Annotated in this window: 36 protein-coding genes; 19 read left to right on the forward strand and 17 right to left on the reverse strand. The window is 45.8% G+C overall.

Annotated features, from left to right (window positions below; translation table 11 throughout):
• Window positions 1-1,476: calcium-binding protein (locus QUB25_RS23960; RefSeq protein WP_333186867.1), on the forward strand; the 1,476-nt coding region annotated here is incomplete at its 5' end.
• Between the two features lie 356 nt (window positions 1,477-1,832).
• On the opposite strand, the gene QUB25_RS23965 is transcribed toward QUB25_RS23960, so the two are convergent.
• The 5 genes from QUB25_RS23965 to QUB25_RS23985 all read right to left on the reverse strand — a co-directional run bounded on the left by QUB25_RS23965 (window position 1,833) and on the right by QUB25_RS23985 (window position 17,583).
• Window positions 1,833-5,399, reverse strand: coding sequence for a WD40 domain-containing protein (locus QUB25_RS23965; protein WP_333186871.1), 3,567 nt, complete (start codon window positions 5,397-5,399; stop codon window positions 1,833-1,835).
• A gap of 27 nt (window positions 5,400-5,426) precedes the next feature.
• Window positions 5,427-8,984 carry an AAA-like domain-containing protein gene (locus tag QUB25_RS23970; RefSeq protein ID WP_333186874.1) on the reverse strand — a complete coding sequence of 1,186 codons (3,558 nt, stop codon included), beginning with the start codon at window positions 8,982-8,984 and terminating at the stop codon, window positions 5,427-5,429.
• A 27-nt stretch (window positions 8,985-9,011) separates the two neighbouring features.
• Window positions 9,012-12,566: a WD40 domain-containing protein gene (locus tag QUB25_RS23975; protein WP_333186876.1), complete on the reverse strand. Its 3,555-nt coding sequence runs from the start codon at window positions 12,564-12,566 to the stop codon at window positions 9,012-9,014.
• A 27-nt stretch (window positions 12,567-12,593) separates the two neighbouring features.
• Window positions 12,594-16,145, reverse strand: coding sequence for an AAA-like domain-containing protein (locus QUB25_RS23980; protein ID WP_333186878.1), 3,552 nt, complete (start codon window positions 16,143-16,145; stop codon window positions 12,594-12,596).
• Between the two features lie 115 nt (window positions 16,146-16,260).
• Window positions 16,261-17,583 carry an AAA-like domain-containing protein gene (locus tag QUB25_RS23985; protein ID WP_333186881.1) on the reverse strand — a complete coding sequence of 441 codons (1,323 nt, stop codon included), beginning with the start codon at window positions 17,581-17,583 and terminating at the stop codon, window positions 16,261-16,263.
• 649 nt (window positions 17,584-18,232) lie between these two features.
• On the opposite strand from QUB25_RS23985, the gene QUB25_RS23990 reads away from it, so the two are divergent.
• From QUB25_RS23990 to QUB25_RS24000, 3 genes are all read left to right on the forward strand, one after another.
• Window positions 18,233-19,786, forward strand: coding sequence for an ATP-binding protein (locus QUB25_RS23990; RefSeq protein ID WP_333186884.1), 1,554 nt, complete (start codon window positions 18,233-18,235; stop codon window positions 19,784-19,786).
• 105 nt (window positions 19,787-19,891) lie between these two features.
• Complete coding sequence (locus QUB25_RS23995; protein ID WP_333186887.1) at window positions 19,892-23,572, forward strand: GAF domain-containing protein; 3,681 nt, start codon at window positions 19,892-19,894, stop codon at window positions 23,570-23,572.
• Window positions 23,573-23,767: 195 nt separating this feature from the next.
• The gene (locus QUB25_RS24000) at window positions 23,768-24,985 is read left to right on the forward strand and encodes an adenylate/guanylate cyclase domain-containing protein (protein WP_333186938.1); all 1,218 of its coding nucleotides are present in this window, start codon (window positions 23,768-23,770) and stop codon (window positions 24,983-24,985) included.
• 49 nt (window positions 24,986-25,034) lie between these two features.
• On the opposite strand, the gene QUB25_RS24005 is transcribed toward QUB25_RS24000, so the two are convergent.
• On the reverse strand, window positions 25,035-26,315 hold the full coding sequence (locus QUB25_RS24005) for a recombinase family protein (RefSeq protein WP_333186890.1): 1,281 nt from the start codon (window positions 26,313-26,315) through the stop codon (window positions 25,035-25,037).
• A gap of 3 nt (window positions 26,316-26,318) precedes the next feature.
• Window positions 26,319-26,678 carry a VOC family protein gene (locus tag QUB25_RS24010; protein WP_333059399.1) on the reverse strand — a complete coding sequence of 120 codons (360 nt, stop codon included), beginning with the start codon at window positions 26,676-26,678 and terminating at the stop codon, window positions 26,319-26,321.
• Between the two features lie 175 nt (window positions 26,679-26,853).
• Between QUB25_RS24010 and QUB25_RS24015 the strand changes: the two genes are divergently transcribed.
• The 4 genes from QUB25_RS24015 (at window position 26,854) to QUB25_RS24030 (ending at window position 31,450) form a co-directional block, all read left to right on the forward strand.
• Window positions 26,854-28,998: a SpoIIE family protein phosphatase gene (locus tag QUB25_RS24015; RefSeq protein WP_333186892.1), complete on the forward strand. Its 2,145-nt coding sequence runs from the start codon at window positions 26,854-26,856 to the stop codon at window positions 28,996-28,998.
• A gap of 156 nt (window positions 28,999-29,154) precedes the next feature.
• Complete coding sequence (locus QUB25_RS24020) at window positions 29,155-30,390, forward strand: adenylate/guanylate cyclase domain-containing protein (RefSeq protein WP_333186895.1); 1,236 nt, start codon at window positions 29,155-29,157, stop codon at window positions 30,388-30,390.
• A 31-nt stretch (window positions 30,391-30,421) separates the two neighbouring features.
• Window positions 30,422-31,030, forward strand: coding sequence for a DUF6272 family protein (locus QUB25_RS24025; RefSeq protein ID WP_333059402.1), 609 nt, complete (start codon window positions 30,422-30,424; stop codon window positions 31,028-31,030).
• Window positions 31,031-31,096: 66 nt separating this feature from the next.
• Window positions 31,097-31,450 carry a slr1659 superfamily regulator gene (locus tag QUB25_RS24030; protein ID WP_333040608.1) on the forward strand — a complete coding sequence of 118 codons (354 nt, stop codon included), beginning with the start codon at window positions 31,097-31,099 and terminating at the stop codon, window positions 31,448-31,450.
• A gap of 121 nt (window positions 31,451-31,571) precedes the next feature.
• On the opposite strand, the gene QUB25_RS24035 is transcribed toward QUB25_RS24030, so the two are convergent.
• The 3 genes from QUB25_RS24035 to QUB25_RS24045 form a co-directional block, all read right to left on the reverse strand.
• Window positions 31,572-33,053, reverse strand: coding sequence for an ATP-binding protein (locus QUB25_RS24035; protein ID WP_333186898.1), 1,482 nt, complete (start codon window positions 33,051-33,053; stop codon window positions 31,572-31,574).
• Window positions 33,054-33,182: 129 nt separating this feature from the next.
• Window positions 33,183-33,647 carry an alpha/beta hydrolase gene (locus QUB25_RS24040; RefSeq protein ID WP_333059404.1) on the reverse strand — a complete coding sequence of 155 codons (465 nt, stop codon included), beginning with the start codon at window positions 33,645-33,647 and terminating at the stop codon, window positions 33,183-33,185.
• Between the two features lie 36 nt (window positions 33,648-33,683).
• Window positions 33,684-34,013 (reverse strand): alpha/beta fold hydrolase, encoded by a 330-nt coding sequence (locus QUB25_RS24045; RefSeq protein ID WP_333186901.1) that lies wholly within the window; start codon window positions 34,011-34,013, stop codon window positions 33,684-33,686.
• Between the two features lie 158 nt (window positions 34,014-34,171).
• Between QUB25_RS24045 and QUB25_RS24050 the strand changes: the two genes are divergently transcribed.
• Together QUB25_RS24050 and QUB25_RS24055 are read left to right on the forward strand one after the other, a co-directional pair.
• Window positions 34,172-34,372, forward strand: coding sequence for a hypothetical protein (locus QUB25_RS24050; RefSeq protein WP_006634481.1), 201 nt, complete (start codon window positions 34,172-34,174; stop codon window positions 34,370-34,372).
• Window positions 34,373-34,472: 100 nt separating this feature from the next.
• Entirely contained in the window at window positions 34,473-36,563 is a 2,091-nt protein-coding gene (locus QUB25_RS24055) for a BamA/TamA family outer membrane protein (protein ID WP_445251981.1), read from the forward strand.
• A gap of 311 nt (window positions 36,564-36,874) precedes the next feature.
• On the opposite strand, the gene QUB25_RS24060 is transcribed toward QUB25_RS24055, so the two are convergent.
• The gene (locus tag QUB25_RS24060) at window positions 36,875-38,173 is read right to left on the reverse strand and encodes a HEAT repeat domain-containing protein (RefSeq protein WP_333186906.1); all 1,299 of its coding nucleotides are present in this window, start codon (window positions 38,171-38,173) and stop codon (window positions 36,875-36,877) included.
• Between the two features lie 45 nt (window positions 38,174-38,218).
• The gene (locus QUB25_RS24065) at window positions 38,219-38,770 is read right to left on the reverse strand and encodes a CPBP family glutamic-type intramembrane protease (RefSeq protein WP_333186908.1); all 552 of its coding nucleotides are present in this window, start codon (window positions 38,768-38,770) and stop codon (window positions 38,219-38,221) included.
• 59 nt (window positions 38,771-38,829) lie between these two features.
• Between QUB25_RS24065 and QUB25_RS24070 the strand changes: the two genes are divergently transcribed.
• Window positions 38,830-39,120: an acylphosphatase gene (locus tag QUB25_RS24070; RefSeq protein ID WP_333186911.1), complete on the forward strand. Its 291-nt coding sequence runs from the start codon at window positions 38,830-38,832 to the stop codon at window positions 39,118-39,120.
• A 133-nt stretch (window positions 39,121-39,253) separates the two neighbouring features.
• On the opposite strand, the gene QUB25_RS24075 is transcribed toward QUB25_RS24070, so the two are convergent.
• Window positions 39,254-39,901 (reverse strand): phosphoribosylanthranilate isomerase, encoded by a 648-nt coding sequence (locus tag QUB25_RS24075; protein ID WP_333186912.1) that lies wholly within the window; start codon window positions 39,899-39,901, stop codon window positions 39,254-39,256.
• Window positions 39,902-40,034: 133 nt separating this feature from the next.
• Here QUB25_RS24075 and psaK point away from each other — a divergent pair, with 133 nt between their 5' ends.
• The 5 genes from psaK to QUB25_RS24100 all read left to right on the forward strand — a co-directional run bounded on the left by psaK (window position 40,035) and on the right by QUB25_RS24100 (window position 45,432).
• On the forward strand, window positions 40,035-40,319 hold the full coding sequence (gene psaK, locus QUB25_RS24080; protein ID WP_333047772.1) for a photosystem I reaction center subunit PsaK: 285 nt from the start codon (window positions 40,035-40,037) through the stop codon (window positions 40,317-40,319).
• An 80-nt stretch (window positions 40,320-40,399) separates the two neighbouring features.
• Window positions 40,400-41,596 (forward strand): site-2 protease family protein, encoded by a 1,197-nt coding sequence (locus tag QUB25_RS24085; RefSeq protein WP_333186916.1) that lies wholly within the window; start codon window positions 40,400-40,402, stop codon window positions 41,594-41,596.
• An 81-nt stretch (window positions 41,597-41,677) separates the two neighbouring features.
• Window positions 41,678-43,627, forward strand: coding sequence for an adenylate/guanylate cyclase domain-containing protein (locus tag QUB25_RS24090; protein ID WP_333186919.1), 1,950 nt, complete (start codon window positions 41,678-41,680; stop codon window positions 43,625-43,627).
• A 36-nt stretch (window positions 43,628-43,663) separates the two neighbouring features.
• Entirely contained in the window at window positions 43,664-44,452 is a 789-nt protein-coding gene (locus QUB25_RS24095; protein ID WP_333186922.1) for a DUF928 domain-containing protein, read from the forward strand.
• 197 nt (window positions 44,453-44,649) lie between these two features.
• Window positions 44,650-45,432, forward strand: coding sequence for a DUF928 domain-containing protein (locus QUB25_RS24100; protein WP_333186924.1), 783 nt, complete (start codon window positions 44,650-44,652; stop codon window positions 45,430-45,432).
• 50 nt (window positions 45,433-45,482) lie between these two features.
• Here QUB25_RS24100 and QUB25_RS24105 read toward each other — a convergent pair whose 3' ends face one another.
• Window positions 45,483-46,262: a biotin/lipoate A/B protein ligase family protein gene (locus tag QUB25_RS24105; RefSeq protein WP_333186927.1), complete on the reverse strand. Its 780-nt coding sequence runs from the start codon at window positions 46,260-46,262 to the stop codon at window positions 45,483-45,485.
• Window positions 46,263-46,406: 144 nt separating this feature from the next.
• On the opposite strand from QUB25_RS24105, the gene QUB25_RS24110 reads away from it, so the two are divergent.
• Together QUB25_RS24110 and QUB25_RS24115 are read left to right on the forward strand one after the other, a co-directional pair.
• The gene (locus QUB25_RS24110) at window positions 46,407-46,733 is read left to right on the forward strand and encodes a thioredoxin domain-containing protein (protein ID WP_190663385.1); all 327 of its coding nucleotides are present in this window, start codon (window positions 46,407-46,409) and stop codon (window positions 46,731-46,733) included.
• Window positions 46,734-46,954: 221 nt separating this feature from the next.
• On the forward strand, window positions 46,955-48,172 hold the full coding sequence (locus QUB25_RS24115; protein WP_333186931.1) for an LL-diaminopimelate aminotransferase: 1,218 nt from the start codon (window positions 46,955-46,957) through the stop codon (window positions 48,170-48,172).
• 252 nt (window positions 48,173-48,424) lie between these two features.
• Here the strand turns inward: QUB25_RS24115 and QUB25_RS24120 are convergent, their stop codons facing one another.
• Window positions 48,425-48,823, reverse strand: coding sequence for a hypothetical protein (locus QUB25_RS24120; protein ID WP_333186933.1), 399 nt, complete (start codon window positions 48,821-48,823; stop codon window positions 48,425-48,427).
• A gap of 128 nt (window positions 48,824-48,951) precedes the next feature.
• The gene (surE, locus tag QUB25_RS24125; RefSeq protein WP_333040643.1) at window positions 48,952-49,758 is read right to left on the reverse strand and encodes a 5'/3'-nucleotidase SurE; all 807 of its coding nucleotides are present in this window, start codon (window positions 49,756-49,758) and stop codon (window positions 48,952-48,954) included.
• A 222-nt stretch (window positions 49,759-49,980) separates the two neighbouring features.
• Here surE and pheS point away from each other — a divergent pair, with 222 nt between their 5' ends.
• Window positions 49,981-50,985: a phenylalanine--tRNA ligase subunit alpha gene (pheS, locus tag QUB25_RS24130; protein ID WP_190738974.1), complete on the forward strand. Its 1,005-nt coding sequence runs from the start codon at window positions 49,981-49,983 to the stop codon at window positions 50,983-50,985.
• Window positions 50,986-51,204: 219 nt separating this feature from the next.
• On the opposite strand, the gene QUB25_RS24135 is transcribed toward pheS, so the two are convergent.
• Window positions 51,205-51,654, reverse strand: coding sequence for a hypothetical protein (locus QUB25_RS24135; protein WP_333059418.1), 450 nt, complete (start codon window positions 51,652-51,654; stop codon window positions 51,205-51,207).
• Window positions 51,655-52,382: the final 728 nt, after the last annotated feature.

Genomic DNA, 52,382 nt, shown 5'->3' on the forward strand with positions numbered 1-52,382 from the left:
CTTCAATTTCCCGCTAAACTGACGACCGGAGATCCTAATGATAGTAATGTTACGGCAAATGTGAGGATCGCAGACCCCTTACTCGGCCCTTTGGAAAATATTAACGGCGCTTTTGTGTTGCCGCTGCTAGTAGGAAGTCCGGCCATTGATACTGGTACTGGTGCGGGCGCGCCGGCTGCTGATCAGCGCGGTGTGAGTCGCCCTCAAGATGGTGATAATAACGGAAGTGCGATCGTTGATATTGGCGCTTATGAATTTAACCCTACAGTCACGCCGACTCCAACTCCCACGCCGACTCCGACTCCCACCCCGACTCCCACTCCCACTCCGACTCCGACTCCCACACCGGAACCAACTCCGACGCCCACACCGGAACCAACTCCCACTCCCACACCGGAACCGACTCCCACTCCCACACCGGAACCAACTCCGACTCCCACACCGGAACCGACTCCCACGCCCACACCGGAACCGACACCAACTCCCACACCAACTCCGGCTTCGGATGATTGCCTACTCGATAGCCTCAACGCCCCGCAACTAGATTCGACCACCATCACCCCCAACCCCGTCCAACAAACTATCAACGGCGGCGACACTACCGATTTCATCATGGGCGGTGTCATCAACGACTCAATTAACGGACAAGCCGGCAACGATACTCTCTACGGTATGGGCGGCAATGACAACATTGACGGCGCAGCAGATAACGACTCAATCTTCGGCAATGAAGGCAGCGATTTCATCTCTGGCGACGCTGGCAACGATACCATCTACGCTGGCAAAGATAATGACACTGTTGTTGGTGGTGAGGGCGACGACTTGTTGAGGGGAGATCTCGGCAATGATACAGTTGCCGGCGGCGTTGGCAACGACAGCATTTTCGGTGGTAAAGAGGACGATATCTTGCTGGGTGAAGATGGTGACGACTACATTTTAGGCAACTTAGGAAATGACACAATTAATGCTGGAAACGGCAACGATATTGCCTTTGGCAATGAAGGTGGAGACCTGATTTTTGGCGAGGAGGGAAATGACACGCTTTACGGGGGCCAAGAAAACGGCAGTCTCGATGGCGGTGAGGGCAACGACTTGCTGTTCGGTGGCAATGAAAACGATGTGCTTTGTGGCGACATCGGTAACGATACCCTCTACGGCGGCAAAGGTAATGAGATTCTCAGCGGTGGCAGCGGTTCCGATTTCCTTTTCGGGGAGGTTGGGGACGATACTTTGACTGGTGGTTCGGGAAATGATGTATTTGTCCTCAGTCAAGGTGTGGGTAGCGACATCATTAATGACTTCCGCAAGGGAGAGGATTTAATTGGGTTAAATCCGGGTTTGAGTTTCAATCAACTCAGTATTAGTTCCAGCAACAATCAAACTTTGATTACTGTGACGGACACCAATCAATTGTTGGCGAAGCTTAACGGTATTACCCCCGGTATTCTCACCGCTAGCGATTTCATTACTCTGTAGTTATTATAATTAAATCCGGTTTGGCTATACCCTCAATCATTCTGCGTATCCTTCGGCGGTTGAAACCGCTACTAAACAAACGAAGTCCGCCTCTGCAGACTGAGAGATAAAGGGAGTAGTTAAACCGGATTTAGTATGATAGCATATTTCAATAAAAATTAGCCAAGCATGATAAATATCCTCTAATCTTCTAATGCTATAGCCACACATATAGTCTTTCTCAGAAAGATGAGGTACGACTGGGCATAGGGCATAGGGCATAGGGCATAGGGCATAGGGCATAGGGCATAGGGCATACCTCACTTTTTTGAGAACCGCTATATTAATCTATTAATCCTAATAAAGCGGACTGGATATTATTCCTTTTTAATACGATCGCACAAATGTCTATCCTCCTCCTTCACATCGGCATTGGTTCGCAGATAATCTCGCACGCGATCGCACGCATAAGCCAGTTCATCGAGTTTGAGAATGCGCTCCACATCCCATAAAATGACTGTGCGATCGTCCCCAGTGGAGACAATCTGTTTGCCATCGGGACTAAACGCCACCGCCAAAACATTCCCCTCATGTCCGGTGAGCGTGGTTATTTCCGTGCCGTCAATTTTCCAGAGTTTGACTGCGCCAGATGCGCCTCCCCCCACCAGCATTTCACCGTCTGGACTGAAATCGACCGCCATCATGCCTCTAGTATTTCCCTTGATGGTTTTGAGCAACGCGCCATCGATCGTCCAGAGTTTAATCGTGTCATCCATGCTCGCACTTGCCAAAGTCCGACCGTCTGGACTGATAGCAACTTCCCCAACTGCACTGCCATGACCTTTCAAAGTCTTGGAAAATTTACCGTCCAAGCTCCACAACCGAATTGTGCCATCTTCACTGGCGGAAACCAGCCTCTTTCCGTCGGGGGTAAAGTCCACATCGTAAACCCTAGCCTCATGACCTTTGAAAGTTTTCAGCAAAGTGCCGTCTTTGTTCCACAGTTTCACGGTTTTGTCCTCGCTTGCAGAAGCGAGTAGCTGACCGTCTGGACTGGCGGAGACATCCCAAACACTCGCCCCATGTCCTGTTATGGTTTTCAGCAGCGTCCCGTCAAACTGCCAGAGTTTGATCGTTTTATCTGTACCTGCGGAAGCGAGTACAGGCGGGATATCTTCTTTGGCCAAGTTCGCAGGAGAAACGAAACCAACCGAGTAAACGGGAGCCTTGTATCCCGAAAAAGACTTCAGCAACGTACCATCTCGCGCCCACAGTTTGAAGCTGCCATCCGAACTGGCTGAAGCTAACATCTGACCGTCCGGGCTGAAGTCCACATCCCAAATGACGCCGCTATGTCCGTACAGGACTTTCGAGAAAGGGTTTGTCGGCTTCCAGAGTCGGGCAGTATTGTCGTCGCTGACGGAGATAACGATTTGAGTATTGGGAATAAAGGTAACGTTGCGAATTCCAGATTGATGCCCTTTGAGGACTTTCAAAAGCGTCCCGTCCGGTTTCCAGAGGTTGATGGTTCCGTCGGCGCTGGCGGAAGCAATGACATCGCCTGAATTGCTGACGGCAATTTCCAACACTTCCGAACTGTGACCCCTGAGAGTGGACAGCAGCGTTCCGTCGAGTTGCCAGATTTTAACCGTGTTGTCAGCGCTGCCAGAGAGAATAGCGAGACGTTTTGTGCCGTCACTGTCTGCGAGGAAGGCGAACTTAACGTCCCAAACAGCACCCGCGTGCCCTTCGAGAGTTCTCACCAGTTTGCCGTCTAGAGTCCATACCTTGACCGTACCGTCGCTGCTGCTAGAGGCGAGCAGGTTTCCATCCGAACTGAAGGCAAGACCCCAAACCCCACCTTGATGTCCGCTTAGTGTCTCCAGCGGTTTGCCATTAAAGTCCCACAGGCGAATCGTGCTGTCTTCGCTGGCAGTGGCAATGCGATCGCCGCCGGGACTGACGGCCATATCCCATATCGCAGCGCTGTGTCCCTGAAAGGTTTTGAGGAGCTTGCCGTGCCGATCCCACAGATAAATGCTGCCGTTGAGACTGGATGTAACCAGGCGCTGGCTGTCGGGACTGAATTTAAGCCCGAAGACAGCAGCCGGATGTTGCAGGTTGTGAAGCAGCGCACCGTCCCGCTGCCACACCTTGACTGTTCGATCGCCGCCTCCGGTGGCGATGAGTTGGGCGTCTGGGCTGACATCAAGGCCCAGAACCAGGCTGGAATGCCCCGTCAGGCGATTGAATTCTGCCGTTCCGTAGATGGCCTGTTGCAGCACTTGTCGAACTTGCGATCGCAACTGGGGGTCCGAATTAGGGAGGCTGTCGAGCCTGCGTCTGCCTTTGATGGCAGTGACTAGGGCGTCTAATCGCTGTTGGGAGGCGAATTGCCCTGTGGAGGAGATGCTGAGGGCTTGAACTTCGCTGGTGGCGGCGCGGTAATATTGCCAGAGGGCGAAAATGGCGGATGCGATCGCAACTATCAGCAACCCGCTCAACGCTGCAATAAACTTGCGCTGTCGCTGTGCTGTCTTTCTTTCATAAGCTACGCGCTTGCGTTCTTCTACCAGTCGTGCTTCGACTTCTTTTACTCGTTCTGCTTCCAGTGCTTGCTGCATTTCCAACTTATCTAATTCACCAGAAGCGGCTAAAAATTGATAGTCCAAATCGCTCAAACTTTTACCTTGCGCCCAGGATTGAGCGTCTTTCAGCGCTTGTCCGCGCAACAGTCGCGATTGATCTTGTTGTTTGGCAGCGATCCAAGCATCAAATAGTTGGGAGTAAGGGCGCAGTTGCCCTAAGTGTTTGTCTACCCATTCTCTATTAAATACTTCTTGATAAATTCTGTTTTTTACCTGCAAATACCCATATTTTTTTACCACTAAACCCGATAGTAATAGTTCGATTTGATCTCGGCTGTCATCTGTTGGGACGGGCTGGCACGGGGGCACCGCCCCTACGCCTTGTAAAATTTGCTGGTAAATACCTAGCAATCTGCCAGCACGTTGTTCGTTGCGAAGGATGCGATCGCGAATTGTCTTTAAATGCTCAGGCTCATCTTGCGATTCCCATTGATTGATGATGTTTTCTCTCACCAGCGATTCCACAAAAAATTCCTCGGTTCCCGGTAGTATTTTTAAATCACCCCTGTGGGCTGACCCCGCCCTTTTTACTACTAATTCACATATTTTTTGCATTAAAAATGGCTGTCCTCCCGTCCAAACTAAGATTTCTTTGAGAACTGCTTGCGAATTATTGGCTATGACCTTTTCTAACCCTTTCGCTAATGGTTGCGCTTCTTCTAAGCTAAATCCTGACAAATCGATCGCTTGTCCGATATTAAAAGGTGTCCGATTTTTATCGGCGATTAAATCGCTGGGTGTAGCTACTCCGAAAATCGCGAAGGTAATTCGATTGTATTCTGGATTGATGGCTCTTTGGTTGTAACAATAACGAATCAAGGCGAAAAAATCATCTACGGGAAAATATAAACTTAAAATACTATCAATCTCATCGACAAATATAATAATTCGCTCCTCCGCAAATCCGGTTAATAAAATCTCTTCAATAAACTGACTCAATCTTTGCAGGAGAGAAACTTCTTCTTGTTCTTTCCACCAAGTTTTTAAATTAACTTGTCCTAATAAATTAAAGCTGCGCCACAAATCCCCAACGATTCCTTTGTACCATTGTAAAGGAGTAATGTTTTCGCTACCGATGCGGGTCATGTCGATCGCGCTGCATTGAAATCCTTCGGCTTGCAGTCGGTGCAGGGTGCGAACGAGGAGGGAAGATTTGCCCATCTGTCGGGAGTTGAGGACGTAGCAAAACTCGCCTCGTTTTAAGGCATCATAAAGTTCGATATCTGCTTGTCGTTCGACGTATGTAGGCGCATCAGTTGTGAGACTGCCGCCAATTTGGTAAGAGTAATCTTTCATAATTGATATTTAATTGTTTCGGATAATTTAGCGATCGCCCACTGCATCGCACAAATGTCTGTCCTCTTCCTTCACCTCGGCATTTGTTCGCAGATAATCTCGCACGCGATCGCACGCATAACCCAGTTCATCGAGTTTGAGAATCCGCTCTATATCCCATAAAATCAAAGTACGATCGTCCCCAACAGAAGCAATCTGTTTGCCATCGGGACTAAACGCCACCCCCCAAACGTTCCCTTCATGTCCAGTTAGCGTCGTTATTTCTGTCCCGTCGGTTTTCCAAAGTTTGAGTGCGCCAGTTGAGCCTCCCCCCACCAGCATTTGACCATCGGGACTGAAATCAAGTGCCATCATGCCTCTAGTATTTCCCTTGAGGGTTTTGAGCAACGTACCATCGATCGTCCAGAGTTTAATCGTGTCATCCCTGCTGGCAGTTGCCAAAGTGCGACCGTCGGGACTGATGGCAACTTCCCAAATCGGGCTGCGATGACCTTTTAGAGTCTTGGAAAACCTACCGTCAAGATTCCACAACCGAGCAGTGCTGTCGCTACTGCCTGAAACCAGCCTCTGTCCGTCAGGGGTAAAGTCCACATCGTAAACCCTAGCTTGATGCCCTGTGAAAGTTTTCAGCAAAGTGCCGTCTTTGTTCCACAGTTTCACGGTTTTATCGTTGCTAGCAGAAGCCATTAGCCGACCATCTGGACTTGGGGAGATATCCCAAACTCCAGCTTCATGACCTGTTATGGTTTTCAGCAGCGTCCCGTCGAACTGCCAGAATTTAATTGTTTTATCTTCACTAGCGGTAGCAAGGAAAGGTGCGATCGCCGGATTGGCACCAGAGAGGAAAGCAACGGAGTGAACGGCAGTCTCGTTTCCGGCAAAAGACTTCAGCAACGTGCCGTCTCGCGCCCACAGTTTGAAGCTGCCATCCGAACCGGCTGAGGTTAGCATTTGACCGTCCGGACTGAAATCCACATCCCAAATCGTGCCGCCATGTCCGTAAAGGACTTTCGAGAAGGGGTTTGTCGGGTTCCACAGTCGGGCGGTATTGTCGTCGCTAGCAGAGAGAACCATTTGACTGTTGGGAATAAAGGTCACGCCTCTAATTCCCGATTGATGCCCTTTGAGGACTTTCAACAGCGTCCCGTCCGGCTTCCAGAGGTTGATGGTTTGATCGGCGCTGGTGGAAGCAATCACATCGCCTGCTGTACTGATGGCGACTTCAAACACTTCCGAACTGTGACCGCTAAGAGTTCGTAGCAGAGTTCCGTCGGGTTGCCAGAGTTTGACAGTGTTGTCAGCGCTGGCAGAGATGATGGCGGGACGTTTGGTGCCGCTATTGTCGGCAATTAAAGCGAACTCAACGTCCCAAACGATGGCGCTGTGACCTTCCAGGGTTCTCACCAGTTCGCCGTCTAGAGTCCAAACCTTGACTGTATTATCTGTGCTGCTAGAGGCGAGGAGGTTTCCATCCGGGCTAAAGGCAACACCCCAAACTGCACCTTGATGTCCGCTCAGGGTTTTGAGCGGTTTGCCATTAAAGTCCCACAGGCGAATGGTGCTGTCTTCACTGGCGGAGGCGATGCGCTGACCGTCTGGACTCACGGCGATCGCCCAAATCGCAGTCTTGTGTCCCTGAAAGGTTTTGAGCAGTTTGCCTTCCCGACTCCACAGATAAATGTTGCCGTCCACGCTGGATGTTACCAGGCGCTGGCTGTCGGGACTAAAACGAAGGGCGTAGACGCTGCTGATCGTGTGTTGGAGAGTGTGCAGCAAGGTGCCATCCCGTTGCCAGATCTTGGCTGTTTGGTCGCCGCCTCCGGTGGCGATGAGTTGACCGTCTGGGCTGGCATCAACTGCCAGAACCGGGCTGGAATGCCCCAACAGGCGATTGAATTCTGCCGTTCCATAGATAGCTTGTTGCAGGACTTGTCGAACTTGAGATGGCAACTGGGGGCTGGAATTAGCTAGGCTATCGATCCTGCGTCTGGCTTTGATGGCGCTCACGAGGGCATCTAATCGCTGTTGGGAGGCGAATTGCCCTGCAGATGAGGAGGATAGAGCTTGAATTTCGCTGATGCGGGCTTGCTGCTCGCTGGTGATGGCGTAATGATATTGCCAAAGGGCGAGAATGCCAAAGGCGATCGCAACTATTAGCGCTCCGCTGAGCGCCCCAAGAAATCTTCGCTGCCGCTTCGCTGTCTCTTGCTCTAAAACTAACCGCTTGCGTTCTTCTGTGAGTCTGGCTTCAACTTCTCTGAGCCTCGCTGCTTCGAGTGCTTGCTGCACTTCCAGCCTGTCTAATTCACCAGAAGCGGCTAAAAAGTGATAATCCAAATCGCTCAAACTTTTTCCCTGGGCCCAGTAGGAAGCGTCTTTTAACGATTGTCCGCGCAACAATCGCGATTCATCGGTTTGTTTTGAAACGATCCAAGCGTTGAAAGCTTGGGAGTAAGGGCGCAGTTGCCCTAACTGTTTTTCTACCGATTCCAGGTTAAAGACTTCTTGATAAATCGGGTTTCTTACCTTCAACCAACCTTGTTGTTTTACTACCAAACCCGATAGCAGCAGTTCGATCTGCTCTCGACTATCATCGGCTTCAATTTCACTCCCTTGTAAGAGCTGCTGATAGATTCCTAAGCTACGTCCAGTGCGTTGCTCGTTGCGAATGAGGCGATCGCGGATTGTCTTTAAATGCTCGGGTTCATCTTGCGATTGCCATTTATTGATGATGTTTTCTCTCACCACCGATTCCACAAAAAATCCCTCGGTTCCCGGTGGTATTTTTAAATCACCACTGTGGGATGACCCCGCCCTTTTTACTACTAATTCACATATTTTTTGCGTTAAAAATGGCTGTCCTCCCGTCCAATCTAAGATTTCTTTGAGAACCGCCTGCGGATTGGCTATGACATTTTTTAACCCTTGCGCTAATGGTGCCGCTTCTTCTAAGCTAAATCCTGACAAATCGATCGCGACTCCGATATTAAAAGGTGTCCGATTTTTATCGGCGATTAAATCGCTGGGTGTAGCTACTCCGAAAATCGCGAAGGTAATGCGGGTATATTCTGGATTGATAGCTCGTTGGTTGTAACAATAACGAATCAAGGCGAAAAAGTCATCTACGGGAAAATCTAAGCTTAAAATACTATCAATCTCATCGACAAATATAATAATTCGCTCGTTGGGAAAGTTGACTAATAAAATTTCTTCTATAAATTGACTCAATCTTTGCAGGAGAGAAATTTCTTCTTGTTCTCGCCACCAGGTTTTTAAATTAACTTGTTTTAATAAGCGAAAGCCGCGCCACAAATCCCCAACGATTCCTTTGTACCACTGTAAGGGAGTAATGTTTTCGCTGCCGATGCGGGTCATGTCAATGGTACTGCATTGAAATCCTTCTGCTTGCAGTCGGTGCAGGGTGCGAACGAGAAGGGAAGATTTGCCCATTTGTCGGGAGTTGAGAATGTAGCAAAACTCGCCTTGTTTTAAGGCTTGATAAAGTTCGATATCTGCTTGTCGTTGGACGTATGTAGGTGCATCACTGGCGAGACTGCCACCAATTTGGTAAGAGTAATCTTTCATAATTGATATTTAATTGTTTCGGATAATTTAGCGATCGCCCACGGCATCGCACAAATGTCTGTCCTCCTCCTTCACATCGGCATTTGTCCGCAAATAATTTTCGACCCAATCGCATCCATACTGGAGGAAATCGAGCTGGAAAATTCGCTCTAGATTCCACACAATTGCTGTGGTATCCTGACTGGCTGAAGCGACTAACTTCCCATCAGGGCTAAATGTCACTCCGAACACCCCATCGCTATGTCCTTTTAAGGTTTCAAGCTCTTGACCATCGTCCTTCCAAAGTTTAACAGTGCCGTCAAAACTTGCTGAGGCGAGGGTCTTGCCATCGGGGCTAAATGCCACTGAGAATACCCCATTTTTGTGTCCCTTTAAAGCTCTAATTTCTGTACCATCCAACCGCCAAAGTCTCACCATGCTATCCATACCTGCTGAAGCGAGAGTCTTGCCGTCAGGGCTAAATGCCACTCCCGCCACCTGACGGCGATGGCTTGTTAAAGTGTGTAGAAGCTTGTAGCTGGATTTTCCAAATGCGATCGCATTATCCCACTGCCAAAGTTTGACAGTGCCGTCCACACTACCAGAGGCAATAACTTGTCCGTCGGGGCTAAATGCCACTCCGTTAATGTAATCGGTATGTCCTTTGAGAGTTGCCAATTGGGTGCCGTCAATCCTCCAGACTTTAACTGTTTTGTCCTCACCCACCGAGGCGAGTGACTGTCCATCTGGGTGGAAATCAACCGCGAAAACTCTACCTTGATGTCCCGTAAAAGTCTTGATTAAGGTTCCATCTATTCGCCACAATCGAACAGTGCCGTCATAACCACCTGTAGCAATCGTGTCTCCGTTTGGGCTGAAATCTACTCCGAAAACTTTATCAGATTGTTTTGGAAAAGTGCGAATTAAGCTACCATTAAGCCGCCAAAGTTTAACGGTATTGTCACGACTGGCGGTGGCAATTGTCTTACCATCAGGACTAAATTTTATGGTGTAAATTGATGCTTGATGTCCGTTAAGAGTCTTGAGCAAACTATCATCAAGCTTCCAGAGTGCGATCGGGCCATCCCAACTGGATGAGGCAAAGATTTGCCCGTCAGGACTCCAAGCCAATCCAGAGACGACATCCTTGGCGACTAGCAGGGTTTTTAGCAGAGTCCCGTCAAGCTGCCACAGTTTGACTGTTCTGTCTAGACTTGCCGAGGCAAGCACACCACCTTGAGGGTTAAAAGCGATTTTGGTCACGGAATCGCCGTGTCCAGTTAGGGTTTTGACTAAAGTTCCATCAAGGTTCCAAAGTTTGACCGTTTTATCCCAACTCGCCGAGGCGATAAAATTTCCTTGAGGGCTGAAGGCAACATTCTTGACTCTATCCGTATGCCCCGTGAGGGTTCCGATCAGTTTACCGTCTGTATTCCAGAGTTTGATGGTTTTATCTTTAGAAGCAGATGCAATGGTTTGACTGTCAGGGCTAAAGGCAACGCTGTCAACTTCATCTGTATGTCCGGTGAGAGTTCTCAGTAGCTTGCCGTCTGTACTCCAGAGTTTAATGGTTTTATCTTTAGAAGCGGAAGCAATAATCTGGTTGTTAGGAGCGATCGCGACTTGTGTAACGTTATTGGTATGTCCTTTTAAGGTTTGCCATAAGGTATAATTCGGCTTGACCTTGGTTGATTTTGTACTGTTTTTACGCCAAAGTTTAACTGTGTTATCTCCAGAAGCAGAAGCAATTAGATCGCCTCTGGGGTTAAATACGACTGCCACAACTGCATTGTTGTGCCCTTGAAGCATTCCTAGTTTTGTACCGTCTTTTTTCCAAATATCGATGGTTTTATCGGCAGAAGCTGAGGCTATGAGTTCCCCATCAGGACTGAATGTTACATCGTTTACCACATTGTTATGCCCCGATAAGTGATTATAGTCAACTGCTCCATAAACAGCTTGATGCAGAGCTTCTTTAACTGAGCGTTCGACCTCTGGGTCTACAGCACCTAACTTTTGCAGTTGTCGCTTTCCTCTGATCGCTTCTATTAATGCGTCTAATTTTTGATTTGAGGCGAATAGTGCTTCGGAAGATTTGGCGATCGCTTTGATCTCGCTGACAGCACTTTGCCGATACTGAAAATACACCGCTAGCCCCAAGGCACAGGCGATAATTAATGCTATACTTACTACAAAAAGCAAAAATCTTTGCCGCCTAGAACTTGTTTTCTCTACAGCTAATCTTTTTTGTTCTTCTGTTAGTCGGGCTTCAATTTCTTTAGCCCGTTCAGCTTCCAATCCTACCTGCATTTCTCTTCGGTCTAATTCTTCAGAAGCACCTAAAAACTGATAATCTAAGTCACTCAAACTTTTACCATGGGCCCAAGCTTGAGCATTTTTCAAGGCCTGTCCGCGCAACAGTCGGGATTTATCGGTCTGCTTGGAAGTTATCCAAGCATCAAAGGCTTGAGAGTATGGACGCAAGAAAGCGAGATTTTTTTCTACCCATTTTTTGTTAAATACTTCTTGATAAATGGGGTTTCTTACCTGTAAAAAACCCTGGTATTTTACTACCAAACCAGACAGCAATAGTTCTACCTGTTCTCGCGAGTCATCGGTGGGTACTTCCACTCCTTGTAAGATTTTTTGATAGATGCCTAGTAGTCTTCCAGCACGTTGCTCATTTCTCAGGATGCGATCGCGGATCGTCTTTAAATGCTCTGGCTCATCTTGAGATTCCCAATTTTGGATGATGTGCGCTCGCACCGCTGATTCCACAAAAAATCCCTCCGTTCCCGGTGGTATTTTTAAATCACCGCTGCGGAATTTTTTAGCATTTATTACCACCAATTCGCAGATTTTTTGAGTTAAAAATGGTTGTCCTGATGTCCAAGCTAAGATTTCTTTGATAACTGCTTGCGGATTGGTTATTACCTTTTCTAATCCTTGGGCTAATGGTTGTGCTTCCGACAAGCTAAATCCTTGCAAATCTATCCCTCGTCCGATATTAAAAGGAGTCCGATTTTTATCGGCGATTAAATCGCTGGGTGCAGCTACTCCGAAAATCGCGAAGGTAATCCGGTTGTATTCGGGATTGATAGATCTCTGGTTGTAACAATAACGAATCAAGGCAAAAAAATCATCAACTGGAAAATTGAGGCTGAGAATACTATCAATCTCATCGACAAATATAAAAATTCTGTTTTCTGGAAATTTGGTTAACAAAATGTCTTCGATGAAATAGCTCAATCTTTGCAAAAAGGAAACTTCTTCTTCTTGCCACCAGGTTTTTAAATTAACTTGTCCTACAAGATGGAAACTGCGCCACAAATCGCCAACGATTCCTTTGTACCACTGTAAAGGAGTAATGTTTTCGCTACCGATGCGCGTCATGTCAATGGTACTGCATTGAAATCCTTCTGCTTGCAGTCGGTGGAGGGTACGAACGAGAAGGGAAGATTTGCCCATTTGCCGGGAGTTGAGGACGTAGCAAAACTCGCCTCGTTTTAAGGCTTCATAAAGTTCGATATCTGCTTGTCTTTCAACATAAGTAGGTGCATCAGTTGTGAGACTGCCTCCAATTTGGTAAGAGTAATCTTTCATAATTGATATTTAGTTGTTTCGGATAATTTAGCGATCGCCCACGGCATCGCACAAATGTCTGTCCTCCTCCTTCACCTCGGCATTGGTTCGCAGATAATCTCGCACCCAATCGCAACCAAACACCAGCGGATCTGTATTGAGAATGCGCTTCACATCCCACAAAATCGCCGTTTGGTCATGGCTGGCCGAGACAAGGAAAGTGCCGTCGGGACTAAAGGAAACTCCTGTCACCACACCTGTATGCCCCGTGAGTGTCGTCAGCAAGATGCCATTTTTGTTCCAGAGTTTCACCGTGTTATCCAGACTTGCCGTAGCGACGATTTCACCATCCGGGCTAAAGGAAACTCCCACCACTCCCTCTGTGTGGTCTTTGAGCGTTCGCAGGAGCAGTGCTTTCTGAGGAACTGAGGTGTCTGAGGGCTCTAATTTCCAGAGTTTGACGGTGCCATCTGTACAGGCTGAAGCTAGAGTCTTGCCATCGGGACTGAAACTGACCCCCGTAGTCACAGCCTGATGGGCATCAATCGCCTGCAACAAAGTGCCATCGGGCTTCCAGATAGAAATAGTACCACTGCTACCGACGGCGGCTAAAGCTTTTCCATCAGGGCTAAAGGCCACACTCCAGAAGGCGCTGCCATCTAGCTTCAGAGTTCGCAGTAACACACCGTCTGGCTGCCAGAGTTTTACCGTGCCGTCCATACTTGCGCTGGCAATAATTTTACTATCAGGACTCCAAGTAATTGCGTAAACTATACCTTTGTGGGCGTTGATTTCTCTCAGGAATCTGCCACCCTTGTGCCAGAGTTTAACTGTTTTTTCGGCCCCCACTGCAATGACTTGACCATCAGGACTGAATGCCACATCCCAAAGCCCTCCTGTACCCTCCTTAAGCGTCTTCAGCACCGTGCCATCGACGCGCCAAAGTTTCACCGTGCCGTCTGTACTGGCAGTGGCGACGATTTTACCGTCAGGAGCGAAAGCAGCTTTATAAACAGCAGCGTCGTGACCTAGCAGGGGCAAGAAAAAAATGTTTTTGGGCTGCCAAAGTTTGACAGCATTTCCTACACCCAGCGAAGCAATTGATTTGCCGTCAGGACTGACATGAATATCCCACACGGCACCGCGATGCCCTGCAAAAGTTCTCAGCTCTTTGCCGTCTTTACTCCAAAATTTGATTGTTCGATCGTCGCTGGCTGAGGCGATAATCTGACCGTCGGGACTGAAATCTAGACCCTGAACGCCAGATGCGTGACCCTTAAGGGTTCCTAGGGGCTGTAACTCTTCGTCTGACGGGGCATGGGAGCGCCAAAGTTTAACAGTTTTATCCATGCTGGCGGAGGCAAATATCTCGCCGTCAGGACTAAACTTGACCTCCCAAATGGCAGCGCTATGGCCTTGAAACGTTCGCAGTAACTGTACTGCGTCCCAGAATAAGCCGTTTTTTTTCCACAATCGGATCGTGCCTTCCGCACTTGCGCTAACGAGCATTTCCCCGTCGGGGCTAAAGCTCAGGCTCCTCACCGCATCGGTGCGATCGAGAATGGTTAATAAATTGCCGTTTTTGTCCCAGAGTTTAACGGTGTTATTCTGACCGGATGCAGCTAACGTCTCGCCATCTGGACTGAACGCCACACCGTTAAACTCGGTGCTGTGTCCCTCAAGGGTGTGTAGGAGTTTGGGGCCCGCCCAAGACGTTCCCTCTTGCTGCCAAACTTTAACTGTGCCATCTCCACTGGCGCAAGAGAGGAGTTTACTGTCGGCGCTAAAAGCCATCCTCCATACCATACCGTTGTGGGGAAGAGTGGCAATCAGGGTGCCATCTCGCTGCCAGAGTTTGACCGCGTTCTCTGTACTTGAGGAGGCAATTGTCTGAGCGTCGGGACTGATTGCTAATCTATACAGTGTCGCCTGATGTCCTGAAAAGCGGTTGAACTCCGACACTCCATAAACGGCCTGCTCTAGTAATAATTGCACGCGATTTTCTAGTTCGGGATTTGCCCCACCGAGTTGTTGGAGTTTGCGCTTGGCCATGATTGCGGCGATGAGGGCATCTAATTTTTGCTCTAAGGTGAAGAGAGCTTCGGAGGAGGTGGCGATCGCTTCTACCTCACTTATGGTTGCGTGGCGATATTGCCAAAATGCTGCCGTTCCCAGAAACAGGGCGATCGCTAATGCTAGACTAAGCGCTGCAATAAACCACTTTTGCCTTCTGGCATTTTTTTTCTCTACAGCGAGTCGCGCTTCAACTTCTTTGCTGCGTTCCGCTTCTAAAGCTTGTTGCACTTCTTTGCGATCGCATTCAACGGAAACGGCTAAAAACTGATAGTCTAAATCGCTCAAACTTTTGCCCTGCGCCCAATATGAAGCGTCTTTCAAAGCTTGACCCCTCAAAAGGCGCGATTCGTCTTGTTGTTTGGAAGTAATCCAAGCATCGAAAGCTTGAGAGTAGGGACGCAATTGCCCTAATTGTTTCTCTACCCATTCGAGATTAAATACTTCGGCATAAATGCGATTTTTTACTTGTAAATAGCCTTCTTGTTTGATGATTAATCCCGATAGCAAGAGTTCGATTTGCTCTCGGCTGTCATTTGTTGCCACTTTTACGTTTTGTAAAATTTGCTGATAAATGCCTAGCAATCTACCTGCGCGTTGTTCGTTTCTAAAGATGCGATCGCGTATCGTTTTTAAATGCTCCGGCTCGTCTTGCGATTCCCAGTTCTGGAGGATGTGCGATCGCACCAGCGATTCGACAAAAAATCCCTCTGTTCCAGGTGGTATTTTTAAATCACCGCTGTGGGCTGACCCCGCCTTTTTTACTACTAATTCACATATTTTTTGCGTTAAAAATGGCTGTCCTCCCGTCCAAACTAAGATTTCTTTGAGAACCGCCTGTGGATTGGCTATGACATTTTCTAGCCCTTTCGCTAATGGTTGCGCTTCTTCTAAGCTAAATCCTGACAAATCGATCGCCACTCCAATATTAAAAGGTGTCCGATTTTTATCGGCGATTAAATCGCTGGGTGTAGCTACTCCAAAAATCGCGAAGGTAATGCGGGTATATTCTGGATTGATAGCTCGTTGATTGTAGCAGAAACGAATTAATGCGAAAAAATCATCTACGGCAAAATCTAAACTTAAAACACTATCAATTTCATCGACAAATATAATAATTCTATTATCGGGAAATCCGCCTAATAAAATATCTTCAATAAATTGACTCAATCTTTGCAGGAGAGAAACTTCTTCTTGTTCTTTCCACCAGGTTTTTAAATTAACTTTTCCTAATAAATTAAAGCTGCGCCACAAATCCCCAACGATTCCTTTGTACCACTGTAAAGGAGTAATGTTTTCGCTTCCGATACGGGTCATGTCAATGGTACTGCATTGAAATCCTTCTGCTTGCAGTCGGTGCAGGGTACGAACGAGAAGGGAAGATTTGCCCATTTGCCGGGAGTTGAGGACGTAGCAAAACTCGCCTCGTTTTAAGGCATCATAAAGTTCGATATCTGCTTGTCGTTGGACATAAGTAGGTGCATCACTGGCGAGACTGCCTCCAATTTGGTATGTAACCTTGCTCATGCCGTTTATGGGTTAATTTAAATGTAAGTATCTAGTGAGTTTATTAAAAGGTGAGGATGTGGTGCGATCGCTTCATTCTAATATAACTTACGCAAATAAACTCTCAAACCTCGGTCTAAATAAAGTTGTGCGAACCAAAATAGAGGCGGTACAACTCGCAGCTTAGCGTACAGCGGTTGTTATCGATATGAATCAGCCCCATACTAAATAATTTAGAAGCCACTATCGGATCTAATTCCACTCCGTGTTCCGATTTTACCACTTGTTTAAGTGCAACCGCAAGTTCGGGATACTCTTGCAATGTTGCCCAAAAACTCCGCAAGTAATCTTTATAAATTCCCGCTATTGTGGGAGCTTCTTGTAGTAGCTGATCTAGCGTTACACTGTTTTGACAGAGGTGGTAAAGAGCTAGCCGCACCAGATAAGGATGTCCCCCCACCATTGCCATCAGTCGATCGGCATCGGGGCTATCTGTCCAATCCAGTCCGTGACGCTGGGCTAAAGCAAGTATCTGCTCTTCTGTAAAATAGGGCAATTGCAGCGGTAAACCGACATTAAAAGGCGATTCAGTAAGCTTTAAAGGAACATAAATTTCTGTGGAGTGAAGAACGATTAACCGCAGTTTTCCCAAAGTTTCAATCCGCTTTGCTTCTTCATGCCAGCTTCGCAGGAGCGGCAAAAATTCTCGGGCAATTTTTGGATATTCAAAAATTATATTTACTTCCTTTAAAGCTAACACAAGAGGGGTACTTATTTCTGCTAATACATATTGTTGCAAATAGATGGTACAGCTTACTTTGCTACCCATGTCTTCATCCCAATAATCATCTAATAGAGGTGGTAATTCTAGGTGACGGCTGATGTTGGCACAAAACCAGCGTAAAAATTTATCGAGGTTGTCTAAAACAGCTTCCTCGGCTTGCTGAAAATCTAAACTTACAGTTCGATAATCAAGAGAAGTCGCGCGCTCTAAAATGCGTAGCATAAGAGAACTTTTTCCCATCTTCCTGGGAGCTTTAATCCGCAGCACACTTCCGGGTTTAGTAATCTCTCGATAGGCGAGTTCTTCAATTAGCGGGTGAGGGATATAAAATGGCGAATCCAGGGGCACGGGAGAGCCGGGAAATTCTAAAGGTGTTGCTAGGCATTTGCTGCGGGTGAATGCTTCAATTAATTCTCGTTCCTCTGTGGTCAGGGAACGTGATTCTACACAAGAGCGAAAATTTGATTTGCTAATAGATGTCTGCAAGATTTGAGAGAGAGATTGCCACAAGGAGGAGGCGATGTTTCTCAGGTAATGCTCTCCGTAATGAGAGCCAGATGCGATACTTGTATAAGTCTTTCCTTCCCAAACTTGGCGGAGTATGATTTCTTGTACGGGATATAAATCTTTTTGTAATCGGACACGAGTTAGCTGTAGTACCTCATCTATCGTCATAACTGGCAATAACCATATAAGTGTATCGTTGATATTATCACTTATGATTGAGTGTAAAGCTCAGAGCGATCGCCGATTGGATTGCGACACGATCCTGTCGCGACATTTTTCAGGGGGTAATTGGTCACATAGGTTAATTCTCCCCCAAAGAGTACACTATCAATAAAGAATTCCCTCGCGGGGTGGGGGCGGGTGTATTTAACCTTTCTGCACTCTTCAAGAGTACAAGAGTGAACCTACCTCTACAGGCTTTGGAGAATGGTTCTCTTCGTTAAGTGAAATCCGTGATACCCGTTAAATCTGGTAATTTCCCGGTTGTCTGACGGATCGCTGAGTGCTATAACCTAATTTCAATGGGCGCTGGCGCTCCTACTGGAAACGAATCTGTGCTCAGTTTTTCTTGATCGTTGGCCAAAATGTCATGCCGGTGTCACAGTTGGTATAGAAGGCCGAATTAAAAATGTGACAGTTGACTTTGCGAAAGCTGAGTCGATTGATGTTAATTTAATTAACAGTAGTTTTAGATCGCTGCATTTACTCATCACAAGCGTTAAGTCCAAAAGCATAATTCTTCTTGTTGTGCTAGCAGGTTTTTGGATTTGCCTGTAATCCTGTCTTAAAAACTTTAGCAAATAACCTAGTTGATTTAATGCAAATGGTTCATGAAATTTTTCCTAATTATTTTATTCCTCACGGTCATTGCTACTTGTGGAAGCCTGGATTAGTGGGGCTGCACATTTTGTCCGATGGTTTGATAGCCGTCGCTTATTTTTTGATACCCATCACACTGATTTATATTGTTAATAAGCGGAAAGACTTGCCTTTTGACTGGGTTTTCATGCTGTTTGGCTCTTTTATTATCTGCTGCGGGATTACCCATATTATGGAAATATGGACGCTGTGGCATCCTAATTATTGGTTCTCTGGTTTTCTTAAAGCGATTACGGCGCTGATTTCGCTAAGTACAGCAGCAGTGCTGGTGGAACTAATCCCAAAAATCTTGGCTATCCCCAGTCCCAATCAATTGGCGGTGGCAAATGTAGCTTTACAAACTGAGATTGGCGAGCGCAAACAAGCTCAAGAAGCACTCTCGGAATTAATGCTAGAATTGGAAAAACGGGTGATGGAGAGGACGATCGCTTTAGAATCCACTAATGAACTTTTGCTACAGGAAAATCGCGATCGCTATTTGGCGGAAAATTCATTGCGGCACTCGGAAGCTAAACTGCTAGAACAAACTCAACAGTTAGAAACCGCTCTGCAACAACTTAAAGGCGCTCAAGCTCAACTCGTGCAAACTGAAAAAATGTCGTCTTTGGGGCAAATGGTAGCTGGAGTTGCCCACGAAATAAATAACCCTGTCAACTTTATTTATGGCAATCTGATTCCGGCTGAGGAATACATTAAAGATATTGTGGCATTGATTAAGGCTTATCAAGTTTATTACCCCACTCCTGCGCCGGAAATTGCAGACAAGATTCGCACTATCGAGCTCGATTTTATTTTAAAAGACCTGCAAAAACTTTTGGGTTCGATCAAAATTGGAGCCGAGCGAATTAGGGAAATTGTTAAATCTTTACGGACTTTCTCCCGTTTAGACGAAGCCGATATGAAAAAGGTAAATATCCATGAAGGTCTTGATAGCACTTTAATGATTTTGCAGCACCGCTTGAAAGAACAACCAAACCGTCCGCCTATTCAAGTGATTAAAGAGTATGGAGATTTGCCAGAATTGGAATGCTACGCTGGGCAGCTTAACCAAGTATTTATGAATATTTGTTCTAATGCTATTGACGCTTTAGAGCAGATTGTACAGCAGGGAGATTTGACCAACGGCTATTGGGAAAATAATTTCTCTGACCACTTACAAAACACCTATTGCCCACTGCTAAAAATTCGCATCCGCACCCTTTTAGTTGATGGCAAGTGGGTGCAGATTCACATTGCTGATAATGGCACGGGCATAGATTATGATGCGATCGCTAAAATTTACGATCCATTTTATACGACGAAACCTATCGGTGCTGGTACCGGGCTGGGTTTGGCAATTTCTTATCAAATTATTCAAGCTCATGAAGGTTATTTGCGCTGCACTTCCGAGGTTGGGAGAGGTACTGAGTTTATCATTGAAATTCCGTTGCGATCGCAATTTGGCGATCGCCATCAAGTACAAAAGCAAGCTGTTATGAACAAGCTGGGTTGAGGCGTTAATAAATAATGCTGAATCCAGCTAGATTTTTCGGTTTCTTTTATTTTTTGTCTAACTTAGGCATCATCAAATCCATATTATCTGCCAATAACAAGTATTATGTGGGAAGCACTCAAAAATATCTTTTCCCCTACTCAGTATATGCCTCACGGCCATTGCTATCTTTGGCAAACGCCTTTAGTGTGGCTGCACGTAACTGGGGACTTTTTAATCGCGATCGCCTACTATTCAATTCCGGCGATGCTAATTTATTTTATCTTCAAGCGGCGCGATGTTCCTTTTTTAGGAATATTTGCTTTATTTGGTGCATTTATTATTCTCTGCGGGACGGGTCACTTGATAGACATTTGGACGCTTTGGCATTCCGCTTATTGGCTGTCGGGGATTGAAAAAGGAATTACTGCACTGGTTTCCTGCTACACCGCCGCCTCGATGGTAACACTATTGCCACAGTTTTTGTCCTTAAAAACCCCCCAAGAATTAGAGGCCATAAATCGCAAGTTGCAGACTGAGATTGCTGTGCGTGAAGATGCAGAATTAGCGTTACGCCACGCTTATGATGATTTAGAAATTAAAGTCCAAGAGCGCACCGCACAGTTGACAGAAATCAATGGTTATTTAGAAGCAGAAATAAGAGAAAGGATAGCTGCTGAATCCGCTTTGCGGGAACGAGAAACTAGGTTAACCGAACAACAAAATGGTTTGCTAGAATTAGCAAAAAATTCTAGTATCTACGAGGGAAATATCGCCGAGGCGTTGAGAGAGATTACGCAAATGGCAACTCGTACCCTAAATGTCGATCGGGCAAGTATTTGGTTTTATCAGGAAGATAAATCCTCACTGTGCTGTGCGGATATTTACGAACTGACTCCCAATCAACACAGCGCCGGCGCAGAACTGAAAGTTGCTGACTATCCTAGCTATTTCCAAGCTTTGAAGACAGAACAGGCGATCGCAGCGGTTGATGCCAAAACCGATCCGCGCACCCGAGAATTTAGCGAATCTTATTTGAAGCCTTTAAACATCTCGGCCATGCTAGATGTTCCTATTACCCATAAAGGGCAAATTGCGGGTGTAATTTGTTTAGAACATCAGGGAACGACCAGGAATTGGACGCTCGACGAACAAAGCTTCGCTAGCTATGTGGCGCAGATCGCAGCTTTAGCAATGGAAGCTCGCGATCGCAAGCAAGCCGAGTTAAACTTGCGTTCTGTCACCGAACGCTTGCAATATTTGCTGGCGACTACCCCGGCGGTGATTTTTAGCTGCAAATTAGGGGGAAATTATGAGGTAACATTTGTCAGCGATAATGTTGTTTCAATGATTGGTTACGAAGCGCGAGAATTGGTTGATGGTTCCCTTGATTGGCATAGCCTGGTTCATCCCGAAGATCGAGAGATTGTTGCTACTTCATACGCTCAGATATTGGAAAAAGAATCGATTTCCTACGAATACCGCGAACGGCACAAAGACGGTAGTTATCGCTGGATTTACGATGAGATCAAGTTAGTCAAAGATGCTGCGGGTCTACCTGTGGAGTGCGTTGGTTATGGAGTAGATGTTACTGCTCGCAAACAGGCGGAAATAGCCTTGCAGCAACAAGTAAAAAGGGAGCGGCTCGTGAATGCTATTCAAGAGCGGATTCGCTCCTCTCTTAACCTAGAAGAAGTAATGACAATGGCTGTTGAAGAAATCCGCCAGTTTTTGTCAACTGATAGAACAGTTATTTACCGCTTTAACCCAGATTGGAGTGGATTTATAGCTGTCGAGTCGGTATCTATCGGTACGATGCCGATTTTGGGAATTGACATTAATGACCCTTGTTTTCGAGAACACTACGTCTCTGTTTACGAGCAGGGACACCTGCGCGCGATCGACAATATTTATAGGGCAGGTCTTTCAGAGTGCCACGTTAATTTACTGAGCGAGTTGGGAATTAAAGCTAACCTCGTGGTTCCCATTTTGCAAGGTGAAAAACTATGGGGGCTACTAATTGCTCATCACTGCCGCAGTTACAGGCATTGGACCTCTTCTGAGATAGAATCTCTCCAGCAAATTTCTGTGCAGCTAGCAATTGCCATCAAGCAATCCACCCTTTTTGAACAAGCCAAAACAGAACTTGCCGAACGTAAATTAGCAGAAACAGCATTACAAAAAGCTGTCGTAGCTGCTGATACAGCTAACCGCGCCAAGAGCGAATTCCTTTCTTCTATGAGCCATGAATTGCGGACTCCTCTGAATGCCATTCTCGGATTCAGTCAGGTGATGGTGCGCGATTCATCTCTCAACAATCAACACCAACAGCACCTAGAAATTATTAATCGCGCAGGTGAACACTTGCTTGCGCTAATTAATGACATTTTAGAAATGTCCAAAATTGAAGCGGGCAGAAGTCAGCTTAATGAAAGCAGTTTTAATTTAATGCGCTTGCTAAAAACCTTAGAAGAAATGTTTCGATTAAAAGCTAAATCTAAGAAATTGCAGCTAAATTTAGAAGTTGGTGACGGCGTACCACACTTTGTTACCGCAGATGAAGGTAAATTGCGGCAAATTTTGATTAATCTTGTAGGAAATGCGATCAAGTTTACAGAGATGGGTAGCGTTACTTTGCGAGTAAAAAATAAGGTAGAAGAAAGTTTGGGGACTAAAACGGCAGAGTTTTCGGACACAGACACAAAGCTTGATGACGCGGGTTCTGAACATTCCGAAAACTTAGCGGTTGAAACCGCAGCTATACAAAAAAAACCCGGATGGTGCACAGGTTTTAATCAGTCCGAAAGCTTGGCGGACTGTGATTGTGTAGACGCGAATCACCTTCACCCGGAATTGTTACGCCTTCAGTTTGAAATTGAAGATACTGGCCTTGGCATTGCCGCAGAAGAGATGAATAAGTTATTTGAACCCTTTGAGCAAACAAAAACAGGTCAAAAGTCTCAACAGGGGACTGGATTAGGTTTACCAATTAGCCGCAAATTTGTACAAATGATGGGAGGAGATATTACTGTCAGCAGTACACCGGAGTTGGGAAGTAAGTTTGCATTTGATATTCAAATCAGTCTTGCCACTCCCAGCGAGATTAAAATCCTTAAACCGCAGAAAAAAGTAATTAGTTTAGCCCCGAATCAACCAGAATACCGGATTTTGGTTGTTGACGATCGCGCCGATAACTGCCTAGTCATAGAGAGATTATTGTCACCACTAGGCCTCATCGTGCGAGCAGCTAGAGATGGTGAAGAAGCTATTGCTGTATGGGAGGATTGGCAACCGCACCTGATCTGGATGGATATGCAGATGCCTGTCATGGATGGCTATGAAGCCACCAGAAAAATTAAAGCTCATCCTCTCGGAAAACAAACTGTAATAGTTGCTCTTACGGCTAGCGCTTTTGAAGAGGAACGACAAACTATTTTAGGAGCTGGCTGCGATGATTTCATGCGTAAACCCTTCGAGGCAAAGATATTATTTGCGAAAATGGAAGAACTTTTAGGAGTACGTTACATTTACGAGCAATCTGTGGATGCACCACTAGAAAATAAAAGCCAAATTAGCGGAGTGACTAGCAATCAATCTATCGAGTCACAACTCGGTCAAATGCCTCTTGAGTGGGTAGAAAAGATAGCTCATGCTGCTCATGAATGTTGCGACGATAAAATTGTCAAGTTGATTGAGGAAATGCCGAGCCAGTTTGCTTTGGCAGCAGAATATTTAACTACTTTGGTGCAGGATTTCCTCTTTGACGATATTATAGATATAGCGCAGTCAGCAGTTGCGACGAGGTGAAAATACCTGTTTTTAACTAATTTTAACTTAGGACGCTATTCTCTTTAAAAAATACCTAACCTTCAGCCCCAATAGCGTCTCCTTGCCATCTGTTTTTAGGAGAGAAAATAGGAATTTCTACTGTTTCGTTTTTTTTGAGGTAAAATTCTTAAGTGTTAATATCTGTTATCTTGACAAACTACCGTGAGCGATCGCATGGACAGCCATCAATATCCTACAATTCAAGCCAACATTTTAGTAGTTGATGATAAGCCCGATAATGTGCGGCTTTTATCTACAATTTTGACCGAACAAGGGTATCAGGTTCGTAAAGCGCTGAACGGTCAAAGGGCGATCGCTACAGTGCAAGAGTTTCCGCCAACTCTAATTTTGCTGGACGTGATGATGCCAGACATGAATGGATATGAGGTATGTGCAAAGTTGAAAGCTTCACCAAAAACCAGTTCCATTCCGGTAATTTTCTTAAGCGCCTTAGATGACGTTTTAGATAAGGTGAAAGCTTTTGAGGTGGGAGGAGTTGACTATATTACTAAACCTTTTCACGGTAAAGAAGTATTGGCACGAGTGGCAAATCAGTTAACAATTCAAAGTCAAAAACAGTTACTTCAAGAGCACACGAAGCAATCCCAGGAACTTGTCGAACGTTTGCAAAACGAAATTAAAGAGCGGCAGGGGGTGGAGCTAGCTTTACGGCTTGCTCAAACAAAGTCGGATCATTTATTGCTGAATATTTTACCAGCAGCGATTGTTGAAAATTTGAAAAAGGGCGAGGGTTCTCCTGCCCAGAGGTTTGATTCAGCAACAGTTCTTTTTGCCGATATTGTCGATTTTACGTCTATTGCTGCTAGAATGTTACCTCTAGAATTGGTAAATGTATTGAACCAAATTTTTTCCAGGTTTGACCAACTAACTGAAAAACACGGTTTGGAAAAAATTAAAACCATTGGAGATGCTTATATGGTAGCGGGGGGGTTGCCGGTGCCGAGGGCAGATCATGCAGAAGCGATCGCGAATATGGCCTTGGATATGCAGGAAGCGATCGCTGATTTTCAAAATGACAGAGGCGAACCCTTTCAAATTCGGATTGGCATTCATACAGGGCCAGTAGTGGCTGGCGTAATTGGCACTAAAAAATTTATCTATGACTTGTGGGGAGATACTGTTAATGTTGCTTCTCGGATGGAATGTCAAGGATTACCGGGATATATTCAAGTTACTACGGCTATTTACGAACTGTTAAAAGATCGGTATTTATTTGAGGAAAGAGGTGCGATTACGATTAAAGGAAAAGGAGAGATGAGCGTCTATTGGCTAAAAGCTAAAAAAGATAATTCAGCGGTAGAAACCGATGCTTGTCAAACGAAGTCCACTCCTAGCGAACTAATAGAGTACCCAAATACCTCACTTATTTAAGAAGTTGGGCATCTAACCTAGGAGCTCTGGATGAAGGTCGAGCTAATTCTTAAAAAATGAAAATAATTTGCAGTTTGCAATTTGTATTTTCCCGGACGATTTCAATGCGATCGATAAATTCTCGAAAGTAAAACCTGCGTTCTGATTCTGATAAATCGAGCCAAAATTGTGGAAGGGAAACAGTTTGGGCCGTTTCTCGCAAGTTTACTGGGGGTAGTTGCGCTAATTTGCTTTGCAGTTCGGCAATTTCGGTGCGGATTTTGTAGGCTCTAAACTCTGCCGTTTCGGTGTCTAATATGCCGCTGTCAATCAGGGCGGAAAGTTGCTCTATGATTTCTTGTTTGGATGCGATCGCCCTGACAATTCCTGCTTTAATTCCATTCATATTTGGCATTTGCAACCCAGCAACAGCATCGGGTAAATCCCGACAAATACCGGCAATGGTTAATTGCAATACTTCATCGTAGGAAAGGCCGCTACATTTAGGCTGTTTTGGACAGTTAATCGGTCGCAAATAAAGGTATTCTTTTTCTTGGCGGTAGGAGGTGACTTTGGCAACTGTCATCGGCGATTTGCATTCTGCACAAATTGCTAAACCTGCGAGGGAACGTGGGGCGCTAGCGCTGCGAGGTGAAAGGCAGCGGTTACGGCGCAGTAACCTGTCTATTTGGGCTGCTTCTTCTCTGGAAATAATCGGGACGTGGGTGTTAGAAATTACTTGACCGTTTTGATATTCCAAATCGCCTCGGTAGGCGGGATTTATCAGCCAGCGGCGGCCGGTACTTACAGAGATTTTTTTGTTGTATTTCTTGGCTAAATACCGCACCGAACCTCGCAAGGAACCGTAAATTAAAAAGTGTTCAAAAAAGTCTTTGACGGTGGGGGCGGTGGTTTTATCGATCGTATAACAATCTTTGCCGCGCCGGTAGCCGTAAGGAGCCTTACCCGGTGGAATGCGGGATTTGATGCGGTTGCGCGCGTGTCCTTTGCGAATACTCCGGCTGTGTTGGCTGCGCTGGATTTCTGCGAGGATTTGCAGCAAGTTTTGGCGGTTTCGCGGTTCTGTTTCTGCTTGTACGATGATTTCGACGCCGAGGTTTTCGAGTTGGGCGAGGTACGAACAAACTTGCTGTACGGTGTCGCCGAGTTCTTCAAAACGCTGAATTAATAAGTATTTGACTGGTTCTGTTTCGCAGTCTTTGAGGAGTTGTTGCAGTTGTTGTCGCCCTCCTAAGTCTTGATAGGTGCGATCGACTTCTTGACCCCAAATTTCCGGTGCGGGTGCTGCTTCCAGTAGCGGTTCGGTGTAAGAATAAGCGATGATTTTCATCTGTTACTCGCTGAGTTCGATGATGTTGCCGTCGGGATCTTGGGTAAATAATGCCGATCGACCTGACGCGCTCATTTGAAACGGGCAATTGTGAGCGATTAACTGCTGTTTGGCTGCCTCTAAGTTAGCAACAGAAAATGCTAGATGTCGGTTGCGTCCCCATTTGGCATGGTCTACGGCATCTGGGATAATTGTGGCAGCTAAAATTAGGTGGAGCTGGAAGTCTCCGATTTGATACCAGATTCCGGGAAATTTTAAGTCTCGATCGATTTTTTGCAGTCTTAGTACGGTGCTGTAAAAGTTTTGGGATTTTTCTAGGTTGGAGATGAGTAGGGCGCTGTGGACGGAGTTAGTAATTTGCATTTTTTTGAGTATTTATTTTTTTATTGTAACCGCTGATGGAGGCAGATGAGCGCTGATGAACGCCGATTTTTTGATGTTGGTTGAGTTTTTGATATGATAACATTGTGAGTCGCTCTTAATATATCCATTATCAAGTCTTGTAACAAACAACTGCCCGCTGGGAGTGTTTTTAACAATGGTTTCTCAAAAAAGTGCGATCGTCTCCAGATCGGGCAAATTCCGTCTCCGCAATGTCTTGGTAGTTCCCTTTGTTCTCCAAATTTTGGCGGCTGTTGGCTGCGTTGGCTATCTCTCTTACAGAAACGGAGAGCAGATAGTTAACGATATTGTTAGTCAGTTGCGGCAGGAAGTGAGTGCGAGAGTTTACGAACGTGTTCAAACCTATCTGGAAGCTCCGCCATTGGTGAATCAGATCAATCAGGATGCTGTACCTTTGGGGGTGTTGAACTTTGACGATTTGGAACAAGCACGACCCTATTTTTGGAAACAAGTTCTGCAATTTAATTCGATCGGTCACGCGGGAATTGCCAACGAAAAAGGTCAGTACCTGCGTGTGGGTTGGGTAAATCGGCTGGTTGGACTTGAACAACCTCAGCTTGCCCAGCAACTGGTTTCCGGGGGTGGCGACTTGATATATTACAACCTTGACGCTGATGGAAACCCCACAAAAATTGACAAAACTACGCCCAATTATGACGTTCGCACGCGCCCTTTTTACAGAGTTGTTGTTGAGAAGAAACAGGCAGCTTGGAGTGAAGTTTATATTAATTTTGGCTACGGTACGCTGCAAATTAATGCGAGTCTACCCTATTATGATCCCGAAGGGAAACTAATTGGTGTGCTGACTTGCCAGATGGGACTAGATCAAATTCGTCACTTCTTGCAAACCTTAAGGGTGGGTAATTCCGGTCAAGTATTTATCATTGAGCCCCAGGGTGAATTAATAGCCACCTCGCTTAAAGAACAGCCTCTTTCAGTGGGAAAAGGCAAAGATACAAAGCGGCTCAAAGCACAGGAAAGCAGCAACCCATTGATGCGTCAAAGTGTGGTTTATCTGCTCGATCAATTCAAGCGTTTGGAAGACATCCATCAAACTGTTCAACTTGACTTTAAGCTAAACGGTGAGCGGCAATTTATCCAAGTTTCTCCGCTAACTGACAAGTACGGTCTCAATTGGCTGATTGTAGTAGTAGTTCCTGAAGCCGACTTTATGGCGCAAATTTATGCTAACACTCGCCAGACATTTTTGCTGTGTATTGTGGCTCTAATTGTCTCTGTTGGAGTGGGTATTTTCACCGCTAGCTGGATTACTCGCCCCCTGAATCAAATTGCTCAAGCTTCAGAATATCTAGCAGGTGGTGTTCTTAACCAGAACGTTACTTCCAGTCTGATTTGGGAAATTGAAACCTTAAGAAATTCGTTTAACAGCATGGCGAGACAACAGCAAGAATCCTTTGAAACGCTAGAAGATAAAGTCAAAGAACGTACCTCTGAACTCGCCACAGCCACTAAACAAATTGCCACTCTCAACCAGCGCCTGAAAGCGGAAAATCTCCGCATGAGCTCCGAGCTCGATATGCTCAAACAAATGCAGCAGTTGATTCTGCCAAAACCTGCTGAACTCGCAGCGATTGAAGATTTAGATATTGCCGGATTTATGGAGCCAGCCTCGGAAGTAGGCGGTGATTACTACGACGTACTTTGTACTAACGGGGTTGTCACGATTTGCATTGGTGATGTCACCGGACACGGATTAGAAAGTGGCATTTTGATGGTGATGACTCAAGCTGCTGTCCGCACTCTTCAGGAAATGCAAGAATCCGATCCGGTGCGTTTTTTAGATACCCTCAACCGCACTATTTATAAAAATGTCCAGCGCATGAACTCCGACAAAAATATGACACTGGCTTTGCTAAACTATGCGGAGCGAACCATTAGTATCAGCGGTCAACATGAGGAAATTCTTGTGATCAGGAAAGGTGGTCAAATCCAGCGGATAGACACCATAAATTTAGGATTTCCGCTCGCCTTAGATGAGGATATTTCCGAGTGGATTAGCCATGTTTTAGTAGACTTAGAGCCGGGGGATGGGGTGGTGCTTTATACTGACGGCATCCCCGAAGCTAGAAACATACACAAAAAATTCTACGGTATCGAAAGACTCTGTGAAGTGGTTTCTCAAAACTGGCATTTGAGCGCCGAACAAATCAAGGAAGCCACCATCGCTGATTTGCGAAAATTTATTGGAGAACAAAAGGTATTTGATGACATTACTTTGCTAGTATTGAAGCAACAGGGAAATATTGTACATAATTTATGATTGACGGTGGTCAACCCGGTTTCTACCAGGGGTCTTGGATTTAGTTGTCAAGCATCGAAGCAGAAACAGGATTTCGAGTTCCGCGTGTGTAAGTTATAATAATTTACAGCGAGGAAGTCAAACAATTTTTCGCTTCCACATTGGGAAGTATAAATTATGAAACCACAAATAAATTTAGCACCATCTAAATCTCCCGAAGAGCTCCATACGCAGCTACAGGAGTTGAGTGAAAAACTTGAGGAAGTAGAGGATGAAAAAAATAGCTATGAAACCTTAGTAGAAATTATCACGCAACACTCCACGGATCTGGAAAACCAGATCCGTCATAAAAACCGAGAGATGCAGACTTACATCGAGCAGGTAAAAAAAGTTATAGATGCAGCTATTGCTGTAAAAAACAATAGCTTTCAACCCCAGATATTGTCAGATGTGGCAGCGCGCAGTGATGCACTGGGAGAACTGGCACAGGTATTTGCCCATATGGTGCAAACGGTGAAAGCGCGGGAACAAGAATTAGAGAAACTTTTGCAGGCTTACGGACGTTTTGTTCCCGATGAATTTCTCCAATTTCTCGGCAAGCAAAGCATGGTTGATTTCCAGCTTGGAGATCACGTGAGCAAAGAGATGGCAATTATGTTTTCCGATATGCGTTCCTTCACCACGATGGCGGAGCAAATGACTCCTCAAGAAAACTTTGACTTCATCAATAACTATTTACAGCAAATTAGTCCCGAAATTCGTAAGCACAACGGTTTTATTGTCAAGTATATAGGAGATGGGGTTATGGCAGTCTTTCCTGATGGCGTGGATGATGCTATTCAGGCAGGAATTGTGAAATTGGAGCAGTTGCAGAAATACAATCAAAGCCGTAAAATAAATGGGGATATACCGCTGAAGATTGGCATTGGTATCCATGTGGGTGATACGATGGTTGGGATTATTGGAGATGCGAATCGGATGCAAGCAGATGCGCTCTCAGATCATGTCAATCTCACCGCTCGTCTGGAAGGTTTGACTAAGTATTATGGCGTATCTTTATTAATTTCTGGAGATGTGGTACAACGTTTGAGTCAACCCGAAAAGTATCATATCCGTTTTTTAGATCGGGCTATTGTCAAAGGTAGACAAGAAGCCATTACAGTTTGTGAGGTGTTAGATGTTGAAGTAGAGCCAGTGCGATCGCTCAAAATTCAAACTTTGCCTATATTTGAGGAGGGACTCCAAGAATATTGTCAGGGAAACTTTGCTAAGGCCATAGCTTGTTTTGAACAGATAGTAGCACTAAATCCAGATGACAAGCCAAGTCAACTTTACCTAAAACGCATCCAATTGCTGTTAGAAAATAGTCTTCCTGCTAACTGGAATGGCGTGTGGAAATTTACTCAGAAGTGACATGAATACATCAATTGGAGATAAAAACATCATGACATCTGGAAGCTTAAAAACAATGACACAAATCTTTGGAGAATTCATTGAAGATTTTCCTCCTGAACACGACTCCCTAGAACTTACATTTACTCCCAGTTCTCGCCCGATCAAACAGCGCTGGCGCAACAATCGGCTTTCAGCTCATTTTGTAGCCGATTATTTGTCTAGCTTTCTACCGGTGGATGAGGAGGATGCTAGCAGTGAGAAACGGATAAAAGAAAGCAAAGGAGCTGTTAGCTATGTCGCCAACGAGCTGTTAGAAAATGCGATAAAATTTAATAAGGATGATATCAATTACAAGGTCAGATTTGGTATACATTTTATTGGTGAAACCGAGGTGACGGCGGTAATTTTTGCCAGTAATAGTGTCAATCCAGAAGGGGCGAAGAAGTTGAAGGAGTTTATTGAAGAAATTCTCGATTCCGATCCCAATGAACTTTATTTGCAGCAGCTTGAAAAGAATGCGGAATCTGAAAGCGATACCTCGGGATTGGGATTGCTGACGATGATTAATGACTATTCAGCTAAGATAGGTTGGAAATTCGATCGCAGGCCAGATAGTGATACCATCATTGTTACGACTGTCGTTCAAATTAGGGTCTAGTTTCTAGCATTTCAATATTTACTCTCTTGTGCGATCGCAATATATTAGTCAGGAAACCAAATCACAATGGGCATTCAAGAAATTAAAGGTGAAGATTACAGCATTCAGTACGATCCAGAATCAGTCACAGTCACTTTCCAAGGCGAACTCAGCCTGAGTGGCCCTCCAGAATATGCCCCAATAGCCGAATTGTTAGATGAGGTCGCCAATGGCGAACCGCCTACTATTACCTTGAACCTAAAACAATTGGAATTTGTTAACAGTTCTGGTATCAGTATGCTGTCTAAATTTGTCATTAGCGTCCGGAAAAAGAAAACGATTCAACTTTTGGTATTGGGTTCAAATGATATTCCTTGGCAACAGAAATCTCTCAGAAATTTAGAAAAGCTGTTGCCAACTTTGAAGCTAGAATTAGCGTAGGATATGTGTAAATTTTAACTACAGTTAACACAGGCGGGACGCCCGTGCCACACACAGTTAACACAGGCAGGACGCCCGTGCAACAGTTAACATAGATAAATGTGGATGATTAGTAAATTGCTTAAGTTTGCTGGATCGGCAGTTCAATGATAAACTCGGTTCCCTTGCCGGGTTCCGACTCGCACCGAAGCGATCCTCGGTGATTGTCTACTAAGATTTTGTAGACAATAGACAATCCTAAACCGGTACCTTTACCGATTTCCTTGGTGGTGAAAAACTGCTCGAACATTCGCTCTTTTATCTGTGGTGTCATTCCGGGCCCCGTGTCAGCAATCCGCACTCTCACGCGATCGGGCCCAGCTAATTCTGTGGTTATCGAAATTTTGAGCGCAGCATAGGGCTGATTTTGTGATGTCTCGTCCAAAGCATCGATGGCATTGGTAATTAAATTCATAAATACTTGATTTAGCTGTCCTGAATAACACTCTACATGAGGCAATTTTCCATAATTTTTAATTACTTGAATGTCGCGACGGTCTATTTGAGAATTGAGACGGTTTCGCAAAATTAACACGGTGCTATCAATGCTGTCGTGCAAGTCGCACATGGTCATGTTACTGTTATCGGTTCGCGAAAAATTGCCCATAGATTTGACAATTTCGCGAATGCGATTGGAACCCATTTGCATGGAAGAGATAACTTTAGGCAAGTCTTCAACTAGAAAACCAAGATCTATCTCTTCGATTTTAGCTGTGATTTCTGGACAGGGATTGGGATAGCATTCTTGATAGAGACACAGCAGGTGCAACAAATCTTGAGTATAAATTGCGGCATGGCTCAAGTTGCCGTAAATAAAACTAACTGGGTTATTAATTTCGTGGACGATACTAGCCATTAACGCCCCCAGCGAAGACATTTTTTCGCTGTGGAGGAGTTGAGCTTGAGTTTGTTTTAGTTCGCGAAGTGCGCGATCGAGCTGGGCGGCTTGAGCTTCCGCTTTCGAGGTAGCAGCACAACTTTCTTGATAAAGTTCTACCTGTTTGAGGTCGATTTCAAATTGTTCTATTTCGCTTTCTTGCTGGTATTGACTCACCACGGCATCGAAAGCTTCTAGCAAGTCGCCGCCCGCTGCTTCGACAATGTACAGCAGGTGGGGATTTTCCAGCATGAGTTCGGCATCGGGAACTTGCACCAATGCTTTTATTCGATCGATATATGCGCGCACTTGCTTGTCTAAATACAGTGGCGGCTCAAAATACATTGCCTTGAGGGCGCCTGAAGGGGGACTCACTAAGTTGACGCTGCTACCAATATTAATTAAGTCGCGGTGCGATTTTTCCATAAGCTCGATCGCTTCTAACAAATTCACCCGCAGTTGGGATCTTTCTACCCCATTCTGAGAGCAAACTAACCTCATGCAAAAAAAAGCCGTTCGTTGGGAAAGCATTCGCTGGCGGCCGCTGATGTTAATTACCGCAGCACTAATTTTTCTGGCTGTCGTAATTTCTTCCAGATTAAAATAGTTCCTCATTGCCGCCATTGGTAATATCCCCGACTCAACTAAATGTCTGTAGCTCGTGCTGACACAAGATTTAAGAGCCATAAAAATAATTGTACAAGACACTAATCAATATATTCTGTATTTCCTAATAAAGTAGTATACTAAAACACAATTATTGGCACTTGGTGGCTTATCACACTTTTTATGATTAGGCTTCTTGCACAGTTTTTCTTAATTATTCAAAAATTCACAAGTCAACTTCGCCATAATTTGAGCTTGAGTTTGCGGCAAGCCGTGATCAGCATTGGGAATAATTGCTAACTCTGCCCCCGGTATCTCGTTAGCGTAGGTTTCACAGTGCCATAGAGGAATTGTTTCGTCACTATCTGCTGCGATGACTAAGGTAGGAATTTGCAATTGGTGAATTTCTTTTTCTACTGTATCAACTGCATCTTCTGGCCGCATCCGACTCATTAAAAATGACCTTGCTACTGGTTGAGACATTAACTCCCTGCGCCACCCAGAAATTTGCTGCAATTGCTCACTTTTTCCCGCTAAACTAGCAAAAGGTTTTGCCAACTGCAAGGCCCAATCAACGGCTGGGGTTTCCCACAACAGCGGCCGCAAAGCATCGTATTGACCGCAAAAACTGTCCTCCCGAATTCCGGCTGGTGCTGCTAACACTAAACTGCTCACAGAATTAGGATATTTGAGGGAATATGCAGATGCTACTCAACCGCCAAAAGAATGTCCGATGATGCAGCATGGTTCGATATTTAGTTGTTCTACAACTTGCCACACAAAAGCAACTTCTACAGCTACGTCGTAGCGGATTTCTGGTTTGCTGGATTCTCCAAAACCCAACATATCTAAACTGATGCACCGAAACTGAGATTGCAATAACTCAATTAATGGCAGCCAGCAAGTCTTTTCTCCTAAGAAACCGTGCAGCATCAATAAGGGTCTGCCGCACCCGATGTCGAGGTAGGCGGCTGTTTGGGTGGTGCTATTGACAAATGTACTTAATATGTGCTTTTGTCCTGCAAGTGCTTGAGACTGCATGGGACTCGACTCCTGATAGGTAAGAAATTTTTGTAAAGAATTGTAACAAAAAAGCAGTCCAAAGGTTAAACTTCATTACGGAGTACACAGTTAGAAATAGACCATGATATTGTCTATGATTATTAGAAAATACTACAAACTCAAAGCAGGAGAACACTTTGAACTCTACTTTAAAACAGTACCCGGCTTGCTCTCTTCGCGAAGATGTCAGTGAGTACGTAGCACACCTACAGCTTCACATGACTTTACAAGCTCGCAACTTGCTCCCTACCATTACCACCGCTAAGGATAGTCGCGAACAACTGTTGCAGCAGACTCAGGCTCATTTTGAGAAACGAGTTTCTCGACAAGCTATTTAAACAAATTTTACGATCGCCCGCGGTCGATCGAACTTTCGCACATTTCAGCATCCCAGAAACCCGGTAGCCTCAACAATACCGGGTTTCTTTTCGGCTAATTATGCAGGGGGCCCGGTTTTGGGTAATATGCGTTCGGTGTGTTTTAAATTTAATGTCTATGCGAATTTCGATTATTGCATTTTTGACTTTGGCGGCGCTGGGTGGCGGCCAATTGGCAGCGCGGGCGATCGATCCGAGTGCCACACCGACTGAGGCGGAGTTTAGAGAGGGAACCGCAGAGGCGCAGAGGGCGCAGAGGGAGGATGAGGTCATTGGTGATAACTTAACGTCAAACCGACCGTCTCTCTTGTTTGTAGCGAAGTCTAGATCCCCCCTAACCCCCCTTAATAAGGGGGGGACAAGAAATATACTCAAAGTCCCCCTTCTTAAGGGGGATTTAGGGGGATCTAGACTTGATGACAAGCGACATTTGTTATCGCTTCCAGTCTTAAATAGTCACCAATCGGATGAGGTGAACCCAACTGTGCAGGATTTGCCGGCATCCGATGAGCTCGCAGCTTCTCCAGAAGTACGCGCGGCGCAGCTATCTCCTAGTGAATCGCCCTCATATCGTTTCCGGTTGCATCACAATAATAAAATTGAGTCAACAGTTAACACTCAACCATTGAGTTTTTCCACCCGGAGTCCACAGTCAACAGTCACCAGTCAACAGTCAACAATCATTCCGGTGCAACCGGAATTGATATCACTCAAGTCCAGCCACAATAAAGATTTTACATCGTTAAAAACTCCGGCGACGATCGCGGCAAACCCCGAAATCCCCGAAGCAGTAAACAGCAACGCCCGACAGCTAGGCGGTACTCTACAAATCAGTCAAGCAGGCAACGCTGAGGGCGTTTACGTTGCAGAGGTGAAAATTCGCTTTGTCAATTCCCGAGGCGAAGCTGTTGATAAAAAAGGGAATCCGGTTGAGGGCAGAATTTCGGAAGATTTTATCCGAGGTGAGCTCAAACTCAAGGCGGGGGATAACTACAGCCGGGAAGTTGTACGATCGGACTTGCAGCAGTTGCAGCAATTGGGATTGTTTGACAAGGTTACGGTTTCGATCGAAGAAGTTGGCACGGATGTTAATGTAATCTACAACGTTCAAGAGCGATCGGCTCGATCTTTTAGCGTAAGTGCCAGTCTTAGTGATGATGTTGGCGTTGCTGTTCCTCTTTCCTATACCGATCGAACTTTCGGCACAACGCCACAGCGGCTAGCGGTGGATCTTCAGCCCAGCCTCCGAGGTATCCAGTACGATGTCCAGTTTGTCAGCCCTTACGTTGCCGCCGAAGACCGTTTGGGATACAGTGTGAGAGCTTTTGGCGATCGCAGAATATCGGAAATTTTCAACAAAGATATTGATTTGCCCAACGGGAACCGAGTTCGGGAAATTCGGATGGGGGGAAATCTCAGGTTTACCAGACCTTTGGGCGATTGGCAATCGACTTTGGGACTGAACTATACAAACATCAGTACGCGCGATCGCAACTTAAATATCGCCCGCCGCGACGAACTCGGCAATCCTCTCACATTCAGCGGCAGCGGCGTTGACGAGTTATACACTGTTTCTTTTGGCGCAATGCGCGATCGGCGGGACAATCCCTTCAACCCCACCAGTGGCTCGATTCTCAGCCTCAGCACCGAGCAGTCGATACCTCTGGGACGAGGTAACATTGTGAGCAACAGGCTGTTAGCAAATTATATACACTATGTACCACTAACTTTCCTGGGGCTCAGCGAGTCCGAAGCCTTGCCCGAAATGCTGGCTTTTAACTTGCAAGCGGGTACGGTAATCGGGGATTTGCCACCAACGGAAGCTTTTCGCCTCGGCGGCCGCAATTCCGTGCGGGGTTACGATAGCGGGGATATTGGCAGTGGCCGGAGTTATTTTTTGGCTTCCGGCGAATATCGGTTCCCTGTGGGTCAGGATGTGGGCGGCGTAATATTTGTTGATTTTGCGTCGGATTTAGGAACAGGAGATAGCGTACTCGGAAAACCGGCGGTAGTCAGGGACAAACCGGGGACTGGGGCAGGTGTTGGGGTGGGTGTGAGGGTGCGATCGTCCTTTGGATTAATTCGCTTAGATATGGCTGTTAGCGACTCCGGCGACCTCAAATTTATACTCGGTACAAAGCAACGTTTTTAACAGTAGTACAACAGATCGGTTAAACCACAATCTTAAACAGATTTTGCGCGACTCAATTGCCGCCAAAGCCGTTGGCAGGGTATCATCAAACCTACCGGCCTCGGCTGGCGGGGTGTCGGTAATTGCTGCTAAGGATTGGGCGAGTTGTCGATCAATAATTGAGTTGGATTTCTTTGCTCAACCCAACCTCCAAAGTGGTACTAATCGAAATTGAGTAAAATACAGCACCTCGGTAAGGACACAACAATGTTGTATCCCTACTGTGTGGTAGACAATTGACAATTGCTATATTTATTTAGGCTCGTAAATGCTTAACGCTTTGGTTTCTTTACATCAACAGTTTTCGGCTTAGCCGCCGGAGTGCGCGGATAAAACTTAAACTTATTGAGCGCAGCACTTGCCGATTTAGCCACACCGCTATCTATATCTCGCAAAGCTTTTTGTAGCAGCGGAATCACTTTTTCAGACTTAATCATTGCTAGTGCTTCCACAGCAGCTTGGCGGACCTCCGGCTGAATATCTTGAGCTAATTTTCCCAAGGTTTCTATTGCCCGCTGACCTTCTGCTCTCAGAGCATTAGCAGCAGCCATTTTACCTAAAGCAGACGCTGCAAACTTGCGGGTTTCTTTGTCCTGACTTTGAACACATCCCATCAACTGCGGTAGGGAATAGCTTGTTGCTTGTCTGGTAATTGGAAGCTGTGGTTCTACTGCTGGTTGATGTAAATCAATTTGTTGTGGTTCCGAAAAATCTGTGTAATTTAACTCTTCTTGAACTTCTGTTTGATTTAACTCACTTGACTGTTCCTGCCAAACTTCTTCTTGTGGTAAATATTTTCCAAATTCTGTGGGATTTAACTGACTGAACTGCTCCTCCGGGACTTCTTGTTGTACATTACTCTCGTACTGATCTTGCAAAGACCTGATAGTAGCTTGCATCTGAGCTTCGTGCTCTCTCAACTGCTCGTGAGCCGCTTGCAACTGACTCTCGTATTGCTCTTGCAAAGCCTCCATATTTAACTGCATCTCAACCTCGCGGTTCTCATATTCCTCGGCAATTTGCCTCAAGCGAATTTCGTGTTCATTTTGCAGGTTTTGCAAATGTTGCTCCATCTGAGCTTGATAATTTATATGCAATTCGTCAGCAACTCTGAGTAAATGATGTTCGTGTTCAGCTTGCAAAGATTGGATATTTTGCTGCATCCTAGCATTGTTAGCGACTTCTAATTCCTCGCTGATTTGTCGCCGCAGCTCGTACTCGTCTACGCTGGCAACTGGTTGGATCTGACTGTCGCGTTCGGCCAAAACTTGTTGGAGCTGATTTTCATATTGAGCCGCAACTTGTTTGAGCTGGTTTTCGTATTGGGTAGTAACTTGTCTGAGTAAATTTTCGTGTTCGATAGTAGCTTTTCTAAGCTGATTTTCGCGTTCTTGTTGCTGAGATTCGACAGCTTGTCGCACCCGAGACATCTGAGCTAATTCTATTTCTTCACTAATTCTGCTAGTTTGCTGCAAGTATTCTTGTTTTTGCTTGTTTAAGCGCTTTTCCACTAACCAGTAAGCAACTGCTACCCCTGCCAAAAAACCTAAGATCGCTCCTATGATACCCACAACTGAGATCCTCCCGACAAAATAGTGATGCTGGACTTTTTACATTTAACCATACAGCCTCCTGTAACCGCCCAGTAGCAACAGCCAGCCTGTCACTGCTAGCCAGTGAACCGCCACCGCAGGCCAGATAGAACCGCTTTGCAGGTATGCGAGGGAGCACGCAACTCCCAAAATTGCCGCCAGTAGCAAAAACACTGGATTCATAAAGGTCGATCGACCAACCGGGTAAAAAGTTAGCGCGTTCAGCGGGTGGTAAACTACAAAAACCGCCAAACTCGCACATCCCCAAACCCACAGCATTAACCCAGAAGCCTTCTCGAACGGGTGCGGCAGCATTAACACCCGGAACAATAATTCCTCGGTGATGCCCGGACTTAACAAACAGCCAAGAAGCACTCCCACAATTGTACGCCGAGAGGTTTGCACGTCTACTTTTAGAAATCCCGACCAAAAACCCACGGAAAGAGCGATCGAAGTGTAAACCAGCGCGAGCATAGCTGCAACCAGCCAATCAGTGAAATCGGGAATAGTTGAAAAAGCCAGGGTGATACGGCGTATCAGGAATCCCGGCAGCGAGATCGCACTAAAATTTAACATAATCAAACTGATCCTTAAAATTTTCAAACAGATGTTAGCAGTAAGTTGAGCCGTTTATTATGCAAAACCAATCATTGCCGCCCGTCAGAGTTCGCGTTTTTGTTTCCGGATTAGTTCAAGGAGTAGGATACCGATATTCAACGAGGAATCAAGCAAAGTATTTCGGCCTGGGCGGCTGGGTAAGAAACCTGCCCGATGGGCGCGTCGAGGCTGTCTTTGAAGGAGCCAAAAAAGCTGTGGAAGAAATGATTAGTTGGTGCCGCCGCGGCCCCACCGGTGCTACGGTTAGTGAGTTGGTTTTGGAATACGAAGACCCGGAGGGCGAGTGCACTTTTGAGATCCGCCGATAAAACAATAAAGGAAATAAACTGCGGTTGAAACCGCTACTATACAAACGAAGTCTGCCTAGTCTACGGCAGGCTTCGCCCAAGCAGACTAAAGAATAAATCCGATAAAAAGCGCGAATTTGGTATTGCCAATTGATCAATGATGAGCAAGTTGACTTAAATTAGCAAACAACTGAGCAACTTTGGTCAAATCTTTATCTCCCGGCGCTATTTCTACGCCGCTAGAAAGATCAACACCGCTGAAGTTATTGCCGATCGCGCTATCAATTGCATTTAAAATATTATCGGGTGTTAAACCGCCCGCCAGCAACCAAGGACACTGCGGTCTAAACTCTGATAACATCCTCCAGTCGATCTTTTTACCAGTACCGCCCAATTGCTCTGGATGGTAAGCATCCAGTAGTAAAGTATCGACACGAACAGCATAAACAGCAGCGGTGGCTAAAGTTTCAGGAGTCTTAACTCTCAGGGCTTTGATAATTTCAATTCCCGGCAAAAACTCCCGCAGTCGATTGCAATATTCCCCTGTTTCATCTCCATGCAACTGCACCCCGCTTAAATTTGACTCTGCCGCTACTTGACATATATTTTCTATTGTGGTGTTGGCAAAAACGCCGATGCGATCGACATTTTCCGGCAACTGCTCGACAATCAGGCGAATTGTTTCTGGGCTGACATAGCGGGGGGAAGCCGGCACGCAGATAAACCCTAAAGCCTGGGCTCCCAAACGGGCGATCGCAATTCCTTGGTCTAATTTAGTGATTCCGCAAATTTTAACCCGCACTCTTCCTCCTCGGTTCCGCAGTTGTATCAAAATATCAACGAATTGTTAACTATTAAAACAAATCTTAGTTTAATGCAAACCGCTTTTTATAATCTTGGAAATCAATTTATCTGTGAAATCAGGAGATAAGAACATGATCAACTCATCTTTGCTGTTAGCCGTACAATCTACCGCTCCCTCAACACCGGAGTGGTCGCCAATGGTAGGACTGACAATGATTTTATGTAATTTGCTGGCGATCACGATCGGCTACTACGGCATCTCCAAGCAAAACCGAGGCAAGGGCCCAGCTTTACCCGTTGCACTCCCTGGAATGTTCAAAGGCTTCGGCGTACCAGAATTGCTGGCAACAGCCAGCTTCGGTCACTTGCTCGGAGCCGGAGTAATCTTGGGCTTGGGTAACGCCGGAGTTCTGTAAAAATCAGGGGAAAGGCAAAGGCAAGGGGTAGAAAAGATATAATAGAAACTCTTTCTTGCTCTCCTTTCCCAGGAAACTTCATGCAGACAGGTTGGCGAATCGGCTCTTTATTTGGCATCCCCCTAGTTATAGATTATTCGTGGTTTATAATTTTAGCTTTAGCAACCCGCGAATACGCCAGCAGTTACCGCCTATGGGGGCCTGCGCTCTCCTGGAGTGCGGGGTTAGCAATAGCTCTGCTACTGTTTGCTTCCGTGCTCTTGCACGAACTCGGACACAGCTTGGCCGCGATATCGCAAGGCATTAAAGTTAATTCTATTACTTTATTCTTATTTGGCGGAGTAGCTTCGATCGACTCGGAATCAAAAACTCCCGGTCAAGCTTTTCAAGTAGCTATTGCCGGCCCTCTCGTCAGCTTTGCGCTGTTTTTAATCCTCGGTTTGGGTTCTCAAGTTCTGCCCCCGAAAAGTTTGCTAGCAATTGTCACCGAAAGGGTAGCACTAATCAATCTCGTTTTGGGATTATTTAACTTAATTCCCGGTCTGCCTTTGGATGGAGGACAAGTTTTAAAAGCAGCAATTTGGAAAATCACCGGCTCTCGATTTGCCGGCGTTCGCTGGGCAGCAAAAACAGGACAAGTTTTAGGTTGGCTGGCTGTTGCTTTGGGTCTGAGTTTATGCTTGTTAGCGCGCGAGTACGGCGGCTTGTGGATTGCGCTGATCGGCTGGTTTGGCATTCGCAATGCCACTGCTTATAGCCAAGTTACTTCGCTGCAAGAAGCCCTGCTCAAAATTAAAGCCAGCGATACGATGAGTCGCGAGTTTCGAGTTGTAGATGCAGATTTGACTCTGCGAGAATTTGCCGATCGCTATTTGTTAGAAGTCAATCCGTTTCCATTTTACATTGCTGCGACCAACGGCCGGGATTTGGGCTTAGTGTCGATCGACGATATCCGCTTCACAGAACGCAGTCAATGGCAAGTTCAGACTTTGCACAACATTTTGAAACCCCTGGGAAAAACCCCCACAGTTTCCGAAAAAGCATCCATCGCAGAAGTAATTAACAGCATGGAAGCCCGCCAACTCCCCCGAATCATCGTCCTCTCGCCGATTGGTTCAGTAGCGGGGACGATCGATCGGGGCGACGTGGTTAAAGTTTTAGCAAAATACCTCAAACCCCAGATTTCAATCGCCGACATCAAGCGCAGCAAAGAAGAAAACAGCTATCCGCAGGGATTGCAGTTAAGTGCGATCGCCAAAACCGCACAGGAAAATTAAAAATTGGGCATCGGTAAGGGGCATTAGTGATAAGTTAAGATGTAGCAAACTTTGGCAATGAGGGTTAAAGCAAAAAATTTTATGCCCAAATTCTTTAATAGAATTTATCATAAATTGGCGGAGAGACGTTGGAAAAACTTAACTTATTTCTTCCCCTTCCCTGACTTGCAATCTCTTGCTATTATCTGGATTGTCGTGACCGGAACTCTATTGGGTGTGCGGCATTTAGGCGGGTTGCAGCCACTAGAATTAAATGCTTACGACCTCATGGTGCAGTTGCGGCCAGATCCGGGCCCTGACCCCAGGTTGCTGATAGTGACCATCACTGAGAACGATATTAATACTATTGAAAAATGGCCGATTTCTGATCGCACTTTAGCAAAAGCTATCGCAGAAATAGCGCGTCTTGAACCCACAGCTATTGGCATAGATATGCTTCGCACTACTCCCTACGAACCGGGGAATGCAGAATTAGTCACTCAATGGAAAAACCCCAAAGTAATCCCCATTACCTTCATCGGCAGCTCTGAGTCCGAGCGAGTGCCACCACCTCCCAATATACCAGACAAGCGAGTAGGATTTAACGATGTAGTAGTCGATCCAGACCGTATAGTGCGTCGAAATTTGATGTTGAGGGGCGATGGCAAAAAAACTGTGTATTCATTTTCGATGCGACTAGCTTTTGCCTATTTTAACAGCAAAAAAATAGCTCGTAAAAAAACACAAAAAAACGAAGTTCAGGTAGATAAAACAGTATTTTCAAAGTTGATATCGGACTCAGGAGGTTATCAGAACATAGATGCAGAAGGGTATCAAGTCGTACTCAATTACCGCTCTGCTGAAAATATAGCAAATACCGTGACACTAACTCAAGTTTTGGAGGGAAAAGTTGAGCCTAAATTGGTGAAGGGTAAAATAGTGCTAGTAGGCGTTACAGCCCTAAGTGTCAAAGATTTCTTTTTTACTCCTTACAGCGCTACTGCAAGCGGAAACCAGCCGATGCCTGGGGTATTAATTCACGCAACGGCTACTAGCCAAATTCTGAGCGCAGCTTTAGATGGCAAAGGGCTATTTTGGTATTGGGATGAATGGCAAGAAATCCTCTGGATCGCTGTTTGGAGTGCAGTGGGCGGCTGTTTAGCTTGGCGGCTAGAAAAATCGCTGAATTTGATCGCGATCGCGATCGCAGCTTGCGCCTCATTAGCGGGATTCACCTTTTTCCTATTCATTCAACAGGGGTGGATACCTCTAATCGCTCCAGCCCTGGGACTTTTAATCACCGCAGGAGTCGCAGTCACCTATAAATACGAGCAGTCGAGGCAACAGCAAGGGATTGTAATGAAGTTATTAGGACAACAAACATCACCTGCGATCGCAAATGCCCTCTGGAAAGAGCGCGTCCATCTGCTCGAATCAGGGTTATTACCAGGGCAAAAAGTTACTGCTACCATCATCCTCACAGACTTGCAGGGTTTTAGTACAATCTCCGAAAAACTACCACCAGAAGTAGTAATGAGTTGGTTAAATGAGTATTTATCAGCAATGGCACAAGAAGTCCAAGCACATCAAGGCGTGATAAATAAATTTACCGGAGATGGAATGCTGGCAGTATTTGGCGTACCCATTCCCCGCACCACTCCAGAAGAAATTGCAGAAGATGCTCGCCTCGCCGTATCTTGCGCTCTAGCTATAAGTTCGCGCTTGCCACAAATGAATCAAAATTGGCTCGCTCGCGGTTTGCCGTCCGCAAAAATGCGAGTAGGCATCTTTACAGGGCCTGTTATGGTGGGTAGTCTGGGAGGCACAACCCGTTTAGAATATGGAGTGATCGGCGATAGCGTTAATATTGCCTCTCGCCTGGAAAGCTGCGAAAAGCATCGGCAAGAGGACACTTGCCGGATATTGATTGCAGAAGAAACCTTTCTGCATCTGGCTGACAAATTTGAGGTAGAATCTTGGGGAGCTTTACCTTTAAAAGGGAGGGAAGAAAAAGTTAATGTCTACCGGATTTTGGGAATAAAACAGAAATAAAAAGGCACAATCTCTCCCTAAAAAACCATGAAGCTCATGAAAAAAATTACTAAGTTTATCCTGAGTCTGACATCAGTTGGATCAATAGTATTGATCGCCACACTTAACGCTTCCCTATTTCCAGTTGTGGGACAGGATCTAGATATAGAGATAGACGGCGGACCACAACGCACTGTACCGGGAGGGCCGCGCTTCATTCAGCCTACTGAAGATATAGATGAGCGGCCCCCCACTCAACCGAGACGGCCTGTGCGCGGTGGCTGCGCGAGCATTAGTCAGCTAGGTCTCACAGCCTTAATGCCTAAAAATAAGATCGGACGGACTGTTTCCGAGTATCCAACTTTCTTTTTCTACTTGCCTCAAACAGAGGCAGAATTAGCCGAATTTATCCTACAAGATCAAAGCGGCAACCAGATTTATAAACAGGATGTTACAATTAGCAATTTATCAGGGGTGATCGGCGTTAATATCCCCGCTAACCAAAATGTGCCACCCTTGGAAGTAGGCAAAAGTTACCGTTGGAATTTGACAGTGATTTGCGACTCTCAAGACCGATCGAGCGATCAGATCGAAAGCGGTACTGTACGGCGAGTTGAAATCAGTGCAGATATCCGCCGTCAATTAGATCGCGCAGATCCGCGCCAGAAAACCGTTATTTATGCTGAAAATGGGATTTGGTTAGATGCCCTCAGCACCCTAGCTGCCGCTCGCCGCGCTAATCCTAATGATGCAGAATTAACTGCTGATTGGGAAAGCTTGCTGGATTCAGTGACATTGGACCAAATTGCCAAAGAGCCGATCGTTCAAACTCAGCCACAGCCATAACAAAATACCCAGAGCCCCAACTTCTTGAAGAAGTCGGGGCTCTAATATATTAATTTTCTTACAGTTTCAATCAAATCATTCCCATCTTCAGATAGAGGTAAATTCACAGGAATTAATTCATTTCCAAAAAGTTGAAAAAAAACCTCCAAATCCGGCTGTAAACGCATAGCACCCTAACTAAAAGAATGTTTTAAAAAATGAAAAAACTCACTAATTTTTTCATAAATTTGACATCAGTTGGCTCAATATTATCGATCGCCACACTTAACGCTTTCCAATTAACCGTTGTGGGACAGCCGACTCCAAACTTAGATGGTCAGCCAATCACTCAACCGGGAAGGGTGCGCTTCGTTGGGCCTACTGAAGATAATTTGTCGTCACCAAACTATCGACGACGAGGGCAGACCAAGGCAAGACCTAAATGCGACGATAACAGAAAGCTAAAAGCCTTAGTACCAGAAAGTCAAATCGGACGGACTGTTTCGGAATATCCTGTATTCTTTTTCTACTTGCCTAAAACAGACGCGCTCCTAGCTGAGTTTGCCCTGGAAGATGAAAAGGGGAATTTTATATATCAAACTACCCTAAAAATTAACAATACATCAGGAGTCATGAGCGTTAGTATTCCCCCCAATAAGAATGTGCCGCCCTTGGAAGCAGGCAAAAGTTACCGTGGGTTTATTGCATTGATTTGCGACCCTGAGGACAGATCCGGAGATTCGGTAGCAACAGGTATTGTGCGTCGAGTTGAACTGAGTGCAGATATCCTCCGTGAATTAGATGCGGCAGATCCGCGCCAGAAAACTGTTATTTATGCTGAAAATGGGATTTGGCAAGATGCTCTCAGCACTTTAGCTGCTGCTCGTCGCGCTAATCCTAACGATGCAGAATTAGCTGCTGATTGGGAAAGCTTGCTGGATTCAGTGACATTGGGCAAGATTGCCAAAGAGCCGATCGTTGAAATGGAGCAGCAGCCATAGATGAGTTTTCCGATTTTAGATTGGCGATTTTAACGAGATACCCCACTTTTTCAAGAAGTTAGGTATCTAGTATCTAATATGTTTTCCTTCTTCCATCTTCCTTGAATATCTGCTATATCCTGCCATTCCCGCTCCGAAAGTGGCTGCACTTTCAAATCAATTTCAAAACAGCGACCAGCCGCCGCACTCAAAACATCAATTACAGTTGCAATCAAATCATCTCCCCCTTCAGATAGAGGTAATTGCACAGGAATTAATTCCTCCCCAAACACTTGATAAAATAATTTAACGTCCGGCTGCAAACGCATCGAACCATGCTGCAAAATAGCATCACCCCGTCGCAATTGCGCGCTACCAATTAACTTGCAGCCATCAAGTGTAACTAAATCCGCACCCGTCGCAGTACCAAAACAATTCGGATTGTGAATATAACCCCTTCCAGCTTCCCCGTATTGCAAATCCAAACCCATCGCCTTCCAACCCTCAATCAAAAACTCGCAAATAGTCTGATAAGCTTTCATACGGCTGCTTCCAAATCCCGACGCCACAACTGCATAAGTTAAATCTCCTTGGTGAAGTACGGCGCGCCCGCCGCTGGGCCTCCTCACCAACTCCACAGGCATTCCCTGCCAAGACAACTGCTGCCAAAACTCCGGCCACCTGCGCTGGTGGTAGCCCAAGGAAATCGCCGCCGGTTGCCAAGTGTAAAATCGCAGAGTTGGCGGATGTTTGCCCGCTAGATGCTGTTCCAGTAGCCATTGGTCGATCGCCATCTGCACGCTACCAGACACCGACAACAGTGGAATTAAACGCCATACAGAATTAGCCATCCGTTCCCAGTCCTGAGTTTGCACTCAATAATTCACAGAATGTTTTAAAATTAGTAACAGTTTTTTGGGCCTGTCTTCTAAGTTGGTGCAAGTTTCACGCCCGCCGGTGCTTTAGAAATAAATAGAAAAAATAATCGCAGAACCATGAGCAACAGTGTAATTGTCATTAACGACGAAAAATTTGAAACAGAAGTCCTGAAAGCTGAGCAACCAGTGCTTGCCTATTTTTGGGCTACTTGGTGCGGGCCTTGCAAACTGATCGCGCCTTCGGTAGACTGGGTGGCTGCCAACTACAGCGATCGGCTGAAAGTGGTTAAAATGGAAATTGACCCCAATCCTAATACTGTAAAGCAGTATAAAGTAGAAGGAGTCCCAGCTCTCAGGCTGTTTAAAAATGCCGAAGTAGTGCTTTCTCACGAGGGAGCTATTACTAAACAAACTTTGATCGGTTTGCTCGACGCTCACTTATAAAGTTTGGAAATGATTCGGGAGTTTCCAACTCCCAACTCACAACTATAGCAATCGAAAATATTGTTTTAACATCTCTCTTTTCTCCTCGATATTCCTCTCTGACTGGGCGCTCTCTGGGTTTAGTAAAAAAAATAATTCACAAACCCAATAAAAATGCAATATAAAAAATAATTTAGCTAATATAAAAATATTCCTTAAAAATCCCCAAAAATACAGAAAATATGCAATTTGCTAAACGTTTAGATCCACTGCAATTTAATGTATTTGCCGATATGGATCGGGCAAAAGCTCAAGCTAGAGCAGCGGGGCAGAATGTGATTGACTTGTCTCTGGGTTCTTCGGATCTGCCGGCGGCTGCTCACATTACAGATGCGATCGCACATTCTCTGTCCGACACCAGCACTCACGGCTATTTGCTATTTAACGGCACAAGAGATTTTCGGGAAGCAGCAGCTATTTGGTACGAGCAAAAATTTGGAATTGCAGTCAATCCAGAAACAGAAGTGCTGCCGTTAATTGGTTCCCAAGAAGGCACGGCGCATATGCCTTTAGCTGTACTCAACCCGGGAGATTTTGCTTTGTTGCTCGATCCGGGCTATCCTTCCCACGCAGGCGGTGTGCATTTGGCTGGTGGTCAAATTTATCCGATGCCGATATTAGCAGAAAATGCGTTTTTGCCGATATTTGAAGATATTCCGGCAGCAGTGCTGGCTCAGTCGAAGATGATGGTTTTGAGCTATCCTCACAATCCTACAACTGCGATCGCCCCGGTTGCTTTTTTTGAGAAAGCTGTGGCTTTTTGTCGAGAACATCAACTTGTTTTAGTTCACGATTTCCCTTATGTGGATTTGGTGTTTGACGATCGCAATTCTCTCATAGAGGCAGAGTCTGGTAACGAGGAAGAATATCGAAAATTGATGGCGCCGTCAATCTTTCAGGCGGATCGAGATAAGAATGTGGCGATCGAGTTTTTTACACTATCCAAATCCTACAGTATGGGAGGTTTTCGAGTCGGATATGCGATCGGCAATTCCGAACTAATTGCAGCCCTGCGACAGGTAAAAGCCGCAGTGGACTTCAACCAATACCGAGGGATTTTGAATGGAGCGATCTCCGCATTAACAGGCCCTCAAGATACCGTCAGAACCAGCGTAGAAACCTTCAGAAAACGGCGGGATGCCTTTGTAAACGCGCTACAGGGCATCGGCTGGCAAGTACCCGTACCCCCTGCCACCATGTACGTCTGGGCCAAACTGCCGGAACCTTGGGCCCACGATTCCGTGAAATTTTGTACTCAGCTAGTACAGAGTACAGGAGTCGCAGCTTCCCCCGGTGCCGGTTTCGGGAAATCAGGAGAAGGCTACGTGCGATTTGCCTTAGTCGAGTCGCCAGCAATTTTGGAAACAGCAGTTAGAAAAATTGCTGAGTTTCTAAATTGAGCGATGTGATATTTGTCAACTTAACCCGAAACACCCTTGTGAGACTTACGCCCACGAAACTTGAGCTTTGAGGCAGGGGTTAAAACCCCTGCCGGACTGGGGTTTTGACGTTTTTGGGCACAGGACGAACCGCAAGGCGTCTAAGTGCTTACCCCTAGCTCAAGAGGGATGCAATTGCTAAAATAGTGTGATTTCTACCTAAAGGAATAGATATTTGCACGCAGTATCTGTCAGAATTTCTTTTAAGAAATGTTAACGTGAGACATCTTCGGAATTACCAGTTCCGCTCACCCACTCTAAAAATCCTTGCAGTGAATTCTGTGAGGGTAGCGATTGTTCCGTAGCGGCGAGCGCACACCCGAAAAACACCACACTGCCCAAAATGGCAATCAGCGGAAAAGGCTTACTCAGTCCAAAGTCCCGCTGAAGGCGAGCTAACGGTCTGCTCTCGCGCCTGAGCATTTTTCCTACCGCCAGTTGTTTGAGACTAAAAGGATCGCGCACAAAATGACCGCTCCAGCTAATTACCATATGAGAATGACAGTGGGGACAAGTGAATAGTCCACTGACCATCCCAACTGGGCCGACGACGCTGGAACGGTTGCAGATCGGGCAAGTGACAGAATGAGTGTTATAGGTGGGAGCGTTCATAACTGTTTTTCTTGAGTAAAAAAAAACTAACAAGTAATTGGGAGCCTGTGTTAACGCTTAAGGTATAGACCTTGAGAGGCACTTTTCCTTAATTCCTAGTTTACCGCTCTGATCGGGTCGATCGGATCTCACTGCTTGGGAAAACCTTCAACTTGCCAATCCCGCAACGAGTGCAAGTCTGGAGCACAGGTGAGATTATATTGCAAGGGAGTTACGGTTATTCTGTTGTCGCGAATAGCTTGTACGTCTGTAGGAATATCATGCGGCACCGCCGAATCAGCGATTTCTTCTACATCTTCTAACAATTCCCCAGCCAGCCAATAATAAGTTTTGCCGCGGGGATCGGTGCGCTTTTGAAATATGTCGAAATAGCGGCGAATGCCTTGACGGGCGATCGCAACTCCGGTAATTTCTGCTTGTGTGACTGCTGGTATGTTGACATTCAACAGCATCGGTTTGGCCATTGGCTGTTTTTCCAACTGTGCCAGCAAAGTGACAGCGAAATCCACCGCCGGCCCAAATTCCTGCGAAGTAAAGCTGGCGAGGCTAAAAGCAATGCTGGGAATGCCTTCCATAATTCCTTCCATTGCTGCCGAAACCGTACCCGAACAGATGATATCCGTGCCTAAATTGGGCCCGTGGTTGATACCGGAAAGAACAAAATCCGGCGGTTTGTCAAGTAAAGCCCACAAAGCAAGTTTCACGCAGTCGGCGGGAGTACCCGAACAGGCCCAAGCTTGAACTGCGGGCTCAAAAATAGATTCGACAATTTCAGCGCGGATGGGTTGGTGCAGGGTAAGGCCGTGGCCGGTAGCGGAGCGCTCTCTGTCGGGACAAACTACGCTCACGTCGTGGCCAGCGTCGGCGAGAGCGTTGGCGAGGCTGCGGATGCCTTGTGCAAAGATGCCGTCGTCGTTGCTAATTAAAAGTTTCATTGAAATTTTTATAGGCCTTATAACAATACTAAACTAGATTCAACTACGGCGATCGCTCTAATATCCAATTACCTATTACAAATTATCCGTAACTGCCGAAAATCTAAAATCTAAAATCTAAAATCTAAAATCAACAAGCTGTAGAGCCAAAATTGCGCTAAACTCAACTTGGCCCAAAACTGCCATCAATCTAAAATCTAAAATCTAAAATCTAAAATCAAAATGACTGTCCAGCTAAGCGACATTGAAACTCAACTAGAAACCCTCGGTCAAGAGTCCAAAAGTGCGATCGCCACTGCCAATACCCTCGAACAACTCGAACAGTTGCGCGTCGGCTACCTCGGCAAAAAAGGCCAACTCTCTCAAATTTTAGGCATGATGGGCAAACTGTCGCCAGACCAGCGACCCAAAGTAGGTGCGATCGCCAATACAGTCAAAGAAGCCCTGCAAGCCGATTTAGAAGACAAGCGCGCCGCCCTCCAAACCGCCCAAATCCAAGCCAAACTCGCCTCAGAAACCATCGATGTCACCATGCCGGGGATTTTTCGCCCCCAAGGCCGGATTCACCCCTTAAACGCCGTCATAGACCGCGCTCTCGATATCTTTGTCGGTCTCGGCTACACTGTCGCCAACGGCCCGGAAATGGAAACAGATTATTACAACTTCGAGGCGCTGAACACACCGCCAGACCACCCAGCGCGGGATATGCAAGATACATTTTACCTACCAGGCGGAGACTTGCTGCGGACTCAGACATCCTCAGTGCAAATTCGCTACATGGAACAGCACAAACCGCCGATTCGGATTGTCTCTCCCGGTCGCGTTTACCGCCGCGATACTGTTGATGCTACTCACGCCGCAGTTTTCCACCAAATTGAACTTTTAGCAATTGATGAAGGTCTGACATTTACTGACTTGAAAGGCACAATTAAAGAGTTTTTGCGGCAAATGTTCGGGCAAGATTTGCCGATTCGTTTCCGCACCAGTTACTTTCCGTTTACGGAACCTTCTGCCGAAGTTGATTTGCAGTGGAACGGCAAATGGCTGGAAGTTTTGGGCTGCGGAACGGTCGATCCGAATGTTCTTAAAGGAGTCGGTTTAGATCCAGAAAAATATACTGGGTTTGCGGCCGGTTTTGGTGTCGAGCGGTTCGCAATGGTACTTTATGAAATCGACGACATTCGCCGGGTTTATGCTAGCGATTTGCGCTTTTTGCGACAATTTTAAACAAGGGCTTGGGGTCGCTTACACGAGCCGTCTAGAGGTCTTGGTCAATCTACATCAATCTTTCAGTTTGAAGTAAGTAAGTACAAATAAACATTACTTGGGGAGAGGGCGGGTTCTGCAACGATCGACTCGCCCTTACTGTAGATAAGCCCTAAAGCCGCCCCTACAAGCCCCTGCAAGATATTATTGTTTTTTTGCGCTTACCTACTTATTTATTGTCTACTTGCCAAAAACACCCTTGATGCTGTCAACAGCGCTCTCGACAGCATTCTTGGTGTTATCAACTGCTTTCTGAGTCCGAGCTGAATCTTCCGATGCTCTTTTCTCAATTGTGGCCGCATCTTTCTTAGCTTTGCGCTCTACTACACTACCATCCTCCGATGAGCGATCGACTTTAGCAGCATTTGTCTTGGCAGTTTCCTTAACCTTCTCTTCTGTATCTCGGATGAAGTTCTTGGCTCGTCCAGCATCTTTGCTGGCTTTTTCTTGAACCGCATCGCCCGCATCTGTTTCTGCTGCCATCGAGTTTACAGCAGGAGAAGCCATTGCTGCGGTGTTCGAGAAGAACGCACCAGACCAGACGAAGGCCATCGCACAGACGCAAAGCACAGTTGCAGCCATCAAGCGCCCTAAAGTCGAAAGTCGTTTCGTAAAATAATTCAGTTTCATAGAATACAGAAGAAGATATGACACTCTATTTTTACTCGATCGGAACGATCGGCGTAACCGTTCTCTAGATAGAGGTTATCCAGCGACGAGCGGTTAAAAAAGTTCCCTCTTTTGATAGATTCAAGCCAGGACTGTCAGTCAATGGTAGATTTTAGATTTTAGATTTTAGAGTTGAGATTTGAGATTTGACTCTACAAGCGTAATTGGGACTCTTGAACTTTGATGGATAGATTGTAGATTTTAGATTAAAGATTAAACACTTCCTATCAAATCTGTTAGGAGAAGAATTCTTCCTATATCTCTGCTCTGCATCTGCGTGAATCAGCGTCAATCCCTTGTCATCTGCGGTTAATAAATTGTCTTTTTTTAACCGCCGATGAGGGCAGATAAACACAGATAAACACAGATGAATTATATCAATTCCTGTTGCACCGGAATTATTGTGGACTGTTGACTGTTGACGGGCGGGTCGAAAAACTGAATGGTTGAGGGTTAACTGTTGACTCTATTTTATTATTCCGATGCAACCGGAAACGATATCACAGAGTGACCATCGCTTTGGACTACATACATATTTTGCGGCTCATCTACTTATTTAGGAATAGGTTGTTCCCGAAATTGTGCGTGGGGTATCAACATATAATACTTATCATCAATACTCCGGACAGTTTTTCAAGAGGGAGGCGATGGCTTCGGCAAGCAACGCTTACGCAATAAATCACAGAAGC

Origin of the sequence: Microcoleus sp. B3-D7, assembly GCF_036705305.1 — a bacterium.
Taxonomy (GTDB): domain Bacteria; phylum Cyanobacteriota; class Cyanobacteriia; order Cyanobacteriales; family Microcoleaceae; genus Microcoleus.

Bases quoted from the DNA above. Each gene is read 5' to 3' on its own strand.
- QUB25_RS23965 (WP_333186871.1), bottom strand. From the start codon at position 5,399: ATGAAAGATTACTCTTACCAAATTGGCGGCAGTCTCACAACTGATGCG.
- QUB25_RS23970 (WP_333186874.1), bottom strand. From the start codon at position 8,984: ATGAAAGATTACTCTTACCAAATTGGTGGCAGTCTCGCCAGTGATGCA.
- QUB25_RS23975 (WP_333186876.1), bottom strand. From the start codon at position 12,566: ATGAAAGATTACTCTTACCAAATTGGAGGCAGTCTCACAACTGATGCA.
- QUB25_RS23980 (WP_333186878.1), bottom strand. From the start codon at position 16,145: ATGAGCAAGGTTACATACCAAATTGGAGGCAGTCTCGCCAGTGATGCA.
- QUB25_RS23985 (WP_333186881.1), bottom strand. From the start codon at position 17,583: ATGACGATAGATGAGGTACTACAGCTAACTCGTGTCCGATTACAAAAA.
- QUB25_RS23990 (WP_333186884.1), top strand. From the start codon at position 18,233: ATGCAAATGGTTCATGAAATTTTTCCTAATTATTTTATTCCTCACGGT.
- QUB25_RS23995 (WP_333186887.1), top strand. From the start codon at position 19,892: ATGTGGGAAGCACTCAAAAATATCTTTTCCCCTACTCAGTATATGCCT.
- QUB25_RS24000 (WP_333186938.1), top strand. From the start codon at position 23,768: ATGGACAGCCATCAATATCCTACAATTCAAGCCAACATTTTAGTAGTT.
- QUB25_RS24005 (WP_333186890.1), bottom strand. From the start codon at position 26,315: ATGAAAATCATCGCTTATTCTTACACCGAACCGCTACTGGAAGCAGCA.
- QUB25_RS24010 (WP_333059399.1), bottom strand. From the start codon at position 26,678: ATGCAAATTACTAACTCCGTCCACAGCGCCCTACTCATCTCCAACCTA.
- QUB25_RS24015 (WP_333186892.1), top strand. From the start codon at position 26,854: ATGGTTTCTCAAAAAAGTGCGATCGTCTCCAGATCGGGCAAATTCCGT.
- QUB25_RS24020 (WP_333186895.1), top strand. From the start codon at position 29,155: ATGAAACCACAAATAAATTTAGCACCATCTAAATCTCCCGAAGAGCTC.
- QUB25_RS24025 (WP_333059402.1), top strand. From the start codon at position 30,422: ATGACATCTGGAAGCTTAAAAACAATGACACAAATCTTTGGAGAATTC.
- QUB25_RS24030 (WP_333040608.1), top strand. From the start codon at position 31,097: ATGGGCATTCAAGAAATTAAAGGTGAAGATTACAGCATTCAGTACGAT.
- QUB25_RS24035 (WP_333186898.1), bottom strand. From the start codon at position 33,053: ATGGCTCTTAAATCTTGTGTCAGCACGAGCTACAGACATTTAGTTGAG.
- QUB25_RS24045 (WP_333186901.1), bottom strand. From the start codon at position 34,013: ATGCAGTCTCAAGCACTTGCAGGACAAAAGCACATATTAAGTACATTT.
- QUB25_RS24055 (WP_445251981.1), top strand. From the start codon at position 34,473: ATGCAGGGGGCCCGGTTTTGGGTAATATGCGTTCGGTGTGTTTTAAAT.
- QUB25_RS24065 (WP_333186908.1), bottom strand. From the start codon at position 38,770: ATGTTAAATTTTAGTGCGATCTCGCTGCCGGGATTCCTGATACGCCGT.
- QUB25_RS24070 (WP_333186911.1), top strand. From the start codon at position 38,830: ATGCAAAACCAATCATTGCCGCCCGTCAGAGTTCGCGTTTTTGTTTCC.
- psaK (WP_333047772.1), top strand. From the start codon at position 40,035: ATGATCAACTCATCTTTGCTGTTAGCCGTACAATCTACCGCTCCCTCA.
- QUB25_RS24085 (WP_333186916.1), top strand. From the start codon at position 40,400: ATGCAGACAGGTTGGCGAATCGGCTCTTTATTTGGCATCCCCCTAGTT.
- QUB25_RS24090 (WP_333186919.1), top strand. From the start codon at position 41,678: ATGCCCAAATTCTTTAATAGAATTTATCATAAATTGGCGGAGAGACGT.
- QUB25_RS24095 (WP_333186922.1), top strand. From the start codon at position 43,664: ATGAAAAAAATTACTAAGTTTATCCTGAGTCTGACATCAGTTGGATCA.
- QUB25_RS24100 (WP_333186924.1), top strand. From the start codon at position 44,650: ATGAAAAAACTCACTAATTTTTTCATAAATTTGACATCAGTTGGCTCA.
- QUB25_RS24105 (WP_333186927.1), bottom strand. From the start codon at position 46,262: ATGGCTAATTCTGTATGGCGTTTAATTCCACTGTTGTCGGTGTCTGGT.
- QUB25_RS24110 (WP_190663385.1), top strand. From the start codon at position 46,407: ATGAGCAACAGTGTAATTGTCATTAACGACGAAAAATTTGAAACAGAA.
- QUB25_RS24115 (WP_333186931.1), top strand. From the start codon at position 46,955: ATGCAATTTGCTAAACGTTTAGATCCACTGCAATTTAATGTATTTGCC.
- QUB25_RS24120 (WP_333186933.1), bottom strand. From the start codon at position 48,823: ATGAACGCTCCCACCTATAACACTCATTCTGTCACTTGCCCGATCTGC.
- surE (WP_333040643.1), bottom strand. From the start codon at position 49,758: ATGAAACTTTTAATTAGCAACGACGACGGCATCTTTGCACAAGGCATC.
- pheS (WP_190738974.1), top strand. From the start codon at position 49,981: ATGACTGTCCAGCTAAGCGACATTGAAACTCAACTAGAAACCCTCGGT.
- QUB25_RS24135 (WP_333059418.1), bottom strand. From the start codon at position 51,654: ATGAAACTGAATTATTTTACGAAACGACTTTCGACTTTAGGGCGCTTG.